The organism is Thermococcus sp. (genome assembly GCF_027012695.1).
In the GTDB taxonomy this organism is placed as follows: Archaea; Methanobacteriota_B; Thermococci; order Thermococcales; family Thermococcaceae; genus Thermococcus.
The window spans coordinates 1-45349 of record NZ_JALUYR010000146.1; the positions used below are offsets into that span (position 1 = coordinate 1).

At 54.5% G+C, this 45349-nt stretch carries 43 protein-coding genes and 2 pseudogenes; 26 read left to right on the plus strand and 19 right to left on the minus strand.

Annotation, left to right across the window (positions count from 1 at the left end; translation table 11 throughout):
- The 9 genes from MV985_RS09925 to MV985_RS09965 form a co-directional block, all read left to right on the plus strand.
- Positions 1–3621: LAGLIDADG family homing endonuclease (locus MV985_RS09925; protein ID WP_297465862.1), on the plus strand; the 3621-nt coding region annotated here is incomplete at its 5' end.
- A gap of 52 nt (positions 3622–3673) precedes the next feature.
- On the plus strand, positions 3674–4105 hold the full coding sequence (locus MV985_RS09930; protein WP_297465864.1) for a translation initiation factor IF-2 subunit beta: 432 nt from the start codon (positions 3674–3676) through the stop codon (positions 4103–4105).
- 142 nt (positions 4106–4247) lie between these two features.
- On the plus strand, positions 4248–5816 hold the full coding sequence (locus MV985_RS09935; RefSeq protein WP_297465866.1) for a carboxyl transferase domain-containing protein: 1569 nt from the start codon (positions 4248–4250) through the stop codon (positions 5814–5816).
- Between the two features lie 18 nt (positions 5817–5834).
- Positions 5835–6182, plus strand: coding sequence for an OadG family protein (locus MV985_RS09940; protein ID WP_297465928.1), 348 nt, complete (start codon positions 5835–5837; stop codon positions 6180–6182).
- Positions 6183–6184: 2 nt separating this feature from the next.
- A complete protein-coding gene (locus tag MV985_RS09945; RefSeq protein ID WP_297465930.1) occupies positions 6185–6643 on the plus strand; it encodes an acetyl-CoA carboxylase biotin carboxyl carrier protein subunit in 459 nt (152 codons plus the stop codon).
- A 5-nt stretch (positions 6644–6648) separates the two neighbouring features.
- On the plus strand, positions 6649–7854 hold the full coding sequence (locus MV985_RS09950; RefSeq protein WP_297465867.1) for a sodium ion-translocating decarboxylase subunit beta: 1206 nt from the start codon (positions 6649–6651) through the stop codon (positions 7852–7854).
- Between the two features lie 84 nt (positions 7855–7938).
- Positions 7939–8787, plus strand: coding sequence for a CBS domain-containing protein (locus MV985_RS09955; RefSeq protein WP_297465869.1), 849 nt, complete (start codon positions 7939–7941; stop codon positions 8785–8787).
- Positions 8788–8809: 22 nt separating this feature from the next.
- On the plus strand, positions 8810–9811 hold the full coding sequence (locus tag MV985_RS09960) for a homoserine dehydrogenase (RefSeq protein WP_297465931.1): 1002 nt from the start codon (positions 8810–8812) through the stop codon (positions 9809–9811).
- A gap of 44 nt (positions 9812–9855) precedes the next feature.
- Positions 9856–10380, plus strand: coding sequence for an ASCH domain-containing protein (locus MV985_RS09965; protein ID WP_297465873.1), 525 nt, complete (start codon positions 9856–9858; stop codon positions 10378–10380).
- Here the strand turns inward: MV985_RS09965 and MV985_RS09970 are convergent.
- The 8 genes from MV985_RS09970 to MV985_RS10005 all read right to left on the minus strand — a co-directional run bounded on the left by MV985_RS09970 (position 10371) and on the right by MV985_RS10005 (position 15775).
- A complete protein-coding gene (locus tag MV985_RS09970) occupies positions 10371–11078 on the minus strand; it encodes a ZPR1 zinc finger domain-containing protein (protein ID WP_297465933.1) in 708 nt (235 codons plus the stop codon). The two genes, MV985_RS09965 and MV985_RS09970, sit on opposite strands and share 10 nt — an antisense overlap.
- 56 nt (positions 11079–11134) lie before the next feature.
- Complete coding sequence (gene sepF, locus MV985_RS09975) at positions 11135–11536, minus strand: cell division protein SepF (RefSeq protein WP_297465875.1); 402 nt, start codon at positions 11534–11536, stop codon at positions 11135–11137.
- Positions 11537–11652: 116 nt separating this feature from the next.
- Entirely contained in the window at positions 11653–12471 is an 819-nt protein-coding gene (gene rrp42, locus MV985_RS09980; RefSeq protein WP_297465877.1) for an exosome complex protein Rrp42, read from the minus strand.
- The gene (gene rrp41, locus MV985_RS09985; RefSeq protein ID WP_297465879.1) at positions 12464–13213 is read right to left on the minus strand and encodes an exosome complex exonuclease Rrp41; all 750 of its coding nucleotides are present in this window, start codon (positions 13211–13213) and stop codon (positions 12464–12466) included. The genes rrp42 and rrp41 overlap by 8 nt, the downstream gene beginning before the upstream one ends.
- Positions 13210–13980, minus strand: coding sequence for an exosome complex RNA-binding protein Rrp4 (rrp4, locus tag MV985_RS09990; protein WP_297465881.1), 771 nt, complete (start codon positions 13978–13980; stop codon positions 13210–13212). The genes rrp41 and rrp4 overlap by 4 nt, the downstream gene beginning before the upstream one ends.
- Positions 13977–14687, minus strand: coding sequence for a ribosome assembly factor SBDS (locus tag MV985_RS09995; RefSeq protein ID WP_297465884.1), 711 nt, complete (start codon positions 14685–14687; stop codon positions 13977–13979). Before MV985_RS09995 ends, rrp4 begins: the two co-directional genes overlap by 4 nt.
- An 11-nt stretch (positions 14688–14698) precedes the next feature.
- Positions 14699–15481 (minus strand): archaeal proteasome endopeptidase complex subunit alpha, encoded by a 783-nt coding sequence (gene psmA / locus MV985_RS10000; protein WP_297465886.1) that lies wholly within the window; start codon positions 15479–15481, stop codon positions 14699–14701.
- A 63-nt stretch (positions 15482–15544) separates the two neighbouring features.
- Positions 15545–15775 carry a hypothetical protein gene (locus MV985_RS10005; protein ID WP_297465935.1) on the minus strand — a complete coding sequence of 77 codons (231 nt, stop codon included), beginning with the start codon at positions 15773–15775 and terminating at the stop codon, positions 15545–15547.
- A 55-nt stretch (positions 15776–15830) separates the two neighbouring features.
- On the opposite strand from MV985_RS10005, the gene MV985_RS10010 reads away from it, so the two are divergent.
- From MV985_RS10010 to MV985_RS10035, 6 genes are all read left to right on the plus strand, one after another.
- The gene (locus MV985_RS10010; protein ID WP_297465937.1) at positions 15831–16307 is read left to right on the plus strand and encodes an HIT family protein; all 477 of its coding nucleotides are present in this window, start codon (positions 15831–15833) and stop codon (positions 16305–16307) included.
- A 69-nt stretch (positions 16308–16376) separates the two neighbouring features.
- The gene (locus MV985_RS10015; RefSeq protein WP_297465888.1) at positions 16377–20345 is read left to right on the plus strand and encodes a lamin tail domain-containing protein; all 3969 of its coding nucleotides are present in this window, start codon (positions 16377–16379) and stop codon (positions 20343–20345) included.
- A 6-nt stretch (positions 20346–20351) separates the two neighbouring features.
- Positions 20352–21080, plus strand: coding sequence for a CGP-CTERM sorting domain-containing protein (locus tag MV985_RS10020; RefSeq protein ID WP_297465890.1), 729 nt, complete (start codon positions 20352–20354; stop codon positions 21078–21080).
- 101 nt (positions 21081–21181) lie between these two features.
- Complete coding sequence (locus MV985_RS10025; protein ID WP_297465892.1) at positions 21182–21805, plus strand: hypothetical protein; 624 nt, start codon at positions 21182–21184, stop codon at positions 21803–21805.
- Between the two features lie 100 nt (positions 21806–21905).
- Positions 21906–22772 carry a hypothetical protein gene (locus MV985_RS10030; RefSeq protein WP_297465894.1) on the plus strand — a complete coding sequence of 289 codons (867 nt, stop codon included), beginning with the start codon at positions 21906–21908 and terminating at the stop codon, positions 22770–22772.
- 162 nt (positions 22773–22934) lie between these two features.
- Complete coding sequence (locus MV985_RS10035; protein ID WP_297465896.1) at positions 22935–23573, plus strand: hypothetical protein; 639 nt, start codon at positions 22935–22937, stop codon at positions 23571–23573.
- A gap of 122 nt (positions 23574–23695) precedes the next feature.
- On the opposite strand, the gene MV985_RS10040 is transcribed toward MV985_RS10035, so the two are convergent.
- A complete protein-coding gene (locus MV985_RS10040; protein ID WP_297465940.1) occupies positions 23696–23983 on the minus strand; it encodes a hypothetical protein in 288 nt (95 codons plus the stop codon).
- A gap of 184 nt (positions 23984–24167) precedes the next feature.
- Here MV985_RS10040 and iorA point away from each other — a divergent pair, with 184 nt between their 5' ends.
- The gene (iorA, locus tag MV985_RS10045; protein ID WP_297465898.1) at positions 24168–26084 is read left to right on the plus strand and encodes an indolepyruvate ferredoxin oxidoreductase subunit alpha; all 1917 of its coding nucleotides are present in this window, start codon (positions 24168–24170) and stop codon (positions 26082–26084) included.
- A 370-nt stretch (positions 26085–26454) separates the two neighbouring features.
- Here iorA and MV985_RS10050 read toward each other — a convergent pair whose 3' ends face one another.
- Complete coding sequence (locus MV985_RS10050; protein WP_297465900.1) at positions 26455–27138, minus strand: DUF4152 family protein; 684 nt, start codon at positions 27136–27138, stop codon at positions 26455–26457.
- 65 nt (positions 27139–27203) lie between these two features.
- On the opposite strand from MV985_RS10050, the gene MV985_RS10055 reads away from it, so the two are divergent.
- A complete protein-coding gene (locus MV985_RS10055) occupies positions 27204–27563 on the plus strand; it encodes a hypothetical protein (protein WP_297465903.1) in 360 nt (119 codons plus the stop codon).
- 21 nt (positions 27564–27584) lie between these two features.
- Here MV985_RS10055 and MV985_RS10060 read toward each other — a convergent pair whose 3' ends face one another.
- A complete protein-coding gene (locus MV985_RS10060; RefSeq protein WP_297465905.1) occupies positions 27585–27899 on the minus strand; it encodes a hypothetical protein in 315 nt (104 codons plus the stop codon).
- 52 nt (positions 27900–27951) lie between these two features.
- On the opposite strand from MV985_RS10060, the gene MV985_RS10065 reads away from it, so the two are divergent.
- Positions 27952–28995: an AI-2E family transporter gene (locus tag MV985_RS10065; protein ID WP_297465907.1), complete on the plus strand. Its 1044-nt coding sequence runs from the start codon at positions 27952–27954 to the stop codon at positions 28993–28995.
- Here MV985_RS10065 and MV985_RS10070 read toward each other — a convergent pair.
- The gene (locus MV985_RS10070; protein WP_297465942.1) at positions 28931–29467 is read right to left on the minus strand and encodes a nicotinamidase; all 537 of its coding nucleotides are present in this window, start codon (positions 29465–29467) and stop codon (positions 28931–28933) included. The genes MV985_RS10065 and MV985_RS10070 overlap by 65 nt on opposite strands.
- Before the next feature lie 40 nt (positions 29468–29507).
- Positions 29508–29912, minus strand: a complete 405-nt coding sequence (locus MV985_RS10075; protein ID WP_366085433.1) for a DUF2240 family protein — start codon at positions 29910–29912, stop codon at positions 29508–29510.
- Between the two features lie 42 nt (positions 29913–29954).
- Between MV985_RS10075 and MV985_RS10080 the strand changes: the two genes are divergently transcribed.
- The 3 genes from MV985_RS10080 to MV985_RS10090 all read left to right on the plus strand — a co-directional run bounded on the left by MV985_RS10080 (position 29955) and on the right by MV985_RS10090 (position 32614).
- Positions 29955–30347, plus strand: coding sequence for a hotdog domain-containing protein (locus MV985_RS10080; RefSeq protein ID WP_297465909.1), 393 nt, complete (start codon positions 29955–29957; stop codon positions 30345–30347).
- Positions 30340–31548 carry an MFS transporter gene (locus tag MV985_RS10085; protein ID WP_297465911.1) on the plus strand — a complete coding sequence of 403 codons (1209 nt, stop codon included), beginning with the start codon at positions 30340–30342 and terminating at the stop codon, positions 31546–31548. Before MV985_RS10080 ends, MV985_RS10085 begins: the two co-directional genes overlap by 8 nt.
- An 85-nt stretch (positions 31549–31633) precedes the next feature.
- Positions 31634–32614: an asparaginase gene (locus tag MV985_RS10090; protein ID WP_297465913.1), complete on the plus strand. Its 981-nt coding sequence runs from the start codon at positions 31634–31636 to the stop codon at positions 32612–32614.
- On the opposite strand, the gene MV985_RS10095 is transcribed toward MV985_RS10090, so the two are convergent.
- Positions 32606–32821: a hypothetical protein gene (locus tag MV985_RS10095; protein WP_297465945.1), complete on the minus strand. Its 216-nt coding sequence runs from the start codon at positions 32819–32821 to the stop codon at positions 32606–32608. The two genes, MV985_RS10090 and MV985_RS10095, sit on opposite strands and share 9 nt — an antisense overlap.
- 81 nt (positions 32822–32902) lie before the next feature.
- On the opposite strand from MV985_RS10095, the gene MV985_RS10100 reads away from it, so the two are divergent.
- Positions 32903–35161 carry a PEGA domain-containing protein gene (locus MV985_RS10100; RefSeq protein WP_297465916.1) on the plus strand — a complete coding sequence of 753 codons (2259 nt, stop codon included), beginning with the start codon at positions 32903–32905 and terminating at the stop codon, positions 35159–35161.
- Here MV985_RS10100 and MV985_RS10105 read toward each other — a convergent pair.
- The 4 genes from MV985_RS10105 to MV985_RS10120 form a co-directional block, all read right to left on the minus strand.
- A complete protein-coding gene (locus tag MV985_RS10105; RefSeq protein ID WP_297465947.1) occupies positions 35158–35412 on the minus strand; it encodes a hypothetical protein in 255 nt (84 codons plus the stop codon). The two genes, MV985_RS10100 and MV985_RS10105, sit on opposite strands and share 4 nt — an antisense overlap.
- A 50-nt stretch (positions 35413–35462) precedes the next feature.
- Complete coding sequence (locus MV985_RS10110; RefSeq protein ID WP_297465949.1) at positions 35463–37685, minus strand: DHH family phosphoesterase; 2223 nt, start codon at positions 37683–37685, stop codon at positions 35463–35465.
- Between the two features lie 35 nt (positions 37686–37720).
- Positions 37721–38893 carry an MFS transporter gene (locus MV985_RS10115; protein WP_297465919.1) on the minus strand — a complete coding sequence of 391 codons (1173 nt, stop codon included), beginning with the start codon at positions 38891–38893 and terminating at the stop codon, positions 37721–37723.
- 126 nt (positions 38894–39019) lie between these two features.
- Entirely contained in the window at positions 39020–40486 is a 1467-nt protein-coding gene (locus MV985_RS10120; RefSeq protein WP_297465921.1) for an S-layer protein, read from the minus strand.
- A gap of 124 nt (positions 40487–40610) precedes the next feature.
- Between MV985_RS10120 and MV985_RS10125 the strand changes: the two are divergent.
- From MV985_RS10125 to MV985_RS10140, 4 genes and pseudogenes are all read left to right on the plus strand, one after another.
- Positions 40611–41928, plus strand: a pseudogene (locus MV985_RS10125) (transposase).
- Positions 41916–42029 (plus strand): annotated as a pseudogene (locus MV985_RS10130) (DUF2391 domain-containing protein); the annotation flags it as partial. The pseudogenes MV985_RS10125 and MV985_RS10130, both read left to right, overlap by 13 nt.
- Complete coding sequence (locus tag MV985_RS10135; RefSeq protein WP_297465923.1) at positions 42030–43055, plus strand: DUF3226 domain-containing protein; 1026 nt, start codon at positions 42030–42032, stop codon at positions 43053–43055.
- 2 nt (positions 43056–43057) lie between these two features.
- A complete protein-coding gene (locus tag MV985_RS10140) occupies positions 43058–43756 on the plus strand; it encodes an HAD family hydrolase (protein WP_297465952.1) in 699 nt (232 codons plus the stop codon).
- A gap of 16 nt (positions 43757–43772) precedes the next feature.
- On the opposite strand, the gene MV985_RS10145 is transcribed toward MV985_RS10140, so the two are convergent.
- The coding region (locus MV985_RS10145; protein WP_297465925.1) for a DNA polymerase domain-containing protein at positions 43773–45349 on the minus strand (1577 nt) is incomplete at its 5' end.

The following is a 45349-nucleotide window of genomic DNA, read 5'->3' on the forward strand; positions in this document are numbered from 1 at the left end:
AAGGCTGGCTGGGGTATCTCCGTAAGGTTCTCGAACGGCAATTCTGAACTGAGAAGAGAGTTTGCTAACCTCGTAAGGGAACTCTTTGGAATAGATGCAAAGGAGAGCGTTGGGGAGGGAAGGGTTCCCTCGGTGCGCTTCCATTCCAAAGTGGTCGCCCACATCCTTGAAAAGCTTGGGATTCCACTTTCACCCAAGTCAAACAGGCTGGACATACCACCTGGGCTGTTCAACGCCCCCAAGGAAGTCCTTGCCGCGTACATCAGGGGACTGTTTGACTGCGATGGGAGTGTTGTTCTTAGGGAAAATGGTTCATCGTACATTGAGTTTGACACGACGAGTGAAAAGCTTGCCAGAAAGCTCCAACTGGCACTGCTCCGCTTCGGCATCATTTCCCATCTGCGGAGAAGGAAAAGGAAAGGTCACAGGAGCACGATAAACGGAAAGGAAGTTGTGTCCAAACACGACCGCTGGGAGCTGAAGATATACGGAGAAAACATCCTCCGCTTTGCAAGCGAGATAGGCTTCAACCACCCCGAGAAGAGGGAACGCTTAGAAAAGCTCCTCAGAACGCTAGAGAACTCCAAGCGCGACACCAACATCGACGTGATTCCAAACGTTGGAGCGATTATAAGGGGGATACGCAGTTTCTATGGCATCACTCCAAGGGAAGTTTACGGCTCAGATACCAGCGTAACCATAGAGAGGAAGAAGACGATTTCAAGGGGACTCCTGATTAGAGTGGTGGAGAACCTGGAGAACGCCATAAGAGAAGCAGACATTCCGGTAACTCTACCCAACGGGCTGCGGCTCAAAATCGGAATGGCGATAAAGCCTGAAGAGCTTGGAATGACGCCGAGAGGATTCTACGAACTCTTCCGCAGAGAGAACAGAAATCCAAGGCTGACCTACAGCCTTCTCGTAAAAGTGGCCAAGCTCCTTTCGGAGAGGGACTCCAAGACATACAGCGAACTCGCGTGGCTGTTGAGCGACGTAACCAGCAGGGAATCAGAGATTAGGGAGAAAATGGAATTCCTGAAGTCTCTGGCATACTCGGATATCCTGTGGGAAAAGGTCAAGGAAGTTGAAACAATTCCCTCCCCCTACGAGTACGTCTACGACCTTACTGTGGAAGGCTCTCACAGCTTCATAGCCAACGGCTTCGTTGTCCACAACACGGCAGCAGCGGTAAGGGACGAGTTCACCGGCTCCTGGGTTCTGGAAGCCGGTGTTCTCGTCCTGGCGGATGGTGGTTTTGCCTGCCTGCATCCTGACTCAAGGGTATTGGTGGATGGGAAGTACGTTCGCATCGAAGACCTCTTTGAGCTGAACAAATCATACAAGGCCCTCTCCGACGGTCAGGTTGTGGACATTCAGGAGAAGGAGATGGGCGTTGTAGCCCTCGACCTCGAAAGCATGAAGACAAAGAACTCAAAGGCCACGATAATCCGCAGGAAGCCCTGGAAAGGAGAACTTCTCAGGCTGAAGTTCCGCTCCGGCAACGAGGTAACCCTAACCCCAGACCACCTCCTGATAGACGGTCGGACCCTTGAGTGGAGGGAAGCGGAAAAGTTTGAGGTTGGTGATTTGATTATGGCTGTGGATGAAGAACTGAACCCGCGCCAAGATGAAATCGTCTCCATTGAGCGTATCCCATACGAGGGCTACGTCTACGACCTCTACGTTCCGGGAGAGCACAACTTCCTGGCTGAGGGTATTATAGTTCACAACTGCATTGACGAGTTCGACAAGATGAGCGAGAGGGACAGGAGCGCCATACATGAAGCCCTGGAACAGCAGAGCTATCACCACGATTTCAAGATAATGCTCGCCGACGGCAGGAAGGTTAAGATAGGCGAGCTTATAGACAAACTCATCGAGGCCAACCGCGATAAGGTAATTCTGGGTAATAACACCGAGATTCTGCCGGTTGATGACATCGAGCTCCTAGCTTATGACCTTGAGAGGAAGGACATCGTGAAGGCCAAAGCGGACCGCGTGAGCAGGCATAAAGCTCCTGAGAAGTTCATAAAACTCACCTTTTCCAACGGCAGGGAAATCGTTGTGACGCCCGAACACCCGATAATGGTCTGGGAGGGCGGAAAGATAACCGAGAAACCAGCCGAAATCATCAGAAGGGACGACGTTGTCCTCGGCGTTGCAGGGTATCCAATCGAGCTCAGGATAGTTGAAAGGCGGACGTTCCACAACAGGGAGGATGCCGAGGATCTCCAGGACGCACTCTACTCGAAGGGCGTTCAGTCGAGGATAAGGAGACACCCAATCGGCTACGTTGTTATCGAGGGGGAGAGAACCTTCCCCGCTGAGCTGGCGAGAGAGCTACTCAAAATTGGAAAGGAGCTCAAGTTCAAACCGCCCCGGGATCTCAGGGTTTCGCCCTCGAAGAGACTCGTTACCGAGTCACAGCTCAGGGGGATAATAACGGCCCTTAAAGAGCACGTGGAGAAAGTCGAGCGGCTGGCCGAGAGCGATCCCATCGCCGCGGCTAAGTTCGTTAAGATCATCAACATTCCCGCCCGGTATCCCCTGACGTATCCCACGTTCCGCCTCAAGCTGAAGAGGGGTGATGCCTCGATCGGGTGGATGATCCAGAACGAGGTTCTCAGGGGCTCCCGGGAGATCAGGGGGGCGATAAGATCCGTGGAGAAGCTCCTCGACCGGAACGTAAACTTCCTGACGGTAAGGGGCATGGAGCGGATTCCAAACGATGACCAGGAATGGGTGTACGACGTCACCGTCGAGCCCCATCACCTCTTCGTCTCCCACGGACTGGTTCTCCACAACACGATAAGCATCTCCAAGGCGGGAATAACGGCCACCCTGAACGCCAGAACGACGGTGATAGCGGCCGCAAACCCCAAGTACGGGCGCTTTAACCGGCACAAGAGCCTCCCGGAGCAGGTGGATCTGCCACCCACCCTTCTGAGTCGTTTCGATCTGATCTTCCTCCTCCTCGACGAGCCCGATGAGAAGGTCGACTCCCAGATAGCCGAGCACATCCTCAGGGTAAGGAGAGGCGAAGCCGAGGTCGTTACGCCGAAGATACCCTACGACCTGCTCAAGAAGTACATAGCCTACGCGAGGAAGAACGTCCATCCCGTCCTCAGCAGGGAGGCAATGGACGAGATAAAGCGCTATTACGTCAGGATGAGAAAGGGTTTCAAGCGCTCCGGAGAGGATGAGGGAGTTCAGCCGATTCCGGTTACCGCGAGGCAGCTCGAGGCGTTGATAAGGCTCAGCGAAGCCCACGCCAGGATGCGGCTGAGCGAGACGGTCACGAGGGATGACGCGAAGGCGGCTATAAAGATAATCGAGGAGATGATACGAACCATTGCCACCGACGAGGAGGGAAGGCTCGACATCTCCATCCTGGAGGTCGGCAAAAGCTCAAGGAAGATAAACAAGATCGAGAGGCTCATTGACATCATCAAGAACCTCGAGGGCGAGGGAGAGTTCGGCGCGCCGGAGGAGAGGGTTATCGAGGCGGCCAAGCAGGCCGGTGTTGGCACGGAGAGGGATGTGAGAAAGCTGCTCGAGGGCCTCAAACGTGAGGGAAGGGTGTACGAGCCGCGAACCGGGTTCTATCGGATTGCATCCTGAGGCCGCCAAAAGGTTATAAACGGGATGGAAAAGGTAGAAGGGAGGTGAAGGCATGAGCGAGAGGAAGATTGACTTTTACGACTTTGAGGGTCTGCTCGAAAAGGCTTACGAGGAACTCCCGGAGAACGTCAAACATCACCACTCCCGTTTTGAGGTTCCCCCGGCGCAGGTCACCATAGCCGGAAACAGAACGATCATAGAGAACTTCGTGGACATAGCCGAGGCCATGAACCGCGACCCGAACCACCTCCTCAAGTTCCTGCTGAGGGAGGTCGGAACCGCTGGAACGCTCGAGGGGAGAAGGGTGATCCTCCAGGGACGCTTTACGCCCTATCTCATAGCCAACAAGCTCAAGAAGTACCTCAAGGAGTTCGTCATCTGCCCGGTCTGCGGTTCGCCGGACACGAAGATCATCAAGAAGGGCCGCTTCCACTTCCTCAAGTGTGAGGCCTGCGGTGCGGAAACACCGATACAGCACATCTGACCTCCTGTCCCCTTTTTCTTTCGGTCTTCTCCTCTGCCGGTCCAGCTCAATGGACGTTTTATCCGTTAGGGGATTCTAAAGGTTGAAAACCCTTTTAAACTTTACAAACTACAAGTGCCCAGCAAATCCAGGGGGAGTTCTGATGAGCATGGAGGAAAAGCTCAAGGACCTGTATGAGCGCAGGAAGAAGATTCTGGGGATGGGCGGCGAAAAGGCCGTTGAGAAGCAGCACGCCAGGGGAAAGCTCACCGCCCGCGAGAGGATTGAAAAGCTCCTCGATCCGGGAAGCTTCGTCGAGATCGGAGCGTTTGTCAAGCACCGCGGAACGGAGTTCGGACTCGACAAGAAAGAGCTTCCAGCCGACGGCGTCATAACCGGCTACGGAACGATTGACGGTCGCTTAGTCTTCGTCTACGCCCAGGACTTCACGGTGATGGGCGGCTCGCTCGGTGAAATGCACGCTGCGAAGATAAAGCGCATCATGGAGCTCGCCCTTGAGGCAGGAGCGCCGGTCATAGGCCTCAACGACTCCGGGGGAGCAAGGATCCAGGAGGGCGTTGACTCACTCAAGGGCTACGGCGAGATTTTCAAGATGAACACCCTGTTGAGCGGTGTGGTTCCACAGATAACAGCTATAATGGGCCCCTGCGCCGGTGGTGCCGTTTACAGCCCTGCTATAGGGGACTTCATCCTCATGGTCGACAATCCAGCGAGCTTCATGTTCATCACCGGCCCGCAGGTCGTTAAAGCCGTCACGGGTGTTGAGGTTACTCCGGTCCAGCTTGGTGGCGCGATGGTCCACGCCCAGAAGGCCGGACAGGCCCACCTGATAGGGAAGAGCGACGAGGAGGTTCTGGCGTTAATCAGAAAGCTCGTGAGCTACCTTCCCTCGAACAACATGGAGAAGCCACCGCGCGTTAAGACCAATGATTTGCCCTTCCGGAAGAGCGAGAGACTCTACGAAATCGTTCCAGACGACCCGAACAAGCCCTACGACGTCAGGGATGTCATCTACGAGATAGTTGACAGAGATGAGAACGGCAACCCCGATTTCCTTGAGATTCTTCCCTACTTCGCTCCCAACGCGGTTGTTGGCTTTGGAAGGATGAACGGGCAGACCGTTGGAATAGTTGCAAACAACCCCAAATACTTCGCGGGCGTTCTTGATATAGATTCAAGCGATAAGATCGCGCGCTTCGTGAGAACCTGTGACGCCTTCAACATACCGATAGTTACGCTCGTGGACGTTCCCGGTTATCTTCCGGGCGTTGACCAGGAAAGCCGGGGAATCATCAGGCATGGCGCCAAGGTCCTCTACGCCTACGCGGAAGCCACCGTCCCGATGGTCACCGTAATCCTGAGGAAAGCCTATGGTGGAGCCTACCTCGCCATGGGGAGCAAGCACCTTGGAGCGGACTTCGTCTTCGCGTGGCCCACAGCCGAGATAGCGGTCATGGGTCCGGAGGGCGCTGCAAACATCATCTTCAGGAAGGAAATCGCTCAAGCGGAGAACCCCGAGGAGGTTCGCCAGCAGAAGATAGAGGAGTACAGGGAGAAGTTCGCCAACCCGTATGTGGCGGCATCGCGCGGCTACATCGACGACGTCATAGATCCGGCTGAAACGAGGGCGAAGATAATCATGTCGCTCGAAGCCCTCGAGAGCAAGCGCGTTAAACTTCCACCCAGGAAGCACGGCAACATACCCCTGTGAGGTGTTAGCATGACCACGATGGCGGAGTTTATGGAAGGGCTTAACCTGACAGTGCTGGGGGTTACGATAGTCTTTCTCGTGCTCTCCATACTGGCGGTGGTGCTGTACGCCGTCGGATGGCTCGAGAGAAGATTGGTGGAGAGGGAAACCCCGGCCCCGGTTTCGTCCCCAGGAGAGGAGAAGAGCCTGCCACCGGAGGACCTGGCAATCATAACCGCGGCGGTTCTGGCCTACGCCTCCGAGAAGGCCTCACAGCTCAGGTCCCTGCCCTTCAGGAGGAAGATTTCAGACCACTGGAGGCTCTACGGTCTCCAGACCCAGATGGAGGACGTTGAGGATTTCAACTACGAGATAGGGAAGTGGTGAAGATGGCGAAGGTCAGGATCATTGTGGACGGTGTCGAGTACGAGGTAGAGGTTGAGGAGCTCCCAGGTGGAAAGTTCAGGGTTAACTTCAACGGAAAGAGCTATGAGGTCGAGGCGAAGGGACTGGGAATCGACGTTGGAACCCTAAGCGCTCCGGCCCGGGTTTCAGCTCCAAGCGTTCCGACCGCCGTCACGTCCCCCTCGTCCGTTCCGGCCACACCAGCAACGCCAGCTCCTGTCCCGGCAGGGGAGGGCATCGTAACCGCCCCGATGCCCGGTAAAATTATCAGGATACTCGTGAAGGAGGGGCAGGAGGTCAAAACGGGCCAGGGACTGCTGGTGCTCGAGGCAATGAAGATGGAAAACGAGATACCCGCACCAAAGGACGGTGTCGTGAAGAAGATTCTGGTGAAAGAGGGCGACACCGTTGATACGGGGCAGCCACTGGTGGAGCTCGGGTGAGAACCATGGCGGGAATGCTGGACCAGATAGTGGCGTTCTTCCAGGGGATGGGGCTCCTCCACCTCACAGCAGGAAACGTCGTCATGATACTGGTGGGGCTCACGCTCGTCTACCTCGCCATCAGGTACGAGATGGAACCCCTTCTTCTCCTTCCGATAGGAATAAGCGCCGTTCTCGTGAACATCCCCCTGGGGGGTCTCGCCAACTGGCCTGTCGCTCCAAACCTGCCCGAGAGCATAGCGGACAACATCTTCGCCACGCTCAGCTACCTGAACCAGCACTACGGACCACCGGGTCTCTTCGACCTCATATACTACACCCTCATAAGGACGGAGATAGTGCCGCTCCTCATCTTCTTCGGCCTCGGGGCAATGACGGACTTCGGCCCGCTCATAGCAGATCCAAAGACCGCTTTGATGGGTGCCGCGGCACAGATAGGAGTCTTCATAGCGATGCTCACCGCTTTAGCTCTCGGCTTCAACCTGCACCAGGCGGCCAGTATAGGAATCATCGGCGGTGCAGACGGTCCAACAACCATCTACCTGACGACGAAGCTCGCGCCTGAGATACTGGGAGCGACTGCTGTGGCAGCTTACAGCTACATGAGCCTCGTGCCCTTGATTCAGCCGCCGATCATCAAGGCATTAACGAGCCCCGAAGAAAGACGGATACGCATGGAGCAGCTCAGGCCCGTCTCGAAGAGGGAGAAGGTGATCTTCCCGATAGTGGCAATGATAACTATCGGCCTCCTCGTCCCCAGCGCGGCCCCGCTCGTCGGAATGCTAATGATAGGCAACCTCTTCCGTGAGAGCGGCGTCGTCGAGCGCTTAAGTAAAGCGGCTCAGGAGGAGCTCATGAACATCGTTACCATCTTCCTCGGGCTTGGCGTCGGTTCGACGATGCGCGCGGAGAGCTTCCTCACCAGGGAGACCCTCCTCATCCTCGGGCTTGGAATAGTCGCCTTCGCCAGCGCAACTGCCGGTGGAGTGCTCTTCGGTAAGCTGATGAAGAAGATCAGCGGCGGCAGGATAAACCCGATGATAGGTGCCGCCGGAGTTTCGGCGGTTCCGATGAGCGCTCGCGTCGTCCAGAGAATAGCGAGCGAGGAAGATCCGGGCAACTTCATCCTCATGCACGCCATGGGGCCGAACGTGGCCGGCGTTATAGGAACTGCGGTTGCCGCTGGGGTTTTCCTTGCGGTCCTTGGCTGACCTCCTTTTCTTTACCCCTTCCCCGACGTCCGCGAAAGATTAAAATAGGGTGAGGGCACTTTAACTTAAAGCGGTGGTGAGAAAATGCGCGTGAAGACCCTGATGACCAAGAATCCAGTGGTCATAGAACTTCCGGCCACGAGGGAGTACGCACTGGAGCTTTTCAAGAAGCACAGGGTGAGATCTTTTCCGGTCATCAACAGAAACACAGGGGCCCTTGTGGGGATAATAAGCATAAAGAACGTTCTCCTCCATCCCGATGAGGACCAGCTGGCGATGCTCGTGAAGAGGGACGTCCCGACGGTAAGGCCCGACGACGACCTGAAGAAGGCCGTCCGTCTGATGCTGGAAAGGGACTACCGGCGCGTCATCGTGGTTGACGATGAGAACAGGGTCCTCGGCATACTGACGGTGGGGGACATAGTCCGGCGCTATCTGGCAAAGAACGAGAAGCTGAAGGAAGTGTCCATAGAGCCCTACTACCAGAGGAACGTCGGCGTCGTCTGGCACGGCACCCCGCTCAAAGCCGCCCTCAAGGCGCTCCTCCTCTGCAACGCGATGGCCATTCCGGTTATAGACGACGACGGCAACCTGGTGGGAATGGTTGACGAGACCGACCTCCTGAGAGACAGCGAGGTTGTTAGGGTAATGAAGCAGACATCCCTAGCGGCCTCCAGCGAGGAGGACTGGATACTGGAGAGCAACCCGACGCTGCTCTTCGAGAAGGCCGAGCTCCAGTTACCAAAGAAACCTGTGAAGGAGATAATGAACCCCGAGCCCGTGGTTGCAACACCCCACATGAGCGTTTACGACGTTGCCCAGAAGATGGTAAAGCACGAGATAGAGCAGCTCCCCGTCATAAGGGGCGAGGGCGAGCTCGTTGGTATCGTAAGGGACATGGACATAATCCGCGTCATCCTCAACAGGAGGTGATCCCCGCCCTCGGGGAATGCCCATGCGTGCGATCAGGGTTTCTCTCTTCGGATTTGGCAACGTCGGGAAGGCGGTAGCGGGGGCCCTCATTGGGAAGGAAAGGTTCTTCCGCGAGAAGTACGGTATCGCGCTCAAGGTCGTGAGCATCTCCGACACGAGCGGGGTGGTATGGCTGCCCGAGGGTATAGACCTCAGGGAAGCCCTCCTTGTCAAGGAAACCCTTGGAAGGCTCTCCGCCTGGACGAACGACTACGAGGTCTATGAGTTCTCTCCGATGGACGCGGTGAAGGAGATAGAGGCCGACGTTGTTATCGACGTCACCAACGACAAGAACGCCTGGAGGTGGCATCTGACCGCGCTCAGGGAGGGTAAAGCCCTTGTCACGAGCAACAAGCCGCCCTTAGCGTTCCACTACGCGGAGCTGGTTGGCGAAGCCGAGAAGAGAAACGTCCCCTATCTCTTCGAGGCGACCGTCATGGCCGGAACGCCGGTAATCGGTCTCCTTCGAGAGAACCTGCTCGGCGATAGGGTGGAGGGGATCGAGGCGGTTCTCAACGCGACTACGACCTTCATCCTCAGCAGGATGGAAGAAGGCAGAACCTTCGAGGAAGCCCTGAAAGAGGCGCAGTCGCTCGGGATAGCGGAGAGGGATCCGGACGGTGACATTCTGGGCATAGACGCGGGTTACAAGGCGACGATTCTGCACTGCGTTGCCTTTGAGCCGATAACCTTCGATAAGGCGAGGGTAAAGGGCATAGCAGGGATAACCAGAGGAGAGGTTCAGAGGGTCCGGGCCAGGGGGAAGACCATTCGCCTAGTCGCGACGGTGGAGATGGGAAAAGTAACCGTCGAGCCGCGGGAAGTTTCGCTGGATAGTCCCCTCGCTGTGGAGAGCCACGAGAACGCGGCGGTGATAAAGACCGACCTCCTCGGCGAGCTGGCCATCAAAGGCGCTGGAGCCGGGTTAAAGGAGACGGCGAGCGGTGTGGTGAGCGATGTGATAAAGGCCGCGCTCAGGCTTTGAGGAAGATTTTTATTCCCGCCTGAAAAGATGGGGCCGGTGGAACCATGGAGCACGTCATAGCACTCCACCAGGTCTACGCTGAACTCCTGTTCCGCGGATTGAAGACGGTGGAGCTCAGGAAGTCGAGGGCCTTCGAGGAGGGTGATCTGGTTTTTCTCTACATAGCCCGGGGCAACCCCTACGAGCTTCGCGATACGCTGAGGAGACTCGGCCTCCATGAGGAGCAGACTTTGACTGAGAGGGGAACGATAGCTGGAGGCTTTGAGGTTGGAGAGGTGATAAAGGCCGACCTCGATACCCTCTGGGAGCTGACGAAGGAGACGAGCGGCTTAAGCCTCGTCCACGGCGAGAACGGGAAGAAGTGGCTGGGGGAGTACATTAAGGACTACGGATACGCCTTCACGGTGGAGAGGCCGTTTCTCTTCAGGGAACCGGTGAGCAGGGAGGAGATGAGGGAAAACTACGGTGTCCACGTGGAGGGGATAATCCACCTCTCCAGGAAAACGAGAAAAGGATGGGTAAAGAACCTGATGGAGGACCTCCTGACGAGGGAAGCGGTTTACCTTTGATCCCTTTCATTCTCACGCTTTTCAGCGTCGCTTTCCTGCTTCTGAGAGGTCTTCCCCTCACCGTTATCTGGGGCCGCCTCCGGATCAACCCTCACGTAGGGGCCGAGGCTCAAACTGTCTATCTCCTCCTGGGTTAAGAGCCTGCTCCTGACCTTCTCGCCCACAAGCGCGCTGTTCCCGAGGGGATCCGCTATCTTGACCGTCAGGGGCTTCTTGCCCTCCCTGACTTCCTCGATGTACTCCAGTATCTCGTCCGTTTTCTTCACGGCTTCCTCGTCACCCTCCTGCTCCCTGAAGTGCCTCGCCATCAGGAGGGTCTCCCGAACCCTTTCGAGGACGCCTTCCACGTTGGTAACGAAGCCTTCCGCCGCTGGTCCCGGTTCAATCTTCACCCCTATCTCCTCGAGTTCGATCGTTCCGCTCTTGCTCCTCACGACCCTCGTAAAGAGGTCCTTCTCGTCCTCAACCTTAACGGTGTAGAGTTTGGGCGGCCGGTCTTCGAGGATCATAACGTCCGCGTTTCTATAGCCGCATTTCTCACAGTAGATCGTGCTCTCCATGACCTTTCCGAAGTAGGGAATCTCGTGGATATGCTGTATGGCCTTCAGCGTGCCCTTACCTCCACAGATGGGACAGTCGCCGAGGGTTACAACCTTAATATCCTCGGACCCGGTTTTTTTCTCACTACCTTCCGCCATTCGCACCACCGAAGAATGGGATCAACTCCCCTTATAAATTCTGGGGAGAAAAGGGATCACTTCGCTATCCTTATGTCCGACGGAACGAGGATGAGCTTTATCTCGTGCTTGCATATCTTCGCAGCCTGACCATCGAGGGCGTTGACCATGCCCTTGAGCTGCTCCGCGACCTTTTCGAGAACCTCGGGCTTGACCTCGAGCGGGCTGAGATCAACGAGAACCAGGTTGCCCTCCTGGAGCTCCTCCGAGATCCTCTCGAGGTCGGCGTAGCTGGTGACGACCACCTTCTTCAGGTAGCGGATCTGGGGTTTGATTATCTCCTTGGCCAGGACGTCCTCCTCGATTGGGATGACATCAATATCGTGCCTCGGGGAGGAAACACTTTTCTTAACCTCCGATGGCGGCTTCTTTTTTCTGGGCCTTTCTTCCCTCTTCAGGATGCTGTCAAACAATCCCATAACCGTCCCCCCGGTTAATCGTAAGGGCCGGGTTATTTTCGGTGTTGGCCTTTATATCTCTTTCTGAAAAATACCGGAAACGGCCCGGACGGTAAAGGGAGAAAGTGAGGAGACCCTCACTCCGCCCTGACTGCCTCGAGAACCTTCTCCCTTAGCTCGGCACCCTTCTTTATCGAGGTATCCACGGCGTAAATGACTTCTTCCAGCTTGAAGGAGCCCCCTTCACCCTTCTGAACCGATGATATCATCCCGTTCTCGTCGGTGGTTATGGTTATTCTGCCGTCCATGACCATTTCCTCGTCGAGGCTCGGGTCAACGATCATGGTGTTGCCTATCTTGGCCATCGTCACCGGGATCGGAATCTTGCTCACGGGGAGCGGCTCGTATTCGTCGAGAACCTCCACCTCGCCCGTCTCCTCGTTGTACTCTACTTTGGGCATCCTAGCGCTCAGGAGGGCGGCTATTGCACCTATTCCCGTCGCATCGAGGAGGTTCCCATCGTGATCGAGAACGTGGACGTCTATGAAAACGACGCGGACGAGCTTGCCAGGGATTATAACCAGTTTCTCCAGCTCAACGGCGCCGCTCTCCCTTATGCCCCTGTCAACGACCCTCGCCAGCTCGATGGCGTTCTCGTCCGGCGGCCCGGGTTCGAAGCTGGGTGAGGCGAGCGGAACTAGCTCAACGTTGGTGGTTATAACGCCCCTGTCGGGGAGGTCCGGGAAGGGCTCACCGAGGTCAACCTTTATCCCAACGAGAACCTGGGTGTTTCCGAGCTTCACCCAGGCGGAACCTTCCGCCTTCTCGATGATGTTGACCTTGATCTCGAGGTCGCGGTAGTCCTCGAGGCCCCTTCCATCAATGCGCTTGCCCTCCCTGAGGAGCGCCAGGATCCTGTCGCGCATTATGGCCGCCATAACCTCAACGTCACTCATTTGCACCGACCTCCTCCGCTATCTTGATATACTTCTCCTTGAGCGCTTCCCTCTGCTTCTGGTAGACCGCCTTGGCACCCTTGATGGCCAGCTTAACGGCCTCGATGAACTCGTCCCTGGTGAGGTAACCGTCCATCTGGAGGAGCGTTATGTCGTTCTTGAGGGGCATTATGGCAACCGGAACGTCGGCCTCGCCGTAGTTGTCCTCCTCCTTGTTTAGATCGAGCACTATCTCCCCGTCAACCTTTCCGGCGGCACAGGCCGCGACGAGGTCCCTCATCGGAACGCCCGCGTCGGCGAGAGCCAGGGATGCGGCGGTTATACCTGCAACGCGCGTCCCAGCGTCCGCCTGGAGCACCTCTATAAACACATCGACCGCCGTTCTCGGAAACGGGTCGAGGATCAGGGCCGGTTCAAGTGCCCCCCTTATGACCTTGCTTATCTCGACACTCCTCCTGTCGGGACCGGGCTTTTTGCGCTCTTCAACGCTGAAGGGGGCCATGTTATAGCGAACGCGCAGGATTCCCCTGTCGGGTCTCTGGAGGTGCTTGGGGTGTATCTCCCTCGGGCCGTATACGGCAGCCAAAATCTTGTTCTTGCCCCATTCAACGTAGGCGGAGCCGTCGGCGTTCTTAAGAACCCCAACCTCCATCTTTATCGGCCTTAACTCGTACTTTTTCCTTCCGTCAATCCTTCTACCGTTTTCGTCTATGAGCCTTAACCCCTCTGGTCTGCCCATCATTCTCCTTCACCCTCTCCGTTCTTGGGTTCCTCAACCTCAGGTATCTCCTCAATGATCCCCCTCTCCTTGAGCTCCCGCAGTCTCGTGAGGAGGAGCTCCTTGATCCTGTCGGTGAGTCCCTGGGTGTGACTCTCCCTGTCGACCTTGAGTATGGCCTCTATCGCGAGCTTCTCAAGCTCGTCGTTCTTTCCGCTGACCCAGACCCAGCCGTTCTGGCCGACTATTATGCGCGTGTTGGTCAATCTTTTGATGAGGTTTATCATAGAACCGCCCTTGCCGATGAGCCTCGGCACCTTGGAGGGCGTTATCGTCACCAGCTGCCCGCCCCTGAGGGGACCACCCTTAAAGGGCATGCCCTTCGTGGTGAGGTCTATCTGGTTTATCTCGTTGTAGCCCTTTATCTTGGCGTAGATTATGTCGCCTATGTCGAATATCTTCCTCAGGTCTGTCTTCATGAGATCGATGCGCTCCTCTACCGCGTCCTGAACGCGGAGGCTGGCCTCGTAGGGGGCGCCTATGTCAACGACCCAGTTTGAGAAGCGGACGTCCACTATCTTCCCGAGGACGTTGTCCCCCACCTCGGGAATGTAGGGGCCCTCGAGGGGTATGACCCTTATAAGGTCGCCCCTGATCTCAACCAGACCAACCACCGTCGAGTATATCCTGTTGCCCTCCCTGAAGGTTCCTCTTCCGTTCTTAAAGGGGCCCTGTGCGAGCAGGGTCCCGGGAACGACCAGTTCCCTTGGTTTCACAAAAATCCTCCTCATAGTCCCTTCCTCTCTATCAGTTTGGTTACAGCAGTGCCCTTCGTCAGGGCGTTCAGTCTCTCATAAAACTCCTCCTCAACCCCTCCCGGGATCTCGATGAGGAACATCCACGAGCCGTCGCTTGCCCACTCCTCGCGCTTTATCGTCCCGAACTTCCTGACCTCTCCGTAGGCCCTGCCCACGTAGTCGCTCGGTACCTTAACGGCTATCACCTTCATCTCCAGCTTTATCGGGAGGAGGGGCCTTATGGCCTTTATCACCTTTGGAACCTGCGCCTCCGCGTCCTTGAAGAGGTCGACGTGCACTCCTGCTTCTTCCATTGCACGGAGAATCCTGTCGACCGGATGCGGATAGCCGGTTCGTGGATCAACGGCATGCCGGTGGATTATTGTAGCTATGTAGCGTTTCTTGTCCTCCAGCATCTGCCTCCTCTGTTCGGCGGTGAGCTGAACCTCACCCTTGCGGAGAATTATTTTCGCAACCTCGTAGGGATCGCTGGTCCCGAAGATCTTTTCCATCTCGTGCTCGCTCGCCTTGTCGCCCTTGTGTGCATCTTTGAAAACGTATGGAGTTGCAAGGATTTCCTCTATCGGAACTTCCTTGCCCTCCTTGAAGTCCCTCGCAAGGTATGGGTCAACCAGTATCTCGAAGGTCTCGCCGTGGGTTTTGAGACGGGCAATGACGGCCTTGTCAACGCTTACGGGCATTGCCCGTCACCTCAGTAGTTCTGGTCAAGCTCGGAATAGTCCTCTTCCTTTTCCTCAACTTCCTCTTCCCCGGCTTCCTTGAGTATCCCCGAGAGATACTTCTCGAGCTCTTCCCTCGCGAGCTTCTTCCAGTGCCTGTCCCCGGTGGTTATGTAGGCGACCTCTATTCCCTCCGCGCTCGGTTCCTCGAGAATCTTCGCGAGGGCCAGTATGGCGAGCTTTATAGCCCCCTCCATATCGAGGTCGTCCCTGTAGTGTTCCTCGAAGATGGCCATCGCCACGTTTCTCCCGCTTCCTATCGCGACGGCCTTCCACTCGAAGTAGGCACCGCTCGGGTCGGTCTCGTAGAGCTCGGGCTTCTCGTTAACGCCAGCCATGAGGAGGGCGGCTCCAAAGGGCCTCACACCACCGTACTGGGTGTGGGCCTGCTTGAGGTCGCATATCTTCTTGACGAGAACGTTGAGCGGAACCGGTTCTCCATAGGTCAAGCGGTAGATTTGAGCCTCCAGCCTGGCCCTGTCGACGAGAACCCTCGCGTCGGCTATTATGCCGCTTGGAGCCGCGGCTATGTGATCGTCGATCTGGAATATCTTCTCATAGCTACTCGGCTCGATGAGCTTGCTCGTTATCCTCTTCTCAACGGCGAGGACAACACCTTCCTTCCACTTGACACCGACAGCCGTGGCCCCGCGCTTCACGGCCTCCCTCGCGTAGTTCACCTGGAAGAGTCTTCCGTCAGGGCTGAAGACTGTAATGGCCCTGTCGTAACCGGCCTGCGGTGGTACAAACGCCATTCTACATCACCTCTGGAGTTATGCTCATCTTTCACTCCCAGCCAATAGTTCCTCACGGCCTAATTAAGCTTTTCTATTGACTCCCAGCGACGCCATCGCCATTCTTCTGGCTATCCTGCGCGCGAACTCAAGGGGGATGAACGCGAACAGGAACACCACAGCCGCGAGAACGAGCGAAGCATTTCTACCCAGGGGCCGCCAGATCATGAGTGCAAAGGCAACCAGCATCAGACCGAGGCCAACCGCGAGAAACCTTCTGTAGGTCCTTCCCATAACCTCCAGCGTCTCGTCCATCCCTCCCACCGGGAGCTTTTTATTCCAAATCCGTTTTAAGCCTTTGGTGTTGGGAATGAAGTGTCCCTTCTGTAACCCGGATGGGGAGGCTCTCCTCTACGAGGACGGGCTGATCAAAATACTGCTGGATTCGTATCCAGCCAGCAAAGGCCATCTGCTCGTCGTCCCAAGGAGGCACGTCGAGAGCTGGGAGGGGCTCAGAGATGGGGAGAAGCTCGCCCTCCTGAGGGGCATGGAGCTGGCGATGGAGAAGCTGAGGGAGGTTCTGAGGCCAGACGCCTTCAACGTGGGCATGAACCTCGGAAGGGAAGCAGGCCAGACGGTTCCCCATCTGCACCTCCACGTGATTCCGAGGTGGAATGGAGACTGCAGGAGTCCAAGGGGAGGGGTGAGGAAGGCTGTCCTCGATTTAGAGGACGAGAACTTGAACTTAAAGGAGCGCTGGGAGAGGAACAGGCTGAGCGGGGAGGAGGTAGAAAAGCTCAGGGCAGCGTTTAACCGACCTCTCCATGCCCCGGAGGGTGAGACTTGAAGAAAAATCATCCGAAAAGCTTTTTACTTTTTTTATACAAACTTAATTGCTTAAGCCCATCGTTGGGTGATGGCAATGAACAGAAGGGTATGTGCGTTACTATTGGGCATATTACTAATTCTTGGAGGAGTTCCAACGGGAGCCTCAGTAAAAGAAACGCACCGCTACAGGGGGGGCGTTATCAATCCGTTCTTTGAAGGCTACCTAAAGGTATTGCCCAATTCAACGGAAGAAGAAAAAGAAGCACTGTTAACCCTTATAGAGGCCATGCTAAACGGAACTCTCAACGGTGAAATAACAGTCTCTGACACAATGAAAATCAAAAACGCCCAATGGAACGGGACTGATCTGATATTCGAAATCTGGTGGTACGACGGGATTAACCCTGTTGCCATAAAAACATACCGTTGGAGAAATCCCAGGCAGGCGCTCCAACTGGTGCATCAAATGAAAAACGGGAAAGCCTCAGAGGAATCCATAGAAGAAGCCTTCACTGTTGAGCCCCTGACAATATCCTATGCCGTTCACATTGAGGACGTTGACTACCTCACCAACGATGGAAGCGGGGAGTACGTTCTCCTCCACAACCCAGGCCTTTCAACTGTAAGTTTACTGGGCTGGTACATAATGGACGAATACGCTTATAACAACCCGAGCTGTTGGATAAACAACACCATCCCGAGGGACGACTGTATAGATTCGTATGGAAAAGACCACGTGGTTGGGTTCTCCATTAATATACCTCCGGGGGCAGTTGTGAAGATACCAATTGCCAGCTCCCCTTACAACGCCATTCTAAACAACGATGGGGACACGGTTTACCTCATCAACGACAAGGGATATGTTGCCGGCATGTACTCCTACTCGGCATCACCCGAAATAACTGTGGAGGGAATATCCTACTATCCAAACCCACTTAGGGAGGGCGATTACATGGATTTAACCATAGTCCTTGACAACAGGGGTGCCCTCGATGGAACTGGAACGATAGAAGTTTACATAGATGGAAAACTCGTAAAAAGCTCCACAGAAACCGTATGGAAATACCACATATGGTACTACAAAATGTATGACGTCTGGAAGGCAACGTCTGGAACCCACGTTCTGACCGTCAAGTTTGTCCCGCAGTACGATGGAGAAGTTTCTTCAAAGTCTATAACGTTCACAGTCTCGGCCTCAGAGCCATACATAACGGAAGTAACCCACAACGATCTGGTCGAGGGTTATCCGGCGAAATTCCACGTTGATGTAGTCAATCCAGATGGAGAGAGAAAGGACATCATTCTGAAGCTCTTCGTTGATGGCGTTGGGGTAGACACCGTAACCAGCTACGTTTATGAAGAGTGGGGATTTGACTTACAGTGGAGCAACCCCGAAAAAGAATTCCACAAAGTGGAGATAAAGCTTTATGATGAATCTGGGACCGTGCTCTACTCCCAGTGGGCGGGCACGCTGTACTTCAGGCCCAACACACCTCCTGAAATAGAAAGCCTCCAGCTGCCTTCGTGGGTGTACGCAAACGAGTGGAGTAATGGAACGATCCAGGTTTACGATTCAGAGGGAGACCTAGTAGATGTTGAAGTGAACGTTATTGGAAGATTCAGCTTCACTCGCAGTAACCTATTGCCAGGTGTCCCACATGAATTCCCCCTTGCACCCATATACAACCACACCAACTGCCGTGAGAACGTCACCGTGGAGTTTACACCAAGGGATCAATACGGAATGACGGGAGAAACCGTAACGAAGGTACTAACAGTAGTCACCGACAGCGACAGGGACGGGTGGTGCAACGGCCTTGAGCTTGAATACGGCACGAACCCCTACAACAACGACACGGACGGCGATGGGGTAATTGACCCCAGAGACGTTGATCCGCTGAGGGATGCCGTTGTTGAGTTGTACCTCTTCAGAGCGAGGGCCCTAGATCCTGCCGAGGACGATGACCAAGACTGGAACGTTGACTTCCGCATTGATGCCACTTTCAAAGCCGGCTCAATCACACAAACCCTAAAAGAAGACCTCCCCGACAACACCCAAGACGTCGAGAACATGGCAATGCTGACAAACGACCCCTTCGAGAACACGCAGAAAGAGGCCGTGGCGGTTCTGAAGTTCAACCCACCTGATAACGTTGAGACCGTTGAGATAGACCTCAAACTCGTGGACAGGGATTCAGGGTTTATAATAGACAATCCAGACGAGATTATGGATATTTCCCCAAGACCGGGAGACAATGAGGAGGGAAAAGTTGCCAGGCTCTTCTTCAGCCTTAAGAACGGCACGTGGTGGGGCGACGATTACATAAACGACCATAAAGATTACTTCGGCTACGGCCATCTGAGTGGCTGTGGCGACGGTTCCTGTGGTGATATAAACCCAAGCACCGACATTGAACCTTTCTCAAAGTACTACGACGAGCTTGAGTCCCTTGGCTACGATTTAAGCGTTGTAAATATCACAGACGTTCAGGGCTGGGACGGAATAGAGTCCTTAGAACTCAAGGATCACCAGACCGGAACCCTCTACCAGTACACGAACCCTGATGAGGCCGTGCTCTTCACCCTCGTACTCCCCAACGGGACCCAGAGGAGGGTCCTCATCATCAACAGGCGGAACGCCGAAGTGAAGACAATGGAGCTAAACGAGGAAGTGAGTGCAACCTCCACGGGAGGGGTGGACAAAGACGCCAACATGAGTAACCTCACGACCAACGCAACGCCAAAGGCCAAGAACGAAGCCAAATACGAGGCAACGCTCATTTTCAGGAGGGGAGGAGATAGCATCAAGACCCTCAGCACCGAGTCAGTTTCGAGTTCAGAAAACTCAACTGAGACGAGCTCGCTGACCTTTGACGCCGTTGCAACCTCAACGGACGTTGATGAGGACGATGCAGAAATATGGTTCCTCATAAAGACTAATGACGACGATGGGATACCATTCCACAGAGAGCTGGAGCTTAACAAAGAGCTTGGAACTAACAGATTTTCGCCAAGCATAAACGACGCTTACGGCGACTACGACGGCGACGGCGTTCCGAACAGTGTTGAACTGTTCATTGGAAAGAATCCAGCAAAGCCAGATGTTCTTGGGATAAAGCTTTCGGTCGCAGTTGGCTGGAACGCCGACGAGGATTACCTCAAAAAACTAATCAAGGGATTCCAGAGGGCGAGTCAGGTGGTTTATGACTACACTGACGGCTACGCGATGATAGTGAGCGTTAACATCACAAACAATGCCCTGAACACAGATGCCTGGATTCACTCAATGATAAAGATAGAAGAAGGGGACAGCAACAATTTCAGAACGTTCCCCAAGTTTGGATACTGGGAGGAAAACATGAAAGGGATTACAATCCTACACGAGACATTCTCTGGAAACTATCCCAATGAACCTGACTATTACAAGGGAATTGCACACGAATTGGGTCACCTTGTATTTGGATTCGGAGAAGACTACCAACCACCCATTAAGTGGGATCCAGACGAAGAAGGGAAACCATCAGAGTTCTATTATTGGGACCTCGTCTCACTGCTTGAGAAATACAACATCAGCGGCTTTGAAAGACTTCACACGATAATGGAAACTCTCCCATACATAGGCACCGAACTGAGTACTAACGACCACCTGGGGTTAGAAACCGATTATGACTGGTTCTATTATGAACAGCTGGTTAGATACAATGAGATTCTGATGAACAAAACAGGACACAATCTAGTTGAACTAATAGAAAATCACGGAGGGCAAATTGACTCTTTAAAACAACTAATGCCCGATCACTGGCAGACAAATTATACAATTGACGGTATCATAATGAACATGACCTCCGAGTGGGAAGTAGTCTTCGCATTACTGGCAAGAGGACATAATGTAAGCGTCGATTACAGTCCCCAAGTCGATGCAGGGTTGTACTTGGACCTGGATTTTAACAACATTGATGACAATACATTGCCGGACGGGTACACCCCCTGGGCAGGCCCATATACCGGCGTTGGATACTATATGAGGTTCCTCATCAAAACGCCAGAAGAGGGGTGACACGAAATGAAAAGACTCGGCTTGGTAGTTCTTTTCCTTTTACTCCTCCTTCCGCCTGTTAGCGCGGTGAACGTCTGGGAGCACATAAACACCAGCAGGGAAATGTACTTCGTTAAAGTATGGGGTAGATGCAGATGGAAACCGCCCTTTGACCCGTTAAACGACTCCGGAATCGGCCCCGTCAGCATAGGCTACGTCCACAGTAATCCCAGGTACATAACCGTCACTTACTACACCGCTAATGGCTCAGAGTACTGCAAGCACACAGGACATTGCGGCTGGTGGGAAGCTGTAATACCAAAACAAGAGAACCTAACACCCTTTAACTTCTCCATCTGGAACGTCACCAGAGTCATGGAAGAGTATCACTGGGGACTCGAAAACTACCTTCCTAACATAACTGGAAAAGTCACGGACGACTTTGAATGGCCCGAAAAATACTGGGTGAGGAGAGCAGACCTGTGGGAGGTCTGGATAGACGCAAGCGGGTTCCGGGTAACAATATACTCCTTCATCTCAGAGATTGGAGGGTTGGGCTACGTAGTTTTTGAATGCCAGAACCCGGAGAACATGACGTGCAACTGGAACGAGCCAGTAGTAGACATAGAGCTGATGGTACCCCCAACAACCACCACAACAACCACCCCAAAACAGGAAGATAAAGGAACCTGCGGTCCAGGATTGCTAATTAGCCTGATGTTGGTCCCTCTGCTGATAAAACGGGTGAAGAGGTAAGCTGGCCAATGAACCGGCAATCCTCCACTACCCAGAATCCAGCCCAAACGGGCGTTGGATCCTTCATGAAACGCTTTGTAATCTCTTCACTGCTCCTTTTCATGATTTTTGTACCCGCTAGTCCCGCAACGGCCATTAGTCTCTGGGACATGGTGAAGGATAACCAGACCGTTTATCTAGTCTTAATCGAAGGCAAAGGCCCACTTCCGCCCGGGAACCCCTTCAAAAGCCCTGGAATAGAGGAGATACACATAACCTATCCATACAACGAGACCCACGAGAGGGTAGTGTACTGCTACAGCGATGGCATAACTCACGAAAAGATACTCCCCAAGTGTCCAAAGTGCAATCAGATGCCATTCAACATAACATCCTGGAACACCACTAAAATCCTCTCGGAGTACCAATGGGGCCTGGAGAACTACCTGCCCACCCTGTCCAATAACTGGAGTAACCACATTACAGACTGGGTTCTCTTAATGAATAAATCCTCGGTTGTGATATACTTGTACCAGGATTACATCAGCACAAGCGCGTACGTACTCTTCGAGTGTCACGACCCCTCAAACGTAACCTGCGAGTGGAATCCACCAAAACTGAAAATCCCCCCATACCCCACGGCCACCCTTTCCACAAAAACCACAGAACAGGAAGACGAGAAAACCTGCGGGCCGGGTTTGTTAGTTGGCCTAGCGTTACTCCCTGCGCTGTTGGAAGGAGGATAAATGGAAAGGGGTAATACCTACCCACCAGGCAACATACCAAAAACGGGCCCCTACACAGGCGTTGGCTATTACTTAACCGTACGGTGGAGGTGATCTGGGGATGAGAAAAACGTTCCTTGCCCCCTTCATTATCTTTCTCTTGGCCGCCTCATGGGTATTCTGGGAACGGTATGAGATTACCTCCTGCTTCAATACGCCCTCCTGTGTTTTAAACAATGCAGAAGCTACAGAAGGGGTAATCCTCATGCAACACCACGAGAACGAGTGGAGGCTGGCAGTGTATCAGAACGGAAACCTAACACTCCACATCCTCAAACTGAAAGGAAACATAATTCCAGAGGTGGAACACCACGTCAGAAGCGTTAAAACCTACGCCGACTATTCACCCCTCTCATTTGAAGCAAAAAATATTGAGAACCTTGAGCGCGTTAAAGAGGGACTGATAGTAAAATCCAACGGCACGGTAAAGGTCTTTGAAAGAAACTCTCTTGAGGAACTGGTGCAGAATTCTGTCCACTGCCAGAAGTTCATAACCATCTGTCCAAAGTGCAGAGTCACCCTCGGAGAAAGCTGGAAACTCGTGAGACTGGGACACACTAACGTTACAGGGGGCTATCTCGTCTTTCCCTCCGAGGACAAGTGCCTCTCAGCCTTTGTCCTGAAAATCTCACCTCACAACAGCACTCACGACCTCCTAAAAATAGAATATCCCATCGGAATTGTCAATGGTTACGTCCCAAGGCTCAACCTTCCCCAGATTGGAAACACAAGCGTTCCGGCCAACGTTTCCCAGTACTTTGAGTCTGCGTGGGGAATCCTCGTAATGAACAGTGAAATTATCCTTAACCCAGATCCCTGGAGCATCGCCGAGGAGCTAGGAGAATGCAGAACCGTATACAAAATTACAATTCACAACAACGGAACAGTAGAGAAAACAGGATATGGACTACCCTGCTGGGGAAGATAGATATTCACACCAAAAACTCCCTGGGATTACATGCCAAAACCGGCCCGTACACCGGAGTAGGCTACTATCTAAGGGTCAACTGGGGGTGATGCTGTGGGGGTTCGCTTTCCAATTTTTGTTTTTGCCCTACTGCTCTCAGTCCCATTAGTTAAGGGTGTAAGCGTGTGGGAGGGTTTTATTGATAAGCCCGTTTACTACGTCAACATTGAAGGGTACAGTCTCACTGGAGTCCCACCGTGGAATCCCTTCAACGACTCTTCCATAACCTGGATTAACATAGGCTACAAATACAACGAAACCCACACATTCAACAGATATTACGAAGGGGGAAGATGGAAGGAAGGCTTCTTCTCCAAACACGGAAACCCCAAACCATTCAACCTCTCGGACTGGAACCTCTCAATGGTCCTCGAGGAATACCGGTGGGGCGTTGAGAACTACCTGCCAAACATCAGCGGGAAATTCGCCGCTGGAGAGTGGAAAAAGGGTTATTGGAACAGCACCATAGAGAGATGGAACGCAGTAATCACGTCAAACCAAGTGAAAATCACATTAAACACCTTCGCCTGCGGAGGCTCTGGGGAATGCGACGAATACATCACCTTCGAATGCTGGCGGAGTGATGGCAACGTGACCTGCCAGTGGGGAAAACCGGTGTTCAAAACCTACCCCGGGCCTCCCATAGGAACACCACCCCAAAGCACGATAACGTGGAAAAACACGATTTGCAGCCCCGGACTGCTAATCTGGCTGACTCTAATCCCAGCACTGCTCATCGGCAAAAACGGTCCGGAGGAATAAAAGCCTATCCTCGAGTTTTCTCGATCGGATACTTCTTCCCGTTCTTCTCAATCTTCCTCCCAAGCGCTTCACTAAGTCTACCCCAAGTTCGCGGGCGAGCAGGGAGTAAATGACCACATCCGCTAATAAACGTGCGCGTCGGCGTTCCTGAGCAGTTCGAGGAGCTTCAAAAACTCCTCCAGTTCTTCCCTTGAGAAGTGCTTCTCGACGTCGTCATCTGGATTTAGCTTCGCTATGTTCTTCCGTGCCTTCATGAGGTCATCGAGGTCCTCCTGGAGCTCAATCGCCCGCTGGGTGAACTCATAACTCGTGTGCGGGCTCTCGAGGGCCCTCTGCTGGTTGGCGATTACCGCTATCTTGAGGTTCGCTATCGTCTCGTCAATGAGCTCGAGCAGTTCCCCAACCTTCATATTCACCACGACCTTCTATATCGGAGGCAGAGTATTTAAGTTCTCCCGAAAAGAACGCCCAACGAGAGTCACCCGGATAAGAAAAAGGGAAAGGTGCAGTAACTCCGAAAATTTTTCGATTTTTGGAGGGGCTTCTTTGAAGGCAGAGTTTTAACCCTTCGATGGTAGTTTCATCGGTGGTATCATGGAGGAAGTCGGAGCTTACCCTTCTGATTCGACCGGGATGAGAATGGAAAAGCGCGAGAAAAAGCTCCTCATGGGCAACGAGGCCATAGCCTACGGCGCCCTTGAGAGCGGTGTCATTTTTGCAACCGGCTACCCCGGAACGCCTTCAACCGAGGTTATAGAAACCATCGCGAGGCTTAAACCTGAGGTCTTCGCCGAGTGGGCACCGAACGAGAAAGTCGCTCTGGAGGAAGCGGCGGGAGTTGCCTACACCGGGTTGAGGGCTCTCGTCACGATGAAGTGCGTTGGCTTAAACGTTGCCGCTGACCCGCTAATGAGTCTGGCCTATTCAGGTGTAGAGGGCGGTCTTGTAATCCTCGTCGCGGATGACCCCGGGCCACACACCTCTCAAACGGAACAGGACGACCGCTATTATGGAAAGCTCTCCCTCCTGCCTGTTCTCGAACCTGCCGACCCGCAGGAGGCCCACGATTTAATAATCTACGCCTACGAGCTGAGCGAGAAATACAAGGTCCCCGTAATCTTCCGCACGACCACGAGAGTAAACCACACGACGGCCGATGTGGAAGTTGGCGAGTTTGTTGAACTCGATAGAAAGCCGGTCTTTAAGAAGGACATTGAAAGGTACGTCAGGGCCAGCATGGAGGGCAACAGGAAGAGGCACCGCTGGTTGAACGAGACCCTCTCCAAAATCGAGGAGGAGTTCAATGACATGCCCTTCAACTGGGTCGAGGGTAGCGGAAAAATCGGAATAATCGTTGAAGGCGCGCCCTACAACTATGTGCGCGAGGTTCTTCCAAAGCTCAACGCGGACTTTAAGATTCTAAAGCTCTCAACACCGCATCCCCTCCCGAGGAAGCTCGTCATTGACTTCCTGAAAAGTGTGGACTACGCGATAGTGGTCGAGGACGGGGCACCTTTTCTCGAGGAGGAGGTCAAAATAGTTGCTTACGAGGCCGGCTTGAACGTCCCGATATACGGCAAGAGAACAGGCCACCTGCCGCTCGAGGGAGAGCTGACGCCGAGCCTCGTCAGGAACGCGCTCTTAAGGCTCCTCGGAGAGGAAGGCGAAACCTATGAGAAGCCGGAGGAAGTCAAGTATGCTGAAAGACTGGCCCCAAAAAGGCCCCCAGTCATGTGCCCAGGCTGTCCGCACAGGGGAAGCTATAGGGCAGCCCTGGATGCGCTCAGGGATTTAAAGCTCGGGCGCTACTCCGTTCCAATCCACGGTGACATAGGCTGTTACGCTTTATCGCTCCTCCCGCCGCTCGAGGCGATATGGACGGAATACGTAATGGGCGCGAGCATAAGCCTTGCCAACGGTCAGAGCGTCGTCATGGACAAGAAGATAATAGCTACCATAGGAGATTCGACCTTCTTCCACAACGGGATCCAGCCGCTGATTGATGCCGTCTACAAGAACCTCAACGTCCTCGTCATGATACTCGACAACAGAACCACTGCCATGACCGGTCATCAGCCGCACCCTGGAACCGGTGGAAGTGAAACGGGAAGGAAGTTCAACGAGATTGACATAGAGGCGCTGGTTAAAGCACTCGGTGTCAAGTACGTTAAGACAGTTGACCCCTACGACCTCAAGCAGACGAGGGAAGCGATAAAGGAGGCCATGCAGGTGGAGGGGCCTGCAGTCATAATAGCCAGGCAGGAGTGCGTCATTCCCGTGATAAGGCGCGGTGAGATAGGCGAGAAGCCGATAGTCATCGAGGAGGAGTGTACCGGCTGTAAGGCGTGCATACTCCTGACCGGCTGTCCTGCTTTAGTCTACGACCCGGAAAAGAAGAAAGTCCACATAGACGAGCTTCTCTGCACCGGCTGCGGCGTCTGCAACCAGACGTGCCCCTTCGATGCCATAAAGTTCCCTAGCGAGCTGGAAAGAGACCAATACCGGCCGTAGCGTCAGTCTTTTCTTCTTTTCGCTTCCCCTTCACCGGAGATTAAAGCGCGAAGGAGCAGATTATAGACCCCTATCCCGGTGAAACCCAACATAGCTGCTGTGACTCTATCGAAGTGTTCGGTACTCCCAACTAGGAAAACCAAGAGAAACGCAACTATTAGGGTCTTTCTGAATATCCTCCTCCAGCTCTCGGGACGAGATATCCAGGACCCCCAATGTTCCTCGGATCAAAGTAGTCGTGAAAATAATTAAAAGAATTCAAGGCTCCTGATGCCGATGACGCTCAGCTCAAGGAGAATGATGAGGGTATATACCATTGTAACCTCAAACATCTCGATCATAAGGAAACCGATTAATGAGACTTTAAGGTCTATTCTTCCCACACTTCAAGCACCATGTACCTCCTCACGAGCGGGTTCGGATACAGCTCCCAGCCGATTCCTTCCGTTTCAGCCTCAATCTCGCCGAAGAGACCCCCCTCCCTTGGATCGAGGCTTTCTCCTCGGATCTTCCCGGGTCTTATCTCGACGCTCATATACCTCGGAAGGCCAACGATGACCTTTTCCTCTTCCCTGGCGCGATCAATAGCCCACTTAGCGGTGTATATCCCCGAGTATATCTCGGCTATCCTCACCGGAACGCTCGACTTGCCTATCGCTATTATCTCTATTCCCGTTTCCTCCCAGAACTTCTTTGCCAGGGGCTGGAGATCCTTCGCGAGATCCTTCCAGACCTCCTTCCCGCGGTCGGTTATTGTTAAAGCGTCTATCGTCGGTTCGTCGAGCTTCCTGACCTCTATCCCACCTATGGTAGAGTCGAGGTGGATCACTTCCGGCCTGACCTCCCTCGCGAGTTCGATCGCCAGGAGGGCCTCGTCCTTAATGGCCTGCCTTCCGCTCATGTCGTAGTTGAAGGGGTCCGCATATTTTACCCTGCTCAGCGTTGCAGTCCTGTAGGGTTTCTCAACCAGTACCGCGGCAGTCGCTATGAGTCCCATAGGTTCGTAGTTTTCATCCAAAAGTGCACCTCCAGTGTCGGCCGAAACAATCCTCATGGTAATCACCGTTAACGACCAATTACCGATATAGCATCCCGCCGTAACCGTAACGGTGATGGGCGTTGGAACGGAGCGTTTATGAAGCTTTGGGTAGGTACGTTGACGATCTGAGCGAGGCGGTTTTTGTGGGTATCGCGCGGGGAAGGGTGTTTCTGTGCGGAGAAGGGGAGGTCACACCCCGCGACCGACCACCGCTTCTGAACCTGTTCTGGGAGAACGGCAAACTCCACGTGAGCGGGTTCTGGATGGAGTGGGGGATCATGAGGGGGTTCTTCGTCGAGATGAGAGATTGCAGGATGGAGATCCGAGGATGGACGATACACCTCCGTTCATCCTCTGGAGAAAAGGCGATGAAAATCGAGCTCCATGGAAACAAGGGACTGGCCAGAACGCTCGCCGATGCGCTGGGAAGGTGCCTGTAGGGGGTCAGCCGCTGAAACTCATCACCCATCAGGACTCGGCAAACTCATCATCCCCCGGAGTTTCTCAAGCTCCCTCCTCAAAGCCATCGCGTTCTCGGGATTCCCTCTTTCGTATCGGGTGATGATCTCATAGATCTCCGGGTACCTGCTCCTCAGCATGTCGATGAGCTGATTCGTGGGAAGCAGGAGACCGGTATCGCGATAGATGAGGAGCGCCCCCAGGGTGCGAAGCGCGTCCAGGTACGATTCGTACGCCCTCTCCGGGAGTCCTTCTCCGAGGTAGCGATCGCCGAGCTCGATATAACGACGGGCCCTTTGAATTAGCTCATCCTCCATCCTCCCACCTGCAGGGTTTATAAGGGGGAAGTTAATAAACCTGTCGAGGGCCATGAGGGTGGAGCTGTTAGTCTGGGGAACGGTGGTTGCGGCCATACTGTACCTCGCCTGGGAGACCGTCAGACCCCTGGTAACTCCCATATTCTTCGGCGTTATCCTTGCCTACGCCTTCTATCCCGTGCACAGGCGACTCTCGGGGCGGATCGGTGAGAGGTGGTCCGCGGTCGTAATCTCGATCGGCATGGTGGGGATCGGCGGGATCGCCACCTTCGAGCTCGCGATGATCTCGGTTCAGGTCGCGTCCTCCCTTTACCGAAACGTCGTCCAGTTCTTCGACTGGCTCCTGGAACAGCCTCTCCCACCGGAGGTGCTCAACTTCCTCCAGCGCTTTCTCGATCAGCTCATCCCCAGGCTCTCGGAATACATATCCCGGAGTGCGTTCTCGCTCCCCATGTACATCCTCCAGGTCCTGATATTCCTTCTCGCCTTCTACTACACTCTGGCCTACTCACGGGAGATATATCTGCAGATTGTCCTCTCCCTCCCCGAGAAAAACCGTGAACTCGGAGAGGAGATACTGGCGAGCATCAACAAAACACTCGGCGCCCTCGTCAGGGCCTGGCTCGTTCTCAACGTCATTAAGGGACTGCTGATGACCCTGGGTTTCATCATCTTCCGTGTTTCCGATATCTACACCGCCATCGTGGCCGGCTTCCTGACCTTCATCTTCAGCTTCATTCCGCTCTTCGAGGGCTGGATGATATGGCTCATCGCGGCTGCCTATTTCGCCATGAACGGTTCATACCTGCACGCCATAGGCATAGCGCTCTACGGCTTCTTCCTGGTTTCTCCAATGCCCGACTACACGATAAGGCCTATGATGGTGGCGCGGGACACGGAGCTCGACGAGACGCTCGTGTTCATAGGAATGATCGGTGGGACGTGGGCAATGGGAGTTAAGGGCCTCATAATCGGCCCGATAGTCCTCAACCTGCTCCTCGTCCTGCTGAAGGAATGGAAGAAAAGGGTATCTAGAGAATCCTCACTCCAGCGGACTTCATCTCCTCAAGGGCACGCTCCTCGTCCTCAGGCGTAATTCCCTTCACCGCGTCGCTCAGGAGGTATGTCTCAAAGCCGTGCTTAACCGCGTCCAGGGCGGTGGCCTTCACGCAGTACTCGGTTGCCACGCCGCAGATGTAGACCCTCTTCACCCCGTTTTTCCTGAGGATTTCCTCCAAGTCAGTTCCCTCAAAGCCGGAGTAGGCCTCCTTATCGGGCTCGGTGGCCTTGGAGATTATCACCGCATCGGCCGGGAGCTCGACAACGAACTCCGCTCCCGGCGTGTTCTGGACGCAGTGAGCCGGCCAGGGGCCACCTCGCTCCTTGAAGCTGATGTGGTCCGGCGGATGCCAGTCGCGGGTCGCCACTATCAGTGCTCCTCTCTTCCTGAACTCCTCGATGTACTCGTTGCATCTGGGAATTATTTTGTCCCCGTCCGGAACAGGGAGTGCTCCCCCGGGCATGAAATCACGCTGCATGTCAACAACTATCAAAGCCTCCTCGGGCACGGTCATCACCAAATTCGAATTGGACGGGGGGTTAATAACCTTAAACCTCGAGCCGGTTCCGGAACCGGGACATATCAACACCCTTCTCAAGACCGAAGAGGTACGCCAGAATCCTCTCGTCCAGGTCACCGTAGCGCTCACGGAGGGCCTTTACGCCCTCGAGGACCTCAAGCTCCGTCCATCCCAGGGCCCGGGCTATGTGGGAGATCATCTCCCCCAGGAGTTTTTCATTCTTTCGCTCCTCCTCCAGGGCCTCCATCCTCACGACGAGCAGTCCGTCCCTTTCCTCGAGAAGCCCCTCTGCTATCCACTCCTCGATTGATCTCCTCGCCTCGGAGGGGGACATCCTCCCCAGCCTGAAGGAGAGGATCCCGACAAGCTCACTCCTCGTAAACTCCCCCGAGCCCTTAACCCGAACTGCCTCCTCAAGCGGGTGCATTGCCATCAAGCTTTTTTAACAGATCCCCTAAATAAAGGTGGTGGTTGGATGGAGGTCAGAACCCACGGACTGGCGAGCGAGAGACTCGTGGGCAGGCCCCTGAAAGTAGAACCAGGCTACGCGGAAGCCGAGCTTTTAACGACGGAGGAGATGGCCGTCGACGAACACGGCCTCGTCCACGGGGGTTTTACCTTCGGGTTGGCCGATTACGCGGCGATGCTCGCGGTTAACGAACCCACAGTAGTCCTGGGAAAAGCGGAGGTGCGGTTTTTAAAGCCGGTGAAGGCCGGCGACAGGCTGGTGGCAAGGGCACGGATTGTGGACGACCTTGGCAGGAAGAAGGTGGTGGAGGCCGAGGTCTTCAGGGACGGAGAACCGGTCTTTGAGGGCGTTTTCCACTGCTACGTCCCGGAGAGGCACGTACTCGAGCGGGATGGGTAGGGTGGGAAACTTGAAGGGAGAGAAAAACCGTAGAAAACCCCTCGGTGTGGACCGGAACGTCCTTCTCCTCGGGATGGTCAGCCTGCTCAACGACATGAGCAGCGAGATGATAGCCCCCGTGATACCCGGTTATCTCATTGACGTTCTCGGTGCCGGGAAACTTCTCGGCGGCTCCGTGATGGGCGCGATAGAGAGTCTGAGCTCGCTCTTCAAGGTTGTCTTCGGTTACGTCAGTGACCGCTTTAGAAATCGCAAGTCTTTCATCCTCCTCGGGTATGCCCTCTCCACCCTCTCCAGGGGTGCTCTGGCCTTCACCCGCCAGTGGTGGGACTTCCTGCTCCTGAGGGCCCTGGACCGGATGGGCAAGGGGATAAGAACCGCTCCCCGCGACGCGCTCATAGCCGAGTCAAGCGAGGGAGGAAAGACGGGCAGGTCCTTCGGATTTCACAGGATGATGGACACGCTGGGGGCCGTTGCAGGGCCGCTCCTCGCGATAGCGCTCATCGAAATCCTCAGGGGGCTCCCGGAGGAGACGATGTACCGTCGCGTTTTTCTCCTGGCGATGATCCCGGGTCTGCTCTCGCTCCTAGTGATAACCCTCTTCGTGAAGGACAGGGGAGGGGAAGTGAGGAAGAAGATCGAGAGCGTCTCAGCCCTTAAAGACAGGAGGCTCCAGCTCTTTCTCGTGGTGGTGGCGATCGGTGCTCTGGGAAGGTACAGCTACGCCTTCACACTGTGGAAGGCGGGGGAACTCGGCTACACCGTGGTTCAGGGCATAGCCTTTTATTTCATCTTCAACCTCGTCTACGCCCTCGCGTCCTACCCCATCGGGATTTACTCGGACGGTTTTGGGAAGAGAAGGCTGATGACCATCGGTTTTCTCATGGCATCGGCCTCTTCCCTTGCGTTCGCCTACGCCCGGGACTTCGGAACGCTCCTCCTAGCCTTCCTCCTGTATGGTTTCTATACGGCCATTGAGGACACGGTCCCCAGGGCTTACATGGCCGACCTGGCAGGAAAGCACGAGAGGGGAAAGGTAATAGGTGCCTACCACACGGTTTTCGGTGTCTTCGTTTTTCCCGCCTCGGTCATAGCGGGCTGGCTATGGCAGGTTCGCTCCCTCGAGGCGGCCTTCCTCTATTCCGCGGCGATGAACCTCTTGGCCTTTGTCATGATGATCCGATTGGGGCTTGAGGATTGAACATCGTCCAGGTTTTTTCCCGGAATTCGGGCCAAAATTGTCGGAAAGACTAAAAAGCAGCCCGAGTATGGAGAATGGTGGTGACGTGAGGATTCTCATCATAGGCACCGGCGGAACGATAGCGAGCACCAAAACGGAAAGGGGCTACAAGGCCGGCCTCGGAGTTGACGAACTCCTCGAGTTAGCGGGGATAGAGAAGAACGATGGCGTAAGCATCGACTCGTGGGACCTCATGAGACTGGACAGCACTCTAATACAGCCCGAGGACTGGATCACGATCGGGAAGGCCCTTTGGGAGTCGTTGGAGGAATACGACGGAATAGTGATAACCCACGGGACTGACACTTTAGCCTACACCTCCTCCGCCCTGAGCTTCATCGTGAGGAACCCGCCGGTTCCGGTCGTTCTTACCGGATCAATGCTCCCCATAACCGAACCCGGGAGCGACGCGCCAGGGAACCTCAGGACCGCCATAACCTTCGCCTCCAGGGGGATCCCGGGGATCTACGTTGCCTTCAGGAACAAGGTGATGCTCGGGACGAGGGTTTCAAAGGTCCACTCCCTGGGATTAAACGCTTTCCAGAGCATAAACTACCCCGATGTTGCCTACATTCGGGGGGATTCCCTCGTGGTAATGCACCGCCCCTGCCACGGTGGAGAGCCTCTCTTCGACCCGCTGATAGACCCGGACGTTGCCCACATCCGCCTGACCCCGGGCCTTTCACCAGAGGTCTTCCTGGCGGTGGCCGAAAGGACCCATGGGGTGGTACTCGAGGGCTACGGCGCGGGTGGAATACCCTACCGCGGGAGAAACCTCCTCAAGGCGGTTTCGAAGGTCGCCCCGGAGAAGCCCGTAGTGATGACGACCCAGGCCCTCTACGGCGGCGTTGATTTGACCCGCTACGAGGTCGGAAGGAGGGCGCTCGAGGCTGGAGTCATCCCCGCGGGAGACATGACGAAGGAAGCGACCCTCACGAAGCTCATGTACGCCCTCGGTCACACGCAAAAGGTTGAAGAAGTGAGGGAGATAATGGAAAAGAGCCTCGCCTGCGAGAGGTCACGCTGAGAGTTTTTCGAGCTCCTCGTTTCCGATAATGAGGGGTCTTTTTGACTCCATCACGTACTTCAGTTCCCACCTGACCTCTCCCCTGTTCATGAGCTCGGCGTAGCGTCTGGCTTTCCCCTCGGCCTCTTCCATGCTGGAGGCCTCAACGATCCTCCTGACGTACCAGGTTCTATCCCCGAACCGGAGCTTGAACTCGGCCAGGTACACGGACATCACCAAACAATCCTCTCCGGAAGGTTTAAAACCCTAATGGACGAGGGGAACCCATAGAAACAACGGTGATGAGTAATGAGGCCAGTGCGCTCCGTGTCCGTGATGGTAATCCTGCTCGTGGTATTCAGCGGGCTCGTTTCCGGCGGTAGCCTGCACCGGGATGTTAGGGTGGTTGGATACGCGGTGGGAAAAGAAATCCTCATAACCGGGACCATGGTGGAGGGCGATTCCATCTACCTGCTCATGGAGGCGCAAAACGAGGGGGGAGAAACAGCGCACCTGCTGGCTATGATAGACGATAGGCTGGATCTGACCCCGATGGCTTCGTACAGAGAGGTCGGTGGGAACCACTACATAACTCCAATCACCCTCGTCCGGTACGGTAACGGTTTCCTCATTGCGGGCACTCTCCATCCCGGGGACACCGAAAAGCCTGGAGGGGGTTTCTGGATCTCCTTTGTGGACGATAGACTGAACGTTGTCTGGACGAGGGCCTACCTGACAAAATACTCCAGCTCAGTTTTCAGGATAATCCCCGACAGTCGTACCGGAAAGATCCTCTTGGTGGGAGATGGCTGCTTCTACTCCGGTTCCGATGGGTTTCTGGCAGTTTTCGATCCGGAAAAGAAGGATATCGAGAGAATGATCGGGATAGGTGGAATCAACGCGGACGGCGTTTCCACCGTATTGCTGCCTGAAGACGGGACGTACCTCGTGGTCGGCAGCACGTGGAGTATGGGCGACTCCCAGGAGAAACTCTTCCTCCTCAGACTTGACAGGGAGTTCAGGGTTATCTCGTCAAGGGCATTCACTGTCTCAAAAAACGAAAAACCCGTCAAAAGACTTGAACTCAACGGCCTCCACGCGGTTCTGGAGGGGAATCGGGTCAACGTGAGCGGAACCTTTGTGGTGGAGGAATTCCACCCCACGAAGACGATCGTCGTAAACTCCGGGATCTGGCGGGCAGAATTTGACCGGGATCTGAAGCCCGTGGAGTATCGTTTTGAAACGACGACCCTCAACTCGAGTCCCATTGAACTTGGGAGTCCCGCCTGGATCTTCAGGAGAAGAGGAGATCTCATCCTTTCGAGCGTTAACCTGCGGTATCCGATGGTTATGGTTGGAAGGTTTGGAAGGGATTCCATCAGGGGAGAACTCATCGGCGTCCCCTATCCCGCGGGGGCCTACTACTACCTCACCTATCCCCTCACCGCGGTTTTCAGGAAAGAATCCCTAACGGTCCTCCTCCAGGCGAGAAGGTTCTCGGACAGAAATTTCCGCGTCTATTCCAATTCGATGGTTGCCGTTGACGTGCCCTATGAGAGACTAGACAATCTGAGCGTGCTGAAGGAGTACTATCTCTACGGGGGCAACGTTACCATCAAACTCCATCCCTGGAACGTCTCCCTTGATGATGCGAGTGACATCGTTCGGAGGGACCTATCCTACGGGATACGACTCGTTGATGTCAGACCGAAGTCCGTCAGTCTGAAACTGCTTCGCCGGAGCGCCTTTCCGAAGATAATCTACCTCAAAAAGCCCCGACCGGTAGGGGAGCTGAAGGTGTACCTAGGAAAGGGGTTTATTGATATAAATCCCCTGAGGATATACCTGGACGGAAGGGAGATTAGTCCTGACGAGTGGTACGTCCTCCCCGCGGGAAACCACACCCTAACCGTCAGGAGACCCGGTTTCATTCCCTACACGGAGAAAATTGAGGTTAAGCCCAACGCAGCTCATCACCGGAACCTGGAATACGTCGGGTTCCTCGATCTGAGCGTGGTTCCCGGGGACGCAAACCTCACGATAGGGGGAAGGTTTTACGATCTCAACAGCACCAACGGCTCCATCAGGATGATACTGTCTCCCTGCAGGTGCAACATAACGGTCCGGAGGAAGGGATACCTCCCCTACTCTGGAGAGGTCATTCTAATGCCCGGTCAGTACGTAACCAGAAAGATCGTACTCAAGCCCCGGCCGGGAAACCTCCTTGTTGAGAGCAGTCCACGGGCGATAATCTGGGTGAACGGATCCGCCTGGGGACTAACACCCGGAAACATAACCCTGCCACCCGGGGAGTACAGGATAACGCTCACGAGGGAGGGATACGCGAACTATTCCACCAGGATAAACCTGGACCCGGGAGACTCCCGGTGGCTGAACGTAACCCTCCAGCCGGTTCAGACGGTTTCGAACGAAACCACCGGTTATCAGAAAACTTCCACAGAAAGAACCCCGAAACCTGGGCGGAAAAAGGGGAAAAGCGTCTGCGGTCCGGCCATCATGGCGCTCCTGGCAACTTCTGTGGCGCTGCTCCGGAGGGACGGATCTTAGGGCTCGGCCGCAAGGTAAATCCCATCCCGTTCGAAGGCTTCGAAGACCTTTCCCCCATCCTTTGTTTTTAGCTCGACGAGAACCTTTGAGGGCGGTCTATCAACCTCCGCCTCAACCCGGTGGTTGCTCAGAGCCTGTATAAAGGCATCCCCAAGCCTCTCGAACTCAAAAACCAGCGCATCGTCCTCCCATCTATAGCCGCGGTAGGTAACGCCGCCCATTCTAAAGGTCACTTCAAGAACAACTTTCATTCTCATTCCTCCGCTGGAGGTTTCTCACGGGGGGTTAAAAAGGTTGGGGGTTATGCCCTCCTCAATTTTACGACCTGTTTGGCAAACTCCTCCAGAACCTCCTTCCTCATGCCCTCGAAGAACTTAATCGAGCCCGCGTAGCTGTGGCCGCCGCCCTCTATTCCGGCACTCGGAAGGGCCTCCTGGAGCTTTGGAATTATCTCGTTGAGGTCGAAGCCGTAGGCTGCCATGCCCTCGCTGGCCCTCACAACGGCGAAGTCCGGGCCGTAGGCGAGCGTTAAGATGGGCGCGTCCTCGCCGTACTTCTCCTTGAAGTGGTCGTGGATGAGTCCGCTCAACTTGCCCGGACTCGGATAGCTGAACTTCGGGGCGAACAGCTCTATGTCTATCGTGTTGAACCTTATGCCGTTGGGCAGGACTACGCTCTTGACGTGCGGTAGCGAGGCCCTCAAAGCCTTCTCCTGCTTCTCCCTGACCTCCGGGTAGACCGCGTTGATAAGCTCGCGGTGTCTCTGGAGGTTGCCCGTGAGGAGGAGTATCTCGTCGATGATGCCGTGCCCGTCCATGAACTTCCAGTAGAAGGCCTCGTGATCTATCACCTCGGCTATCTTCTTGAGGTCCTCCTCGGTCAGGCCCTTGGACTTCTTCGCTATCTCAAGGTACTGCTGGAACTCTGGAGCCTTGCTCCTGTCGCCGGTTCCGGCTATTGCAGGGAGGTGCTTGATTTTGTCCTCCACCTCGGGGTTTATGAAGCGCGCCACCTCGGTCGCGAGCATTCCAGCGGTGAGCTCGTAGTAGCCGCGCTTGACGTGGTGCGGGTTGACGTGCACATCTACGTAGTCGTCGACCTTAGCTTTATCCTCACTAATCCACTCCCTTGGATCGTGGTGGTCTATCACCACAATTGGAACGCCATAAGCTTTAATGCGCTTGTAGGCCGGGATGTCCTCGCTCGTCCCGCCGTTATCCACTATAACCACCAGAGGCAGCGGGTCTCCGTACTTCTCGTGATCCTCGACCATGAAGATTATGTCCTTGAGGACATCCTCAAGCTCGTAGAAGGGCGCCCTGCTCGGCCTCCTCTTGAAGAGCTTCCACCTGGCCTGGGGATCGGGGGAGATGCCCTCTATCAGGGGCACGATGGCGTACTCAAGGGCTAAACCGGAGGTGTAGCCATCCGCATCCGAGTGGTGCCTGAGGAGTATGGGCCTGCCCTCGTATATCGCGCGCCTTATCATGAATGCAGCCTTCATTATCTTCGGCTTCAGCTTCTCTAGGACCTCGCTCTCAACGAGGAAGCCAACATCTTTAGGCTGCGCCCTCCTGTCGAGCTCCTCCTCTATCCTCCTCTTAACCTCGGCAGCCTCCGGTCCCCAGAGCCTTGTCATGTCGCTTGCCTCGATCTGGATCTCGCCGGAGTGGAAGGCGACCTTGCCTATGACCTCAACGATGTCTCCCACCTGTATGTTGGGATAGGCCCTTACTCCAGGGGCCTCAAACGCGGCAACCCATGTGATCCCGGTTCCATCGGTTATCGTGAAGACCGTCGGACCGCCGGTGACCTGTATCTGCGTCACCTTACCGCGCAATCTGATCGTTTTGCCCGCCATGTCCTCGCTCAGATCCTTTATGAGGGTCACGGGGAGTTCCTTCTTCACCACGACCTCCTTGTAGTGTCTGAGGGCCGATTCTATGAGGTCTATCTCGCGCTTGTCCGGCCTCACGTCGAGAACCTGAACGAGTATCTCATCCCCCGGCCTGTACTCCCTTCCTCCCAGGAGGTCCTTCCGCTTTATCAGACCGGTAACGTGCGGGTTGAGCCTGACGAAAACTCCAAAGCGCTCCACCCTATCGATTGTACCCTTGTAGATGCTCCCTATCTCAACGTCCTCGTAGTCGCAGGTCTTGTCGAGAACGTAGACGACCTTGTACTTCCTGAGGCAGTCCGGGCAGACCCACGTCGTTTCCATACCCGGTTCCCAGGGTTCCTTGATGCGGCCGCAGATGTCACAGGCCAGGACGCGACCGGTCCCAGCGCAGGTCGGACAGGTGTCGTAAACCGGAACGGTCCCCCTGCCGTGACACTCAGGACAGGGGATTTCATCGACCTCGTCCTCAACGCCCAGGTGATCCAGGTTTCGGTAGCCCTTCAGCTTGTCCCCTACCTTGAAATCAGCGGGAACGTAGCCCCAGCCCTCGCAGACGGGGCACTCCTTCTCCCCCACCTTAACCTTCCCGGTTCCGTGGCACTCGGGACAGTCCTTGACGACCATGAGCATCACCCCAGAATCCTCTCACCGGAGAACCCTTAAGCCCGGAACAACTTATAACCTTTTGTCCCCCCAAAGAAGGCCCAGAAGACGGCCATCGACAGGGCATAGAGCAGGGCCGTTATCAGGAAGGGCCACGTTAGCGAGACGTCGAAGAGTCTTCCCCCAAGGTACTGGCCGAGGCCAAAGGTGGCCGTCCAGGAGAGGCTGTTGAGGGCCATCGCCGTCGAACGCTCCTCCTTCTCAAAGAAGCCCATCATGAAGGAGTTCCATATCGGGTTCACGATGTTCATCAGTATCGTCCTCACCGTGTAAATCAGAGCCGCGATGTAGAAGGTAGGCGAGAAGGGCATAGCCGCTATGAGCAGGCTCGCGCTCCCGTTGAAGGACACTATCGTCTTAACGCTTCCCAACCTGTCCGCTATGGCTGGAAGGAGGAAGGTTCCGAGGCCCATTATGAACTGCTGAACCGCGAAGAGCCAGCCTATGCTTTCGAGGCTCGTGCCAAAGCGCTGATTGAACCAGAGGCCGACGTAGGGGATGGCAATTCCAGCGCCAAGGCCGATGAGAACACTCGGAAGGGCGAAGCGGCCTATCCTCACGATGAGTCCGCGGTCGATTCTCGGGAACTTCTCCGAGTCGGCAAGCACTGACTTAACCAGGGCCACCAGGAGGAGCCTCACCGGGATTATCAAGAGGACGAGGGCGAAAACCTCGCGGTAGGTCAGATACCGGGGGAGAAAGCCCGCAAGGACCAATCCCACGGCGGAACCGATTGTCCCAACAGCAGAGGAGAGGCTGAAGAGGTAGTGTCTCCTATCATCGCTCACCTCCCCGCTGAGGAGGGCCATAAAAGAGGGTCCCTCGAAGGCCATCCCTATTCCGAGAAGGACGCCGCCGAGGGCGAGAAAGACCAGCTGGGGGTATAGAACCTGGATGAGCCTGCCGAGGAAGATGAGGGAAACGCCGAGGAGGACAGCCCGTTTATAGCCGAGCCTGGCCCCCAGCGGGCCTGAGAAGAGCAGAACCGAGGCCTGGGCAAGCGTTGAGAGCGAGAAGACGGTTCCAATGCCGGAGTAGCTGTAGCCCAGGGATTTGAGGTAGAAGGGGAAGATGAACCAGGCTATGTTGCCCCCGAGCCAGGAGACGAAGGAATAGGCAACGAGAAGCCATGCGTCCCTGCCGAAGCCCCGATAGTTCTGCAGCGACATGAACGTTTAGATGTCCATCGAGTATATAAGGTTAACCGAAAAGCTTATCAAATCCACAGAAAACCTACGGCGAATCCAATAAGGGGTTCAATAAGAGGCTAAAAACCAAAGGGGATAAAATAAGCCTCACAGACTCTTCATGAACTCGTCAACTGCTTTCCTCGTCTCGGAGTAGGTTTTTCCTGCCAGTATAATGACCTTGTACCTGGGATTCGATGGGTTGTCGAGAATCTTGACGACGTAGCCCCTGCTCATTACCTCCTTCTTGATGTTCTCCACCGTCTTCTCCCCGTATACCTTTTCGAGTAGGTCCCAGGCCCTGTTGCTGATCCATCCTCCTACGATGATGACGTTCCTGTTGGCCGGAATGGATTTGAGGGCGGTATCGTTGATTATGAAAGAGTAGACGTCGTCGGTGGCCTGAACCCTTGGGGCCGTTATCGAAACGACCTTTGATATCATCACTGTGCGGACAAACCTGTATGCTTTCACACCCGTGATCTTCCCGTCCTTGTTCCTGATGAAGAGGGGCTCAAGGGCCAGTCCCCAGTCCGTTGGAAGCTCCAGTCTCTTGCCTGCCCCAACGAACACCCTGTGGAAGCCGGCACTGGTGTTGACGTGGAGGTAGAGGATGAAAAGGTTCTCCGCGGGGTCAATGTCCCACACCCACTGGCCCCTGTAAACCTCGCCGTCCTGGTACTGTCTGACCTTCTCGTAATACCAGTAATCGTATATCACAGAACGGGTTCCTCCGATGCCCACGAAAAAGTCCTTGGGGGTGAATACGAAGAGGTTCTTGACTCCCGTCTCAAGGAGCTCCCGTATCCTGGTCTCGGGGTAGCTGTCAAAGGGCTCAAAGTCCTCGTTACCCCTGGAGTCAACGTACATAATATAGTAACGCCCTTCCTCCATCAGCTTCTGTCTTAGCTCGCCGCTCGGGTAGTGGATGTCAACGAGCATCTCCCTCTGGTTTAGGTTGATGTCCTGGAACTCGATGGCCCAGTCCCCGACGGTGAGCGTGTCCCCGATCGCGCCCGAGGCGTCCTTAACCTCGGTGTAGGAGTAGAAGTACATCGTATCCTTCCCGTCAACGATGGTTGAAACCACCTTGTAGTCACCGCCGATGTCCAGGGGGGTGGTGTTTTCGTTGAAGATTATCTCAACGCTCCTGTCCAGGAACTCAGCGGCCCTCTTGGTCGAGTTGAAGTAAACGCGAGAGAAGTTGACCTGGATGACGATGGCCCTTCCAACTGGCTCATCGCTGACGTTTATCCCCACGTCAGGCATGTCCCTCCTGTTGAGCCTGTAGGTCTGGTTCTCGTCCGCTACTGGAACGCTGTGGTACTCCACGGGGACCGAGACCTTCGAGGTGTAGGTGCCGGTTGTGATTCCCTGAAGAACCAGGAAGGCACCGAGCCTGGAACCGGTTATAGCGTCCTCCCCGATGTGGAGGGGGGTGCCATTAACTATCTTTGTCGTGGGAAGAACTATGATGGTGTTGGCCGAGTTGATAGGGGGAAGGGCTGCTCCATAGGGGGCCAGTAGAAGTCCTGTCAGGAAGAAACCCAGTACCAGCGCCAGAACCTTTCTCATCGTTAATCACCGCTTTAGAATTGGACCGAAACTTTATAACTTTTCCCGGGAAGGGTGGGACGCGATGATGAGTGAATCCAATGCTGACGGGATGATGAACCCCGAACCTGAGCGCGAAGAAGAGATGATGTTACTTCAACCCAGTAAAGAACAAGAAAAAACACTCGTCCAGTTAGCCGATACCGGAGCCAAAATCTGGAATCGAGTGAAGTATCTAAGACGACAAGAATTTTTTGAAGACAAACCAATAGACTTCAACAAGACTGAAAAGATAGTTTACAGGGAATTCAAAAAGGAAATCGGCTCGGCAACCGTTCAACAAATAGCCAGAAAGAACGCCGAAGCCTGGCGATCATTCTTCTCCCTCTTAAGGAGTAAGCGGAATGGTGAAATGCCAGAATGGCTCAAACCAAAACCACCACACTATCTCAAAAAAGACGGGATGAGAAAACCATTAATCGTCCTCAGAAACGACCAGTACAAGATTGAGGGGAATACGCTCATTCTAAAAGGCCGTGGCAAGTTCAAACGCTTGGAAATCCAGTTTAAAGGCAGAATACACTTGACGGGGAAGCAGGGGAGGTTAGAAATCACTTATGACCCCATTAAGCGGAAATGGTATGGTCACGTTAGCTTCACGGTGAATGAGAAACTAATCAAGGGCGAGTGGGTGAGCGTTCCAAAACAACTCTTGGAAAACCTTTCAGCCGGGATAGACTTGGGAGTAAACAACCCAATGGCTATCTATGTCGGGAATGAAGAAAGCCTCCTCGTGAACGGGAGACCGTTAAAAGCCATTGCCTTTTACTGGCGGAAGAGGATTGCGGAGTACCAGTCCAAACTCAACAAGAGTGGTGTTAAAACGAGTAGGAAACTCAGAAAACTGCACGAGAAGGCTAAACTACAAGCGAGACACTACATTAACACGGCGGTAAGACAAACCCTCGAAAGACTGTATCACCTGGGAGTTTCGAGAATTGTAGTCGGCTATCCCGAGGGCATCAGTAGGAATTCCGATAGGGGAGCGAGGCAGAATTTCATTCTTTCCCACGTTTGGAGGTTTAATTACATTATTAAACGTCTCAAGGAAGTTGCTGAAGAGTATGGTATCCTCGTTGAAGTCGTTGACGAGGCTTTCACGTCTAAAACCTGCCCTGTCTGCGGGAAGCCTCACTATGGGGCTCGCTTCGTTCGTGGGTTATTTAAGTGTCCCGCAACGGGGATTATCTTCAATGCGGATTTAGTTGGTGCTTTTAATATTTTAAAGAAGGCCGTAAAAACCATAACCCCGAGTCTGAGCGGTCTTTACGCTCAGAGGAGGGGTAACGGGGGGGAAGGCCCTCCCTGAGGGGCTGAAAGCCCACTTTGATTTGGGCTTTAGTGAAGCATTCGTTGGAACCCTCGCCGTTCACGGCGGGGAGGAGGTCAGATCTACGGCATAAACAACGTTGCGGACTTCACTCCCCTCCAGTACGTGAACGCTATGGTCATAACGAGCACCTTCGCGGTAATAGGGGCGATAGCTGTGGACATGGTGAGATGAATGGAGCTGGTAACCGGCCGGAGATGGGAGGCCTTCGCTAAGGAGGGAGCCCTTCTTTTCCCGGAGTATGGCAAGAACCGCGATGAGCTGCTGGGGCTAGCGGAGTCCCTGGAGGGAAAGGAGACGGTCGTAACTTCAAGCCTCGAGCTGATTGATTTAATCGCCCGGAGATTCCGAAAAGGCGAGGAGAACACCCTGGTTTATTCCGACACCGGAAAGACCCTAACTCTCAAGGAAGTCTATGAGCTGAGGAAGTACCTCGACTTCGACGTCAGAGGTGGGTTTTCTCAGGAGGAGGCGAGAACATCGGTGCTCTTCGTGGAGGGGAAAACCGACGCGAAGTTCTTCAAAGCGGTTTTCAAAAAGCTCTTCGAGTTCAAGGAGAGCAGAAAAGCCCCTGGGAGTTTAAGGTTCATAGAGAGCGTTTTTGAGCGCGACAACTTCGACCTCCTAAAGAGAGAAAGTGACGGCCACTACTTGGCTGTTATCCCAAGCGAGGGGAACTCAGGGGTTATTAGAAACCTCGGAAACTTCCTTAAGGCTATGGACGTCTTTGGATTCGCAGTTGAAAGGCTCGGTGTTGCCGTTGATGTTGACGAGAGCAGGGAAAATGCCCTCGCCTCGATAACCGGAAAGCTCTCCGGATTCCGGCACGAGAAAACGAAGTTCGGCTACCGCGTCGGTGAAACGGAGGTGGTCCCTCTCATAATCGGCCTGCCCTTCAAGGACGAGCTCATAGACTGGAAGAAGCCGACAGTTGAGGATTTGATGCTCCATCTCATAGCGAGGGGAGGCCTCCTTGATAAGATAAAGCCCGGTCTCAAAGCCCTCAACGAGAGCCTTGGAAGAAAGCTCAAGCCGAAGGAGGTTATGTATTTAGCTCTCTCAGCCTATGGGCACTGGGGAAATCTTGAGGGGTTCTACGAGCTCTTCGTCATGCGCTCTAGGTTTAGAAACCTTAAGGCCGTTCTGCGGGAGGCAAAGCTTATGGAATCCCTCCAGCACCTCGCGGGGTGGGAGAGGTGAGGGTGAAGCTGGTTTCATTTGACGTCTGGAACACGCTCCTCGACATAGGGGTCATGCTCTCCTTCCTCTCAAAGGGCCTTGGGGAGGTAACCGGAATAGAGGAAGAAGAAACGGCAGGGGGAGTTTCCCTCGCACGGGAGAGAATAAAAGGGATGCGCTCCAAGGGGACAGGAAATCCGGAAAGGGCCCTGGAGGAGAGCCAGGAACTTCTGGCGGAGCTCCTTGGAATAAACGTTGAGCTCGTTAAGAGAGCCACCGCGAGGGCAGTTCTACGGGTCGGGGACGAGATAGTCCTGCCGGGAGCGAAGGAGGCTTTGGAAGGCGTTAAGCGGAAAGACTTAAAGGTCACCGTCACGGGCAACGTGATGTTCTGGCCGGGTTCTTACACGAGGCTTCTGCTTGAAAGGTTTGGCCTTATGGACCACATCGACAAGACCTTCTTCGCGGACGAGGTTAAAGCGTTCAAGCCCATGAGGGAGATGTTCGAGAAGCCTCTGAAGGCCTTCAACGTGAGACCTGAGGAGGCCATACACATTGGCGATACCTACGCGGAGGACTTTGAAGGCGCTTTAAAGGCCGGCCTCTGGGCGGTCTGGATAAACCCAAAAGCGGAAGGTGTTAGGAGAATCCACGAGCGGGGCTTTGAGGTGCCGAGTGTCGGGGGGATTCTGGAAGTGCTTGAGGAAATAGAAAAAAGCTAGCGAATGAGCTTGGCGTTCACTTCTTCCCCATTTTAAGCCACGCGCCAAGCCCCACCTGTCTCGTCTTCTGATACTTCAAATCCTCCTTCTTGTAGCCGAAGGCCTTGAGGATTCTCTCCACTGCCGGCAGAACCTGGTTCTCGATGTAATACTCGGCATCATAGCGGTGCTTCGTTGGGTCGAACTCATTGAAGGGAATGGATCTATCCCCTATCCTGCCGGAGCCTTTCAGGACGATGTAGCTGATAACCGTCCCCGGACGGATTTTGACCCCCTTCGCGGCTAGCCTTTTGGCGACTGCCACGTGGGGACCGGTGGCTTTGTAGTCCCTCAGATCGCGGGTTATCTGCTCGTATATAACCAGTTTTTCGGGCGGAACCTCATACTTGCTCAGCTCTTCCGTTACTTCTTTTACTATCCTCACAGCTTTTTCAACATCACCGTGCTTGAGTATGGCCTCCAGAACTCTTGCCTGGGTTTCCTTGGCTATCTGGCTCCAGTCCCTCCTGACGATTTCAAGGCCCCTTGTGATTATCTTGCCCTCCTCATCTATCAGGGCGTACTTCTTCTTCGTCACGAAAAAGCCTCTAATGTAGAATCCCTCATATTCGAGTTCGAGCAGACCGGGCAGTTTGGAGTTGATGTACTTGAGGAACTCCATCGCCTTCTTTTTGACCGTTTCGGCATCTGCCCCTGGAATCGTTGCAAAAAAGCCATCGGTGTTGTGAACGAGTATCCCGTTGGCGAAGAATCTGTGGGTCCCCTCAACCTCGATGTCATAAACGTAGCCGTCATAGTGTATTTCTTCAATCCTCGATGGATTCCTGAGCCTGACTTCCTGCAAATCGCGGGATGTAATGGTTATCAGTTTCATGTCTGGAGTTTTGAGGATATCAACGGGTTTTATCCCCAAGTATTCTCCATTTAGGTAGCCAATGAGCGAGTGATCCTCCGTAACATCCAGATACCAACTGTTGGTCAGCCAGACGCGGTAAATTTTTTTGTCGGTCCTGTGCCTCATGATGTACGGAACCCTCTTCCACACGAGCCTGCCTCGGTTGTCCAGCGTCAGCGCCTCGACGCCTTCAAGGGTACAGTACTCCTTTTCACCAATCCTGTAATCAACGCGCTGGAAGAGTTTTTCGATTGGAAGGAACTCAACTTTACCGTTTCTCCTGATGATGACCTCAGTATTACCGGTGACGCTGTCGGCATACAATACTTTAAAGCCAAATTTCTCCTCTATTTCTCTTATCGTGGTCTCTATGTACTCCCTGCCCCAGGCAGTAACGCTCTCGGCGCACTCCCTGCAATACCAGCGAGCCTTTGCGTAGCCGTAGTAGCCGTAGAAGCTATTTGCAAGGATTTTAATGGCCCGCTGCCTGTAATCAAGGAGCTTCTTCTCAACGGGGTCTATAGTTGCCTTCATCTTCCTCTTTATCTTCTGCCTCTCCTCCAGAAGGTCCCCGAGAAGGCTTGGAATGAATCCCGGAAAGTCCTTGCAGAACTTATGGCCCACCTGCGGTGCCACGTCGTATTCCTTACAGCCTTCCCTGTTGAGGGTGTCGGGCGAAACGTTGTGGGTGATTATTA

What these genes read in the sequence shown, in the direction of transcription:
- MV985_RS09965 (WP_297465873.1), top strand. Translation starts at nt 9,856, where the DNA reads ATGGAGCACGTCATAGCACTCCACCAGGTCTACGCTGAACTCCTGTTC.
- MV985_RS10105 (WP_297465947.1), bottom strand. Translation starts at nt 35,412, where the DNA reads ATGAAAGTTGTTCTTGAAGTGACCTTTAGAATGGGCGGCGTTACCTAC.
- sepF (WP_297465875.1), bottom strand. Translation starts at nt 11,536, where the DNA reads ATGGGATTGTTTGACAGCATCCTGAAGAGGGAAGAAAGGCCCAGAAAA.
- rrp41 (WP_297465879.1), bottom strand. Translation starts at nt 13,213, where the DNA reads ATGATGGGCAGACCAGAGGGGTTAAGGCTCATAGACGAAAACGGTAGA.
- MV985_RS09940 (WP_297465928.1), top strand. Translation starts at nt 5,835, where the DNA reads ATGGCGGAGTTTATGGAAGGGCTTAACCTGACAGTGCTGGGGGTTACG.
- MV985_RS10120 (WP_297465921.1), bottom strand. Translation starts at nt 40,486, where the DNA reads ATGAGAAAGGTTCTGGCGCTGGTACTGGGTTTCTTCCTGACAGGACTT.
- MV985_RS10080 (WP_297465909.1), top strand. Translation starts at nt 29,955, where the DNA reads ATGGAGGTCAGAACCCACGGACTGGCGAGCGAGAGACTCGTGGGCAGG.
- MV985_RS10010 (WP_297465937.1), top strand. Translation starts at nt 15,831, where the DNA reads ATGAAGTGTCCCTTCTGTAACCCGGATGGGGAGGCTCTCCTCTACGAG.
- MV985_RS10050 (WP_297465900.1), bottom strand. Translation starts at nt 27,138, where the DNA reads ATGAGGATTGTTTCGGCCGACACTGGAGGTGCACTTTTGGATGAAAAC.
- MV985_RS10025 (WP_297465892.1), top strand. Translation starts at nt 21,182, where the DNA reads ATGATTTTTGTACCCGCTAGTCCCGCAACGGCCATTAGTCTCTGGGAC.
- MV985_RS10110 (WP_297465949.1), bottom strand. Translation starts at nt 37,685, where the DNA reads ATGGTCGTCAAGGACTGTCCCGAGTGCCACGGAACCGGGAAGGTTAAG.
- MV985_RS09995 (WP_297465884.1), bottom strand. Translation starts at nt 14,687, where the DNA reads ATGCCCGTAAGCGTTGACAAGGCCGTCATTGCCCGTCTCAAAACCCAC.
- MV985_RS09930 (WP_297465864.1), top strand. Translation starts at nt 3,674, where the DNA reads ATGAGCGAGAGGAAGATTGACTTTTACGACTTTGAGGGTCTGCTCGAA.
- MV985_RS10020 (WP_297465890.1), top strand. Translation starts at nt 20,352, where the DNA reads ATGAAAAGACTCGGCTTGGTAGTTCTTTTCCTTTTACTCCTCCTTCCG.
- MV985_RS09935 (WP_297465866.1), top strand. Translation starts at nt 4,248, where the DNA reads ATGAGCATGGAGGAAAAGCTCAAGGACCTGTATGAGCGCAGGAAGAAG.
- MV985_RS09955 (WP_297465869.1), top strand. Translation starts at nt 7,939, where the DNA reads ATGCGCGTGAAGACCCTGATGACCAAGAATCCAGTGGTCATAGAACTT.
- rrp4 (WP_297465881.1), bottom strand. Translation starts at nt 13,980, where the DNA reads ATGAGGAGGATTTTTGTGAAACCAAGGGAACTGGTCGTTCCCGGGACC.
- MV985_RS10075 (WP_366085433.1), bottom strand. Translation starts at nt 29,912, where the DNA reads ATGGCAATGCACCCGCTTGAGGAGGCAGTTCGGGTTAAGGGCTCGGGG.
- MV985_RS09950 (WP_297465867.1), top strand. Translation starts at nt 6,649, where the DNA reads ATGGCGGGAATGCTGGACCAGATAGTGGCGTTCTTCCAGGGGATGGGG.
- MV985_RS10040 (WP_297465940.1), bottom strand. Translation starts at nt 23,983, where the DNA reads ATGAAGGTTGGGGAACTGCTCGAGCTCATTGACGAGACGATAGCGAAC.
- MV985_RS10115 (WP_297465919.1), bottom strand. Translation starts at nt 38,893, where the DNA reads ATGTCGCTGCAGAACTATCGGGGCTTCGGCAGGGACGCATGGCTTCTC.
- MV985_RS10085 (WP_297465911.1), top strand. Translation starts at nt 30,340, where the DNA reads ATGGGTAGGGTGGGAAACTTGAAGGGAGAGAAAAACCGTAGAAAACCC.
- MV985_RS10135 (WP_297465923.1), top strand. Translation starts at nt 42,030, where the DNA reads ATGGAGCTGGTAACCGGCCGGAGATGGGAGGCCTTCGCTAAGGAGGGA.
- MV985_RS10060 (WP_297465905.1), bottom strand. Translation starts at nt 27,899, where the DNA reads ATGGAGGATGAGCTAATTCAAAGGGCCCGTCGTTATATCGAGCTCGGC.
- MV985_RS09970 (WP_297465933.1), bottom strand. Translation starts at nt 11,078, where the DNA reads ATGGCGGAAGGTAGTGAGAAAAAAACCGGGTCCGAGGATATTAAGGTT.
- MV985_RS10005 (WP_297465935.1), bottom strand. Translation starts at nt 15,775, where the DNA reads ATGGACGAGACGCTGGAGGTTATGGGAAGGACCTACAGAAGGTTTCTC.
- MV985_RS10065 (WP_297465907.1), top strand. Translation starts at nt 27,952, where the DNA reads ATGAGGGTGGAGCTGTTAGTCTGGGGAACGGTGGTTGCGGCCATACTG.
- psmA (WP_297465886.1), bottom strand. Translation starts at nt 15,481, where the DNA reads ATGGCGTTTGTACCACCGCAGGCCGGTTACGACAGGGCCATTACAGTC.
- iorA (WP_297465898.1), top strand. Translation starts at nt 24,168, where the DNA reads ATGGAGGAAGTCGGAGCTTACCCTTCTGATTCGACCGGGATGAGAATG.
- MV985_RS10030 (WP_297465894.1), top strand. Translation starts at nt 21,906, where the DNA reads ATGAGAAAAACGTTCCTTGCCCCCTTCATTATCTTTCTCTTGGCCGCC.
- MV985_RS10015 (WP_297465888.1), top strand. Translation starts at nt 16,377, where the DNA reads ATGGCAATGAACAGAAGGGTATGTGCGTTACTATTGGGCATATTACTA.
- MV985_RS09945 (WP_297465930.1), top strand. Translation starts at nt 6,185, where the DNA reads ATGGCGAAGGTCAGGATCATTGTGGACGGTGTCGAGTACGAGGTAGAG.
- rrp42 (WP_297465877.1), bottom strand. Translation starts at nt 12,471, where the DNA reads ATGAGTGACGTTGAGGTTATGGCGGCCATAATGCGCGACAGGATCCTG.
- MV985_RS09960 (WP_297465931.1), top strand. Translation starts at nt 8,810, where the DNA reads ATGCGTGCGATCAGGGTTTCTCTCTTCGGATTTGGCAACGTCGGGAAG.
- MV985_RS10100 (WP_297465916.1), top strand. Translation starts at nt 32,903, where the DNA reads ATGAGGCCAGTGCGCTCCGTGTCCGTGATGGTAATCCTGCTCGTGGTA.